The sequence below is a fragment of the Mesorhizobium sp. CA16 genome, from assembly GCF_020165175.1.
Classification (GTDB): Bacteria; Pseudomonadota; Alphaproteobacteria; order Rhizobiales; family Rhizobiaceae; genus Mesorhizobium.
Map to the genome: position 1 here is coordinate 1 of NZ_JAIUHP010000029.1, position 42,267 is coordinate 42,267.

39 protein-coding genes and 1 pseudogene are annotated in these 42,267 nt (G+C 64.2%); 25 read left to right on the forward strand and 15 right to left on the reverse strand.

Annotation, left to right across the window (positions count from 1 at the left end):
• Window positions 1-115: 115 nt before the first annotated feature.
• Window positions 116-337 carry a 50S ribosomal protein L31 gene (gene rpmE, locus LB525_RS26810; RefSeq protein ID WP_027166741.1) on the reverse strand — a complete coding sequence of 74 codons (222 nt, stop codon included), beginning with the start codon at window positions 335-337 and terminating at the stop codon, window positions 116-118.
• 207 nt (window positions 338-544) lie between these two features.
• Here rpmE and LB525_RS26815 point away from each other — a divergent pair, with 207 nt between their 5' ends.
• Window positions 545-2,347, forward strand: coding sequence for an ABC transporter transmembrane domain-containing protein (locus tag LB525_RS26815; protein WP_224549256.1), 1,803 nt, complete (start codon window positions 545-547; stop codon window positions 2,345-2,347).
• Window positions 2,348-2,380: 33 nt separating this feature from the next.
• Here the strand turns inward: LB525_RS26815 and LB525_RS26820 are convergent, their stop codons facing one another.
• On the reverse strand, window positions 2,381-3,865 hold the full coding sequence (locus LB525_RS26820) for a carboxypeptidase M32 (RefSeq protein WP_224549259.1): 1,485 nt from the start codon (window positions 3,863-3,865) through the stop codon (window positions 2,381-2,383).
• Window positions 3,866-4,009: 144 nt separating this feature from the next.
• On the opposite strand from LB525_RS26820, the gene LB525_RS26825 reads away from it, so the two are divergent.
• The gene (locus tag LB525_RS26825) at window positions 4,010-4,363 is read left to right on the forward strand and encodes a DUF1304 domain-containing protein (protein WP_224549261.1); all 354 of its coding nucleotides are present in this window, start codon (window positions 4,010-4,012) and stop codon (window positions 4,361-4,363) included.
• A gap of 91 nt (window positions 4,364-4,454) precedes the next feature.
• On the opposite strand, the gene LB525_RS26830 is transcribed toward LB525_RS26825, so the two are convergent.
• From LB525_RS26830 to LB525_RS26865, 8 genes are all read right to left on the reverse strand, one after another.
• Complete coding sequence (locus LB525_RS26830) at window positions 4,455-4,883, reverse strand: hypothetical protein (protein ID WP_224549263.1); 429 nt, start codon at window positions 4,881-4,883, stop codon at window positions 4,455-4,457.
• Between the two features lie 250 nt (window positions 4,884-5,133).
• Window positions 5,134-6,162, reverse strand: a complete 1,029-nt coding sequence (locus tag LB525_RS26835) for a peptidoglycan -binding protein (protein ID WP_140841706.1) — start codon at window positions 6,160-6,162, stop codon at window positions 5,134-5,136.
• A gap of 1 nt (window position 6,163) precedes the next feature.
• Window positions 6,164-7,186 carry a MotA/TolQ/ExbB proton channel family protein gene (locus tag LB525_RS26840; protein WP_095767261.1) on the reverse strand — a complete coding sequence of 341 codons (1,023 nt, stop codon included), beginning with the start codon at window positions 7,184-7,186 and terminating at the stop codon, window positions 6,164-6,166.
• 111 nt (window positions 7,187-7,297) lie between these two features.
• Window positions 7,298-7,990 (reverse strand): PAQR family membrane homeostasis protein TrhA, encoded by a 693-nt coding sequence (gene trhA, locus LB525_RS26845; RefSeq protein ID WP_224549265.1) that lies wholly within the window; start codon window positions 7,988-7,990, stop codon window positions 7,298-7,300.
• 209 nt (window positions 7,991-8,199) lie between these two features.
• On the reverse strand, window positions 8,200-9,000 hold the full coding sequence (locus LB525_RS26850) for an inositol monophosphatase family protein (protein ID WP_095767263.1): 801 nt from the start codon (window positions 8,998-9,000) through the stop codon (window positions 8,200-8,202).
• 23 nt (window positions 9,001-9,023) lie between these two features.
• Entirely contained in the window at window positions 9,024-9,590 is a 567-nt protein-coding gene (gene efp, locus LB525_RS26855) for an elongation factor P (RefSeq protein ID WP_224549267.1), read from the reverse strand.
• A gap of 130 nt (window positions 9,591-9,720) precedes the next feature.
• On the reverse strand, window positions 9,721-10,884 hold the full coding sequence (locus LB525_RS26860; protein ID WP_224549269.1) for a tetratricopeptide repeat protein: 1,164 nt from the start codon (window positions 10,882-10,884) through the stop codon (window positions 9,721-9,723).
• A gap of 1 nt (window position 10,885) precedes the next feature.
• The gene (locus tag LB525_RS26865) at window positions 10,886-11,533 is read right to left on the reverse strand and encodes a thiamine phosphate synthase (RefSeq protein ID WP_095767264.1); all 648 of its coding nucleotides are present in this window, start codon (window positions 11,531-11,533) and stop codon (window positions 10,886-10,888) included.
• 229 nt (window positions 11,534-11,762) lie between these two features.
• On the opposite strand from LB525_RS26865, the gene LB525_RS26870 reads away from it, so the two are divergent.
• The gene (locus tag LB525_RS26870; RefSeq protein WP_095767265.1) at window positions 11,763-12,533 is read left to right on the forward strand and encodes a sulfite exporter TauE/SafE family protein; all 771 of its coding nucleotides are present in this window, start codon (window positions 11,763-11,765) and stop codon (window positions 12,531-12,533) included.
• A gap of 68 nt (window positions 12,534-12,601) precedes the next feature.
• On the opposite strand, the gene LB525_RS26875 is transcribed toward LB525_RS26870, so the two are convergent.
• Window positions 12,602-13,246: a DUF2269 family protein gene (locus LB525_RS26875; RefSeq protein ID WP_224549271.1), complete on the reverse strand. Its 645-nt coding sequence runs from the start codon at window positions 13,244-13,246 to the stop codon at window positions 12,602-12,604.
• 555 nt (window positions 13,247-13,801) lie between these two features.
• On the opposite strand from LB525_RS26875, the gene LB525_RS26880 reads away from it, so the two are divergent.
• From LB525_RS26880 to LB525_RS26905, 6 genes are all read left to right on the forward strand, one after another.
• A complete protein-coding gene (locus tag LB525_RS26880) occupies window positions 13,802-14,332 on the forward strand; it encodes a DUF1465 family protein (protein WP_095767267.1) in 531 nt (176 codons plus the stop codon).
• 287 nt (window positions 14,333-14,619) lie between these two features.
• Complete coding sequence (locus LB525_RS26885; protein ID WP_224549274.1) at window positions 14,620-15,684, forward strand: glycosyltransferase family 2 protein; 1,065 nt, start codon at window positions 14,620-14,622, stop codon at window positions 15,682-15,684.
• A gap of 104 nt (window positions 15,685-15,788) precedes the next feature.
• A complete protein-coding gene (gene ruvC / locus LB525_RS26890; RefSeq protein ID WP_224549276.1) occupies window positions 15,789-16,298 on the forward strand; it encodes a crossover junction endodeoxyribonuclease RuvC in 510 nt (169 codons plus the stop codon).
• A 10-nt stretch (window positions 16,299-16,308) separates the two neighbouring features.
• A complete protein-coding gene (ruvA, locus tag LB525_RS26895) occupies window positions 16,309-16,929 on the forward strand; it encodes a Holliday junction branch migration protein RuvA (RefSeq protein WP_224549278.1) in 621 nt (206 codons plus the stop codon).
• Between the two features lie 43 nt (window positions 16,930-16,972).
• Window positions 16,973-18,010 (forward strand): Holliday junction branch migration DNA helicase RuvB, encoded by a 1,038-nt coding sequence (gene ruvB, locus LB525_RS26900; protein ID WP_224528031.1) that lies wholly within the window; start codon window positions 16,973-16,975, stop codon window positions 18,008-18,010.
• 133 nt (window positions 18,011-18,143) lie between these two features.
• The gene (locus LB525_RS26905; RefSeq protein ID WP_140841675.1) at window positions 18,144-19,046 is read left to right on the forward strand and encodes a metallophosphoesterase; all 903 of its coding nucleotides are present in this window, start codon (window positions 18,144-18,146) and stop codon (window positions 19,044-19,046) included.
• 24 nt (window positions 19,047-19,070) lie between these two features.
• Here LB525_RS26905 and LB525_RS26910 read toward each other — a convergent pair whose 3' ends face one another.
• Window positions 19,071-20,321 carry a glycoside hydrolase family 5 protein gene (locus LB525_RS26910; protein ID WP_224549280.1) on the reverse strand — a complete coding sequence of 417 codons (1,251 nt, stop codon included), beginning with the start codon at window positions 20,319-20,321 and terminating at the stop codon, window positions 19,071-19,073.
• A gap of 131 nt (window positions 20,322-20,452) precedes the next feature.
• On the opposite strand from LB525_RS26910, the gene ybgC reads away from it, so the two are divergent.
• The 9 genes from ybgC (at window position 20,453) to ftsH (ending at window position 30,503) form a co-directional block, all read left to right on the forward strand.
• Complete coding sequence (ybgC, locus tag LB525_RS26915) at window positions 20,453-20,926, forward strand: tol-pal system-associated acyl-CoA thioesterase (protein ID WP_224549282.1); 474 nt, start codon at window positions 20,453-20,455, stop codon at window positions 20,924-20,926.
• Window positions 20,927-21,233: 307 nt separating this feature from the next.
• Entirely contained in the window at window positions 21,234-21,944 is a 711-nt protein-coding gene (gene tolQ / locus LB525_RS26920) for a protein TolQ (RefSeq protein ID WP_095767277.1), read from the forward strand.
• 9 nt (window positions 21,945-21,953) lie between these two features.
• Window positions 21,954-22,415, forward strand: coding sequence for a protein TolR (gene tolR, locus LB525_RS26925; RefSeq protein WP_411909045.1), 462 nt, complete (start codon window positions 21,954-21,956; stop codon window positions 22,413-22,415).
• Window positions 22,416-22,422: 7 nt separating this feature from the next.
• The gene (locus LB525_RS26930) at window positions 22,423-23,577 is read left to right on the forward strand and encodes an energy transducer TonB (protein WP_140841668.1); all 1,155 of its coding nucleotides are present in this window, start codon (window positions 22,423-22,425) and stop codon (window positions 23,575-23,577) included.
• Between the two features lie 68 nt (window positions 23,578-23,645).
• On the forward strand, window positions 23,646-24,938 hold the full coding sequence (gene tolB / locus LB525_RS26935; protein WP_224528395.1) for a Tol-Pal system beta propeller repeat protein TolB: 1,293 nt from the start codon (window positions 23,646-23,648) through the stop codon (window positions 24,936-24,938).
• Window positions 24,939-25,200: 262 nt separating this feature from the next.
• The gene (gene pal / locus LB525_RS26940) at window positions 25,201-25,707 is read left to right on the forward strand and encodes a peptidoglycan-associated lipoprotein Pal (protein WP_095767281.1); all 507 of its coding nucleotides are present in this window, start codon (window positions 25,201-25,203) and stop codon (window positions 25,705-25,707) included.
• Between the two features lie 232 nt (window positions 25,708-25,939).
• Entirely contained in the window at window positions 25,940-27,094 is a 1,155-nt protein-coding gene (gene ybgF / locus LB525_RS26945; protein ID WP_224549284.1) for a tol-pal system protein YbgF, read from the forward strand.
• Complete coding sequence (tilS, locus tag LB525_RS26950) at window positions 27,088-28,446, forward strand: tRNA lysidine(34) synthetase TilS (protein ID WP_224549286.1); 1,359 nt, start codon at window positions 27,088-27,090, stop codon at window positions 28,444-28,446. Before ybgF ends, tilS begins: the two co-directional genes overlap by 7 nt.
• 122 nt (window positions 28,447-28,568) lie before the next feature.
• Window positions 28,569-30,503, forward strand: a complete 1,935-nt coding sequence (gene ftsH, locus LB525_RS26955; protein ID WP_095767284.1) for an ATP-dependent zinc metalloprotease FtsH — start codon at window positions 28,569-28,571, stop codon at window positions 30,501-30,503.
• A 196-nt stretch (window positions 30,504-30,699) separates the two neighbouring features.
• Here ftsH and LB525_RS26960 read toward each other — a convergent pair whose 3' ends face one another.
• The gene (locus LB525_RS26960) at window positions 30,700-31,158 is read right to left on the reverse strand and encodes a hypothetical protein (protein ID WP_224528015.1); all 459 of its coding nucleotides are present in this window, start codon (window positions 31,156-31,158) and stop codon (window positions 30,700-30,702) included.
• 241 nt (window positions 31,159-31,399) lie between these two features.
• Window positions 31,400-32,248, reverse strand: a complete 849-nt coding sequence (locus LB525_RS26965) for a hypothetical protein (protein WP_224549289.1) — start codon at window positions 32,246-32,248, stop codon at window positions 31,400-31,402.
• Between the two features lie 367 nt (window positions 32,249-32,615).
• Between LB525_RS26965 and glmM the strand changes: the two genes are divergently transcribed.
• The 5 genes from glmM to serA all read left to right on the forward strand — a co-directional run bounded on the left by glmM (window position 32,616) and on the right by serA (window position 39,057).
• Window positions 32,616-33,968, forward strand: a complete 1,353-nt coding sequence (gene glmM, locus LB525_RS26970) for a phosphoglucosamine mutase (RefSeq protein ID WP_140841636.1) — start codon at window positions 32,616-32,618, stop codon at window positions 33,966-33,968.
• Window positions 33,969-34,187: 219 nt separating this feature from the next.
• Window positions 34,188-35,033, forward strand: coding sequence for an outer membrane protein (locus tag LB525_RS26975; protein WP_224549290.1), 846 nt, complete (start codon window positions 34,188-34,190; stop codon window positions 35,031-35,033).
• Window positions 35,034-35,235: 202 nt separating this feature from the next.
• The gene (locus tag LB525_RS26980) at window positions 35,236-36,021 is read left to right on the forward strand and encodes an outer membrane protein (RefSeq protein WP_095767289.1); all 786 of its coding nucleotides are present in this window, start codon (window positions 35,236-35,238) and stop codon (window positions 36,019-36,021) included.
• A 194-nt stretch (window positions 36,022-36,215) separates the two neighbouring features.
• Window positions 36,216-37,391, forward strand: coding sequence for a phosphoserine transaminase (locus LB525_RS26985; RefSeq protein WP_224549292.1), 1,176 nt, complete (start codon window positions 36,216-36,218; stop codon window positions 37,389-37,391).
• A 64-nt stretch (window positions 37,392-37,455) separates the two neighbouring features.
• On the forward strand, window positions 37,456-39,057 hold the full coding sequence (serA, locus tag LB525_RS26990; RefSeq protein WP_224549294.1) for a phosphoglycerate dehydrogenase: 1,602 nt from the start codon (window positions 37,456-37,458) through the stop codon (window positions 39,055-39,057).
• Between the two features lie 94 nt (window positions 39,058-39,151).
• Here serA and LB525_RS26995 read toward each other — a convergent pair whose 3' ends face one another.
• Window positions 39,152-40,051, reverse strand: coding sequence for a DMT family transporter (locus LB525_RS26995; RefSeq protein ID WP_224549297.1), 900 nt, complete (start codon window positions 40,049-40,051; stop codon window positions 39,152-39,154).
• A gap of 321 nt (window positions 40,052-40,372) precedes the next feature.
• Here LB525_RS26995 and LB525_RS27000 point away from each other — a divergent pair, with 321 nt between their 5' ends.
• Complete coding sequence (locus LB525_RS27000) at window positions 40,373-41,671, forward strand: adenylosuccinate synthase (RefSeq protein ID WP_224527997.1); 1,299 nt, start codon at window positions 40,373-40,375, stop codon at window positions 41,669-41,671.
• A gap of 69 nt (window positions 41,672-41,740) precedes the next feature.
• Window positions 41,741-42,267: pseudogene (locus LB525_RS27005) on the forward strand (hypothetical protein); the annotation flags it as partial.

Genomic DNA, 42,267 nt, shown 5'->3' on the forward strand with positions numbered 1-42,267 from the left:
GCCCCTCATCCGCCCTTCGGGCACCTTCTCCCCGTAGAACGGGGAGAAGGACCAAACTGGCAACAAAAAACCCGCCTCGAAGGCGGGTTTCTCGAAATCTGCCGATGTATCCGGCTTAGAGGCCGAAACCCTCGAAACGCTTCTTGAACTTCGACAGGCGGCCGCCGCGGTCGAGCAGGGTCTGCTGGCCGCCGGTCCAGGCCGGGTGCGTGGTCGGGTCGATGTCGAGGTTCATCGTATCGCCTTCCTTGCCCCAGGTCGAACGGGTCTGGTATTCGGTGCCATCGGTCATGACGACCTTGATGGTGTGGTAGTCGGGATGGATATCGGCCTTCATTGTCGTGTTTTCCTGGCTGCCGGCGCTGGCAACGGGCCTGAAGGCCTGCGTCGATGCGCCCCTTTTTAAAACTCGAAGCCGCAGCTAATGAAAAGCCACGGCTTCTAAAACGGTCGGCGAGCCTATACATCAGCCGGAATTGAATCACAAGGCCGCGGCGGGCGCATATTGAAGCGCGGTCCCGCCAAGCGGCCAGAGGAAACGCTCATGGCGGAAATCGGTGGCAGCGCAAGCGAGCGCAGACGCTCGGTCCGGCCGCTCCGCAGCCTCTTTCCGTACGTTACCCGCTACCGGAAGCTGGTAATAGGCGCCGTCATCTCGCTGATCGTGGCGGCGGTGACGACGCTTGCCTTGCCGATAGCCGTGCGGCGCATGATCGACCATGGTTTCCAGGCCGCTAGCTCCACCTTCATCGCGGAATATTTCGCGGCGCTGGTTCTGATGGCGGCCTTGCTGGCAGCCGCTTCGGCCAGCCGCTACTATTTCGTCATCACGCTCGGCGAGCGGGTCGTGGCCGACATTCGCCGCGACGTCTTTTCGCATGTCACCACGCTGTCGCCGGCGTTTTTCGATCGCGCGCATTCGGGCGAGATCGTGTCGCGGCTGGCCGCCGACACCACGCAGGTGAAGTCGGCGGTCGGCGCAACCGCCTCGGTCGCGTTGCGCAATCTCATTCTCGGCCTCGGCGCGGTGGCGATGATGGTGGTCACGAGCCCGAAACTTTCCGGCCTGGTGATTGCAGCCATTCCGGTGATCGTGCTGCCGCTGGTCGCCTTCGGCCGCTCGGTGCGGCGCAAGTCCCGGCAAGCGCAGGACACGCTCGCCGAGGCCACCGCCTATGCCAGCGAGCAGATCGGCGCGGTGCGCACGCTGCAGGCCTTCACCAACGAGAAGCTGGTCACCGGCCGTTTTGCGGACGCTGTCGACGCCGCCTTCGAGGCGGCGCGCGCATCGGTGTTCGCGCGCTCGTTCCTCACCTTCTTCGCCATCTTCATGATTTTCTCCTCGGTGGTCGCGGTGTTGTGGTTCGGCTCGCGCGACGTGCTTGCCGGCACGCTGTCGCCGGGCACGCTCGGCCAGTTCCTGCTCTATTCGGTGTTTGCCGCCGGCGCGCTCGGCGCGCTGTCGGAGGTCTGGAGCGAGCTGTCGCAGGCGGCGGGCGCCGCCGAGCGGCTGACGGAGATCCTGGCAGAGACGCCGGCGATCCGGCCGCCGGTCGATCCGCTTCCCTTGCCGGCAACGGCCAAGGGCGCGATCAGCTTCGACAACGTGTCCTTCTCCTATCCGGCGCGGCCGGACCGCGCCGCGGTGCATGGCCTGAGCTTCCAGGTGAAGCCAGGCGAGACGGTGGCGATCGTCGGGCCCTCGGGCGCGGGAAAAAGCACCGTCTTCTCGCTGATCCTGCGCTTCTACGATCCAGAGAGCGGCCGCGTCGTCATCGACGGCGTCAATGTGCGCGAGGCTGATCCGGCCGCGGTCCGTCAACGGATCGCGATCGTGCCGCAGGACGTGACCATCTTCGCGGCGAGCGTCCGCGACAATATCGGCTTCGGCAGGCAGGGCGCCAGCGGTGCCGAGATCGAGACCGCGGCCAAGGCGGCCCTTGCCGATGAATTCATCGCCAGGCTCGACAAGGGCTATGACAGCCAGGTCGGCGAGCGCGGCGTGACGCTGTCCGGCGGCCAGCGCCAGCGCATCGCGATCGCCCGGGCCATTCTGCGCGACGCGCCGATCCTTCTGCTCGACGAAGCGACCTCGGCGCTCGACGCCGAGAGCGAGACGCTGGTGCAAAGAGCGCTGGAGCGGCTGATGCGCGGCCGCACTACCATCGTCATCGCGCACCGGCTGGCGACGGTGCTCAAGGCCGACCGCATCCTGGTCATGGACGGCGGGCGCATCGTCGAGGAAGGCACGCATCAGAGCCTGGTCGCCAAGGGCGGCATCTACACGCGGCTCGCCAAGCTGCAGTTCGAGACCGGAGCCAGCGCCTTCAAGGGCGCGGCGGAGTAGGCACGCCGCACCCAGCTGGTTTCGACCCGCGGGTCAGTTGCCGTAGCGCCTGCTCAAGTGCTCGGTGAAGTAGGCAGCGTTGAGCTTCTCGCCGGTGGCGCGTTCGAGCAGGTCCGGCGTCGACCAGCGCGAGCCCTGCGACCAGATCTTTGCGCGACGCCACTCGTTGATGGCGGTGAAATCGCCCTTGGCGAGATCCTGGTCGGCGGACGGATGCTCCCTTGTCAGAGCCGCCCATTGCTGCGCGGCCATCATGGCGCCCAGCGTATAGGAGGGGAAATAGCCGAAGGCGGCACCCGGCCAATGCACGTCCTGCATCGGGCCGTCAGCCGGATTATCGATGGTCGAGAGCCCGAGATAATCGCGCATCTTGGCATCCCAGGCCTGGGGCAGGTCGGCGACCTCCAGGTGGCCGGACACGAGCTCCTGTTCGAGTTCGTAGCGCAGGATGACATGCAGCGGATAGGTGACTTCGTCGGCGTCCACGCGGATCAGGCCGCGCTCGACATGGTGGACATGCGGCAGGATGTCGTCGATCGACCAGGCTTCGCCGAGATGTTTCTCGACCACCGGCAGCGCCCAGCGCCAGAAGGCCGGGTTGCGGCCGATCTGCTTTTCGACAAACAGACTTTGGCTCTCATGCACGGCCATGCCGCGTGCTTTGCCGAGCGGCCAATGTGACCAGGTTTTCGGCAGGTTCTGCTCGTAGAGGGCGTGGCCGGTCTCGTGCAGCACGCCCATCAGCGCCGACAGGAAGTCGGAGGTCTTGTATCGGGTGGTGATGCGCACGTCGGTCGGCACGCCGCCGCAGAAGGGATGATGCGATACCGACAGCGAGCCGTGGGTCAGGTCGAAGCCGACGGCAGCCATCATGGCAAGGCCGAGCTCGCGCTGGCGCTCGACGGCATAGCTACCGGAGAGCGGCTTTCGCGGATGCTTCGCCAGCCGGGCATCCTGCACGGCCAGCGCATGCGGCAGGAAGTCGCGCAGGAAGGCCTTCAGCTCGGCAAACACCGGCGTGATGTCGGCGGCGCGGTTGCCGGGATCGTACTGTTCCATCAGCGCGTCATAAGGGGCGAGGCCGAGCGCGTCGGCGCGCAGCGCCGCTTCCTCGCGCACCAGGGTCACGACGCCTTCCAGCGCCGGCAGGAAGCCCGCCCAGTCGTTCTTGGCGCGCAGGTCGCGCCAAAGCTGCTCGGAGCGCATGCGCGCCACCGTCTGGCGCTCGACGAATTCGGCCGGCAGACAGGTGAGATTGGTGTATTGGCGGCGCAGTTCTCGCACCGCCGCCTGCTGCTCTTCGCCGAGCGGCTCGGCTTCGGCCGCTGAAATCCAGTCGCCGATTTCGGGCGCTGTGGCCTGGCGGTGCAGCATGCCGGCAAGCGAGGACATCGCCTCGGCGCGCTTCTCGCCGCCGCCGACCGCCATATGCGTTGCTTCGTCGGCGCCGAGGATCGCCAAGGCATGCTCCAGCGCTTCGAGCTTGTGGCCGAGTTGGTCGAGTTTCTGGAAGGACATGGCGGGTTCCGGCTGCAAAGGGGCTGGCGCGAAAAGATACCAAGGCGCGAAGCTTGGCAACCCTGGTTGGCGATCCAGGGTCAGCCTATCTTGCGCGGCGGCGTCGACGTGTAGTCAATGCTTGTCCGAAGGACGGAGGGGACAATGGTCGGCGATATCCTGGTCGGGCTGGTGGCGCTGATCCACTGCTATATCGTCTATCTGGAGATGGTGCTGTGGGATACGCCGCGCGGCCGCAAGGCGTTCAGGCTGACGCCGGAATTCGCCAGCGCCTCGAAGGTGCTTGCCGCCAACCAAGGCCTCTATAACGGCTTTCTCGCCGCGGGCCTGATCTGGGGCCTCTATCTCGGCGCCGGCGGGTTCCAGATCAAGATGTTCTTCCTGCTCTGCGTCGCCATTGCCGGCCTCTACGGCGCCGCGACCGTCAGCCGCAAGATCCTGTTCATCCAGACGGCGCCGGCGGTGCTCGCCATCATCGCGCTTTGGCTCGGCCTGTAATCGAAGCAGGGCGCGATCGAAAAAGGGCGCCCTCGGGGCCAGGTCCCGCGGGCGCCAGGTCGTCCCTTCCTCTGCGATCGGAGCAAATGCTCTAGCCGTTCGGGTAATTCCCGCCGTCGGAACCGTCGCCCATCATGATGCCGCTGCCGGTGTCGTTCATCAGTCTCTGGTCGACATTGTCGAGCCTGCGCAGCAGCTCATGATATTGCGCGGACGGTATTCTGCCGTGATCCGAAGCCGCGACATGTTCCGCGGCCTGGCTGATATGCGCGGCGCGCATATGCAGGTGCCGCGCTTCCGAGGCCGAGATGCTGTTCATTTCGCGGGCGTCGGTGATGCCCTGGTTCACGCCCTGGATCTGCTCGATCAGGCTCGTCACGCGTGGTCCGGTCATAACGGTCGGATCGGGTGTGTCCAGGGCGCCGCCCCTATGATGTCCGGCCGCATAGGCGCCGGCGAGCGGAGCCGCGATCAGAACCGCAGCGAGGGTTGCAGTCTTGAGAGATGTTGAAACGCGCATGGCGGCGCATCCTCCTACCAGGAAGAGAGCGGCCGCGCCGCTTCGTCTTCCGACCTTCCGGGCCGTCCGGTTCCGTCGGGTCGCGATGCGAGGCATCGCCGGCGGACCCCGGCCCTGCGCGGCAAGTTAGGTGCGTCGATTTGCGATGTGTAATTAAAAAAAGATAATGTTTTCGGCGCTTGTCACGGCGACTTGGCGCTCTAAGTATTCAGCCGACGAACAACTTCCCGTGACTTGGCATGATAATAGCTCACCGTTCGGTGAGCTTCAGTTCAATGCGGCGGTTCTTGCTGCGCGCCTCATCAGTGTCGGCGGGATCAAGCGGCTGGAACTCGCCGAAGCCGGCGGCCACCAGCCGGTTGGCCGGCACGCCGTTCTCGATCAGGAACTTCACCACCGAGGTGGCGCGGGCGGTCGACAATTCCCAATTGTCGCGATAACGGCCGGTGCCGGACAGCGGCTTGTTGTCCGTATGGCCGTCGACGCGCAGCACCCAGCTGATCTCGGGCGGGATTTCCTTCTGCAATTCGATGATGGCGTCGGCGAGCTTCTTCATCTCGACCTTGCCGGCGTCGTTGATCACGTCGGAGCCGGTCGGGAACAGCACCTCCGACTGGAAGACGAAGCGGTCGCCGACGATACGGATGTTCTCGCGGTCGGCGAGGATCTCGCGCAGCCGGCCGAAGAAGTCGGAACGGTAGCGGTTGAGCTCCTGCACGCGCTGCGCCAGCGCGACGTTCAGGCGGCGGCCGAGATCGGCGATCTTGGTGTTGGAGTCGCGGTCGCGCTGCTCGGAGACGTTGAGCGCGTCTTCCAGCGCGCCGATCTGCTTGCGCAGCGCCGCGATCTGCTGGTTGAGGATCTCGACCTGACTCAACGCCTGCTGGCTGATCTGGCGCTGGTTGCTGAGCTCGCCCGAAAGCTGGTCCGCTCGTTTGTTGGCCGCGTCGCCGGCGCCGGCGCCCTGCGCCAGCAGTTGTTCGAGGCGGCTTTTTTCGGCTTGCGCCGCCGACAGCGACGCCTGCAGGTTGGCGAGCGAATCCTCCTTGTCCTGGCTGTTCGTGCGTTCCAGGGCGAGCAGCTGGGTCAACTCGTTGATCTGCGAGTTGAGGCGGTTCAGCACCGCGTCCTTGCCGGAGATCTCGCGGCTGAGCAGGAACTGCGCCAGCACGAAGACGGTAAGCAGGAACATGATCGCCAGCAGCAGCGTCGACAAAGCGTCGACGAAGCCCGGCCAATAGTCGATGCGGCGGTCGGCGCGCCGTCTTGCCAGCGCCACGTCAGTGGACCCCTTGCTTCTTCAGCGCGTCGGCGATCTTTTCCAGCGTGTTGCGCATGGCCTTCTGCTCGTCGGACTGGGCTTCGACCCAGTCGCGCATGATCTGCTGCTCGGAGCGCATGTTCTTCACCAGCCCCGAGATGCCGTCGGCAAGATTGGCCATGGCGGTGGCGACGCGCGGATTGGAGCCGCCGCCATTCTCCTGCAGGCTGCGCAGCCGCTCCGACAAGAGCCGGATGTCCTCGGAGGATTCGGCTGCTTTCGACGTCTCGGACACAACTATGTCCGACGACAGATCGGTGACCGAAGACAGCCAGTTCTCAAGCTCGGTGTAGAAGCGGGTCTGGGCGCGGCCGGCCTGCAGGTCGAGGAAGCCGAGCACCAGCGAGCCGGAAAGGCCGAACAGCGAGGACGAGAACGCGGTGCCCATGCCGGCGAGCGGCGCCGACAGGCCTTGCTTGAGCGCGTCGAGCACGGCGGCAGCATCGCCGGTGCCCGGGTCCAGCGCCTCGATCGTCTCGCGGATCGAGGCTATGGTGTTGAGCAGGCCCCAGAAGGTACCGAGCAGGCCGAGGAACACAAGCAGGCCAACCAGATAGCGCGAGGTGTCGCGGCTCTCGTCGAGCCGGGTGGCGATGGAGTCCAGCATGGTGCGCATCGACGAGGTCGAAAACGCGATCGTCGACGAGCGGCCGATCATCGCCTTCATCGGCGCCAAAAGCACCGGCTCGGTGGTTTCGGAGCCGGCGCGGAAGGAATTGACCCAGCGCACCTCGCGAAACAGCCGCCCGACCTGGGCGAAGGCAAGCAGGATGCCGACCGCGAGCACGCCGACGATCAATCCGTTGAGGCCCGGATTGCTGGAGAAGGCGGTCGAGATCTGGCGGGTGAGGATGGCGGCGATGAATGCGACGATGATCAGGAAGATCACCATGGTGAGCAGGAAGACCTGCGGGCTCGACAGCTTATGCGGATCATAGACCAGGACGTCCGATCGCCTGCCGAAGGATCTGAGAAAAGCCATCCGTGCCCCGTTTCCGATGCCACCGCCGCAGAATTGCCGCGACTCTAAACGGAATTGTGACCAAATTGAATGGTGCTTGGCAATATGGCCCGATAGGCCCGGGCCACAGGCCTAGAACCGGTTGACGACCAGGCAGTCTACCATGGCGGCCAGATGGAGGCCGGCGCCGGTGACGACGAAGCCGTGCCAGACGGCATTGTGAAAGCGCAGGCCCTTCCAGGCGAAGAAGACGACGCCGCAGGAATAGACGATGCCGCCGGCGACAAGCAGCGCGACCGAGGTCGTCGGCAGCGTCTCGACCAGCGGTCCGGCCAGCACGACGCCGCTCCAGCCGATGGCGAGATAGAAGACGATCGCCAGCCGGTCGTAGCGGCCGGGCAGGAACATCTTGATGGCGATGCCGGCCGCTGCGGCGCTCCACACGATGACGATCATGGGCAGCGCCAGCGGCGAGTTGTCGAGCTGGGCGAGGAAGGGCGTGTAGGTCGCGGCGATCAGGAGATAGATCGCGGCATGGTCGAAGCGGCGCAGGATCCATTTCGCCGGCCACGAGACCGGCCACAGATTATAGGCCAGCGAAACCGAGAGCACGGTGAGCAGCGACACCACGTAGAACACCGCGGCGACATATTCGCCGGGGCCGGAGTGAAAGGCGGCCAGGGCCAGGAGAGTCGAGCCGGCGGCGATCGCCAGCACGATGCCCACCGCGTGAACGATGCCGTCGGCGATCATTTCGGCGCGCGAGTAGTGCCAGCGCCCGACAAAGGGGATCTCAAGCTGTGTATCTGGATGCGCGTCGTTCATGAATGATCCTGCAACGCCTAATCTGGGCAGTCGCGGACCAGTATTTCAAGCTTCGGTTGCGGTTTTGCGACCCAAGCCGCGCGTCCTTTCGACGCAAAGAACGCCTTAAAGCGCGTCGCGTTGGACCGGATTGAGGCGACGCGCTTTAAGTCTTCGTTTTGATGTCGTTGTCCCAGAACCGCTGCACAGTTCTGGGCGACATGCATTGGTCAGCGAGCAGCCAATGGCTTCTTCACGGTTTTCAGCAACGCGCGCTGGATGAGCTCGTTGCCGGCGACGACCTCGCCGCTGTCCAGCATGTCCTGTCCGCCATCCATGTCGGAGACGAAGCCGCCGGCTTCGCGCACCAGAAGGATGCCGGCGGCGACGTCCCAGGACGACAGGCCGGTTTCCCAGAAACCATCCATGCGTCCAGCTGCGACATAGGCAAGGTCGAGCGCGGCGGAGCCAAGGCGGCGGACGCCGGAGACTTCGGCCATGACGTTGCGCAGCTCGATCAGGAAATTGCCGTGCTGGCCGCGGCCGAGATGCGGCACGCCGCAGCCGATCACCGCGTCGGTCAGCTTGGAGCGGCCGGCAACACGCAACCGCCGGTCGTTCATGAAGGCGCCGCCGCCGCGCTCGGCCGTGTAGAGTTCGTCCATCGCCGGATTGTAGACGACACCGGCGACGATCTGGCCCTGGCGCTCGAGCGCGATCGACACCGAGAAGAGCGGAATGCCGTGCAGGAAGTTGGTGGTGCCGTCGAGCGGATCGACGAGCCAGCGGTGCTGAGCGTCCTCGCCTTCGACGGCGCCGCGCTCCTCCATCAGGAAGGCATAGCCCGGCCGCGCCTTGGAAAGCTCGGCGAAGACGATCTCTTCGGCCTTGCGGTCGGCCTGGCTGACATAGTCGCCCGGGCCCTTCATCGAGACCTGCAGGTTCTGCACCTCGCCGAAGTCGCGCGACAACGAGCGGCCGGCCTTCATCGCGGCCTGGACCATGACGTTGAGGAGAGCGGAACGCGCCATTTTTTCTTCCTGCTTTCTTGCCGTTAATCCGCGCGGCGCACGTAGGTGATTTCGTTGGTGTCGACGATGATGCGCTCGCCGGCCGAGATGAAGGGCGGCACCAGCACGCGGATGCCGTTCTCCAGCACCGCCGGCTTGTAGGAGGAGGCGGCCGTCTGGCCCCGCACCACCGGGTCGGCCTCGGTGATGGCCAGCGTCACCTGGTCGGGCAGCGAAATGCCGATCGGCCGCTCCTCGTAAAGCTGCACCGTCACCATCATGCCGTCCTGCAGGAAGGCGGCGCGCTCGCCGACGAAGTCTTTCCCCAGTTCGAGCTGCTCGTAGCTTTCGGTATCCATGAAGACCAGCGCGTCGCCCTGCTCGTAGAGGAACGAAAAATCCTTCAGGTCGAGCCGGATCTGCTCGACGGTCTCGGCCGAGCGGAAGCGCTCGTTGAGCTTGGTGCCGTTGATCAGGTTCTTCAGCTCGACCTGATTGTATGCGCCGCCCTTGCCCGGCTTGACGGTGTTGGTCTTGACCGCCACCCAAAGCCCGCCATCATGCTCGATGACATAGCCGGGACGGATTTCGTTGCCACTGATCTTGGCCATGATGAACTGATCCGGAATGAGATTTTTCTGGCGCGGCTCGCGCTTTGGCGCCTCCAAGACCACAAATTGCCCGGGGAGGCAAGGGAGGGAGCCCAAGGCGGCTCGGACATGCTGTCCGTGACGCCATGCGTCAAGGCAGGCGATTTGCCTTCTGCAGCGCCTGCTTGGTCTGATCGTCGTCGAGGCCCTGCAGGAAATCGTCCATCTGCGGGTCGATCAGCCCGGCGCGGCGGGCGACGATGTACCAGGCGCCGGCAAGGATCAGGTCCGGATCGGTGCCGATGCCGCTCATATAGAGCTTGGCGAGACGGTTCTGGGCGGCGACGTTGCCGCCTTCCGCCGCCCGTTTCATCCAGGCAAAGCCCGATTTCAGGTCGCGCCCGCCGCCGCGTCCCTCGATCATCCAGGCGGCGAGGTCGATCTGCGCGGTGTCGTAGTTCTGTCTTGCGGCCTGCGCCAGGAGAAGACGCGCCTGCGAGTCGTCATGCGGCTTGCCGCCGACGCCATTGGCGTAGAGCTGCGCCAGCGCATATTGCGCATCGGCAAGGCCGGTGGCGGCGGCGCGCTCGTAATAGGCGGCGGCCTTCACAAGGCCGTCGTCGCCGGGATCCTGCTGGACGAGCAACTGGGCGAAGTTGAACTGGGCAAGCCGGTTGCCGGCCTCGGCCGCGGCCTGCATCAGCGCGAAAGCGGCCTTTTCGTCCTTTTTCACATAGCGGCCGTCCAGCAGCGCCAGCGCATATTGGAACTGAGCCTCCGGCACGCCCTGTTCGGCGGCCAGCGCATACCATTTCGCGGCCTCGGCTGGATTGAGCGGCACACCCAGCCCGCGCGACAGGATTTCGGCCACGAGCGTCTCGGCCGCCGGATCGCCGTTCTTGGCGCGCTCTATGGCGAGGTTGTAGGCGGTCTTGTAAAGCCCGCGCTGGAAGGCGCCGTAGGCGGCATCCGGCTGCTTGGCACCGAAGCGGTCGGGATTGACGGCATCGGCCGATGGCGGCGTCATGGTCGCCGGTTGCGGCAAGGCGTTTTGGATCGGCTTATCGATATGCGCGCCGGTGCCGAACCTGTTCGGATCCGGCGCGCCGGCGTCCGGCGCGGCTGTGTCCGGTTTGCCCTTATCCGGCGTGCCAGTATCTGGCGTGCTTATATCCGGCTTGGTTGCGTCGGGTGCGCTCTTGTCAGGTGCGCTCGTCTCCGGCCGCGGCTGCGGCAGGGGGACGGTCTCAGCCGCCATCGCGGCCTGCGCAAACAAGCCGGCCAGAACCGTCAGGCAAAGGCCACGCAGGCGCATGTCAGTCCTCGAAACGCGGCGCGGTTTCATCGAGCAACGCGTTGGCGGCGGCGATCGCGGCGCGCGGGTCGCGTCCGTCGGCAAAGACGGCGCTGGACAGCGCCACGAACTCGGCGCCGGTCGCGGCCACCGTCTCGACGGAGGCAAGCTCGGAGCCGGCCATGACGATGCAGGGGATCGAAATCATCTCCGCCCACCATTCGCCCAGCGCGAGGTTGCGGTGGTGCGGCTCCGGCTTGTTGTCATAGCCGAAACGGCCGAAGAACATATAGTCGGGCCGCTCCTCGCCGAGGCCCAGCGCCTCGTCGCGCGTCTTGGCGCCGCCGGCGCCGACCATCATCTTGCCGGCCACGCGCTCGATCGTCTCGGCGAGTTCCGCGGGCTTCACTTCGACATGGATGCCATCGGCCTGGACGCGCCCGGCGATGCGGCTGTCGCCGGCGATGATGACGGCGACGCCGGCACTTTGAGCGATCGGCACGATCCTTTCGGCGAAGGCCTGGAAGGAGGCATCGTCCATGCCGTTGTCGGGCAGAATCAACGAGGCGACGTCGCCACCGTCGAACGCCGCGCAGATTTGCTCCGCCGGCACCAGTGGCGGCGCGATCAGCACGATGCGGCAGCGGTTGGGAGGAGTTGCTTCGTTCATTGGCCTTCGATCCCGGTTTCGCCTATGCCGGGCGAAGATGGTTGCATTGCGGCATAGAGCAAAGGGAGCGGCTTGAACAGTCGGCTATGCGGCGCATGAGGACCGGTCGAGCATCGTCGCGCACGTCGATATCGGGCCGGCAATAGCGGCGCCGGCATTAAATGACTATCCCGGCGGCGCCGTTCTGCGCTATGGCTGAATTCCCGCCCCCTCCAACCTTCCTTTGCCGATGTCAGGCCTGCTCAGCGACCCGTGGTTCTATGCTGCTGCCATTCCGGCGGTGATCCTTGTCGGCCTGTCGAAAGGCGGCTTCGGCGGCGCTGTCGGTTTCGTCGGCGTGCCGTTGATGGCTCTGACCATCCCGCCGGTTCAGGCGGCCGCCATCCTGCTGCCGATCCTGTGCCTGATGGACGTGGTTTCAGTGTGGACCTGGTGGGGCGTCTACGACCGCAGGATGCTGGTTGACATGATGCCCGGCGCCGTCATCGGCATCGGGCTCGGCTGGTTGACCGCGGCGTTGGTCACAGAGGAGATGGTGCGGCTGATCGTCGGCGCCGTCGCGCTGGTGTTCGTGCTGCGCTGGATCTACCTGCAGTTCCGTCACGGCGCCGATCATGTGGCGGAACCGAACCGCATTGCCGCCGCCTTCTGGGGCGCTGTCGCCGGCTTCACCAGCTTCGTCGCCCATGTCGGCGGCCCGCCCTTCCAGGTCTATGCGCTGCCGATACGGCTCGATCCGAAAGTGCTGTCGGGAACGGCGGCGATCTTCTTTGCCGCCACCAATGCGCTGAAGCTCATCCCCTATTTCGCGCTCGGCCAGTTCGACACCGCCAATCTCACCGCTTCGGCGGTGCTGATGCCGCTGGCGCCGCTGTCGACCATCGCCGGTGCGTGGCTGGTGCGCCGCATGCGGCCGGAGATCTTCTATCCGTTCACCTACGCCACCGTCGCGGTGGTCGCCGTCAAGCTGCTTTGGGACGGCATTGCCGGCCTGATGTGAGGCGCGTCGATATTCAGGTGAGGCCGGCCTGCAAATGGCGATTTCCTGCGCTTCCGGTGCTCACGTACTTAAAGTACGCTCCGCTCCCGTTCTCGGAAATCACCACTTTCGACTCGGCCTGACCTGAATCTCAACGCGCCTTCGGGCGAGCGCCTTAATGTCACGCGGCGCTCGGCACCATCTGGGCGGCTGCCACCGAAGGCGAGCGCGGCGCCCAGCGCGACCACCATCGCCATGCCGGCAAGAATGCCGACGTCGTGCAGAGTGGGCTTCAGCACCATGTCGGCGATGATCACCAGCATCACCGCATAATCGAGGCGCGCCCAGTTCATCATGCGCTGGCCGATGGAGAGGGCGGCCGGCGTCACGCCCTGCTCGGCGATCATGGCGCCCATGCGCTCGCCGGTCGGCTTGAAGATCAGCATGCCGATCGAGAAGGTCGTGGCATAGCCGACGAGGCCGATGACGATCCACAGGTCGGCAAAGCCGACCCAGAAGCCGCACATGATGAGGCCAAAGACCAGCGTCAGCATCGACATCGGCGCGAAGAACCGGCCGCCGAGCTGTCCGCTGGCGCGTATAGCCAGCAGCTTGTCCTCGATGTTGCCGGCGCGCTCGGCCAGCACGCCGAGCAGGAACAGCACGAAGCCGCCGCCGACCCACAAAATAGCCGAGACGACGTGAAGAAATTTGACGATCGAATACCAATCCATGGTTTGCTCCGGATATCCTGCCTGATTTCAAGCGGCGCAGATTTGCGCGCCGCCTTTGTGGAGCGGCCTTTTGCGTGGCGCGTGTTTCGGAACGATGCCGCGGCAGCAGCAAACATGTTACCGCCGCCACGATCGGCGCCCGAAATCCGGTGCTCGGACGATCCCGGGCAGCGAATCCGCTGTCCTGTTCCGGCACAGGAGCGCGCGTTCGCTTAAAAAATCGCCGCCGCGTTAAGGGTTCATTAAGCTTTACAGGCGTTTACTACACCCATCCAGTTTTGCTGGATTCTTACCGAGTGGTTGGAGCCACTTTGTTTGACGCCTCCCTGTTAAACTCCTGAGAGCCGCCTTATCCGCGGCTCTTTTTTTATCCGCTGCCGGCTGGCTGATGCCATCCGCTTGCGGATGGCCGGAACCGGCCCGGCGTTAACCGTTTGTTAAACATGCGCTTGCCTTCATTGGCATCGAAGCGCATTTTCAAGCCTCAGTCATTTAGGGTGCGGGCCGCGTCGGCAAGGATGCCGAATCGGCTTGCGGCAGTGCAGGGGCGTATCGATGAACGAGCCTTCGAAGGGCAGCGCGAAAACCATCAAATTGGCGGAGCGCCGGGTTTTCTCCCAATCCTTCAAGCCGCTTTACCAGGAAGGCATGGGGCTGGTCGAACAGGCCGCCGAATATCTCGATGGCAAGGGCAGGCTCGAAGCCAAGAAATTGTCGCGCACGGCGGCGACGCTCTATGCGGCCGAATCGATGCGGCTGACCACAAGGCTTATGCAGGTCGCCTCCTGGCTGCTTTTGCAGCGGGCAGCGAATTCCGGCGAGATGACGCGCGACCAGGTGGCTTCGGAGAAATCCAAGGTGCGTCTCGACACCGCGTCCGCGCATGACGAGGCGCTTGGCTGGAACGAGCTGCCCAAGGATTTTCTGGACCTCGTGACGCGCTCGCTGCGCCTGCAGTCGCTGGTGCGGCGCATGGACGAGGAAATCTATGGCGGCGTCATCAGCGAGACGCACGCGCCCAGCCGGCGGGCCAACCCGGTGTCCGACCAGATCAGCCTTTTGAATACCGCGTTCGCGCGCGGCTGAAACCGCGTTTGCAAAAAACGATAGCGGTAGCGGCATATCCTTGATCAGGCGGTAATTTGGCCGTGGCTTTGGCTGCAAGTTCAACGCTTGCGACTCCGGCCGCTCGTCGAAACTGCGGCAGCCATCGCCGTATTGAAGGCTGTGCCGGCCTTCGCGGGAAAGATCACACTTGCCTTGAAGCGATAGGCCCCTAGTTGGAGCCGTTCGCCGCAGCCGGGTCGACCCGAGCCGGTTCTGCAAGAAAACCACCGTCACTGTGACCAAAGCAGATTGCGAGGCTTGATCCCGTGCATTCGCCATTGGACCGCATCCCGGTATCGATCATCATCCCCAACTACAATTACGAACAGTTTCTAGGACGCGCCATCGACAGCGCGTTGGAGCAGGACCACCGAAATGTCGAGGTCGTGGTCGTCGACGACGCATCGACGGATGCATCGGTGGCCGTAATCGAATCCTACGGCGACAAAATCCGTCCGTGCCTGAGGCGCAGGAATGGCGGACATGCGGCTGCGTTCAATACCGGGTTCGAGGCGAGCACCGGAGAGATCGTCCTTTTCCTCGACGCCGACGACTATCTCTATCCGAACGCCGTCTCCGAGGTTCTGGACGAGTGGGATGCGGATGTCGCCCAAGCGCAATTCAGATTGCATCTCGTTGATGAGGACCAGTATATCAAGGATGTCTTTCCACCGCCGGAACAGCCGTTCGATTCAGGCGACGTCGTGCCGGAATTGCTGCGCAAAGGGCGGTACCGTACGACGGTAACAAGCGGGCTGGCGTTCGACCGCGAGGCGCTGGAAACGATAATGCCGATGCCTGAAAGCGATTTCCGGCAAGGCGCCGACGGTTATCTCGCGACGCTGGCGCCGCTGCACGGAGAGGTGAAATCCATCGATACCTGCCTTGGCGCCTACCGCATCCACGGTGCCAATCATTCGGTCTTTGCCGAAAAGCTTGCCGAGCGGGCGCGTTGGCGGGTGCAGCATGATTTCCGGCGTCTCGAAGCCTTGTCCGGCCGGGCGGCCGAGATCGGCTTGACCGTGCCGCCCGATGCCGGCCTTCGCGATCCGGTGCATCTGGAAGAACGGCTGGCTTCGCTCTGCGTCGACGAGCCCCAGCATCCGGTCGCCACCGACTCCCGGCTGGGACTGGCAAGAGCGGGCGCCGCCGCCAGCCTGGAAATGAACGCATCCTGGCGGCGGCGGGCAGCTCTGGCGGCCTGGTTCCTTTGCATCGGAATCCTGCCGCGGCGCATGGGCAATGCAGTCCTGGCATGGAAGCTGGTCGCGTCGTCCAGGCCGGCATTTCTCACGCGGCTGTCGAAAACCATCCGCCGCGTGACGAATTAGGCATCTCGCTGTTTTACGGAAACGGCGCATAGCCGAGATTGCAATTGTTTCCGGTTTGTTCACATTTTGCTGGCATCGCTTGTCGCCACGGCTAGACTTGGCGCATGGGGGAAGCGATTCGCATCATCGGCATCGATCCGGGCCTGAGGCGCACCGGTTGGGGTATTATCGACAGCGTGGGCAATTCGCTGCGCTTCATCGCATCCGGCACGGTGCGGTCCGACGAGAAGGAGTCGCTGGCGACAAGACTCTGCCAGCTGCATGACGGCTTGACCGAGGTGCTGCACCAGGCCATGCCGCACGAGGCTGCGGTCGAGCAGACTTTCGTCAACAAGGATGCCACGGCGACGCTGAAGCTCGGCCAGGCGCGCGGCATCGCCATGCTGGTGCCGGCGCGCGCCGGGCTGGTGGTGGCCGAATATGCCCCCAATGCGGTCAAGAAGGCGGTTATTGGCGTCGGCCACGGCGAGAAGAAGCAGATCCACATGATGGTGAAGGTGCTGATGCCGAAGGCTGTCTTCGACACCGACGACGCCGCCGACGCTCTGGCCATCGCCATCTGCCATGCGCATCACCGCCCGAGCACAGCCTACCGCATGGCCGCGCTGGCGTGAGGGGACAATCATGATCGGCAAGCTGAAAGGCACGTTGGACGAGATCGACGAAGATAGCTGCGTCATCGACGTGCATGGCGTCGGCTACGTCGTCCATTGCTCGGTGCGGACGCTGGCCGCGCTGCCCTCGCCCGGCGAGGCGGTGGTGCTGTTCATCGAGACCTATGTGCGCGAGGACATGATCCGGCTCTATGGCTTCCAGACCGGGCTGGAGCGCGAGTGGTTCCGCCTTCTGATGAACAATGTGCAGGGCGTCGGCGCCAAGGTGGCGCTGGCCATCCTATCGACGCTGGCGCCGGCCGACCTCGCGAACGCGATCGCGCTGCGCGACATTGCCATGGTTTCCAGAGCGCCAGGCGTCGGCAAGAAGGTGGCGGAACGCATCGTCACCGAACTGCGCACTAAAGCGCCAGCCTATGCGGGCGCGGCCAGTGGTACGATCGGGCTCAAGCAGGAGCTTGGCGAAGGTGTCGCGGCCGCACCGATCACCGATGCGGTCTCGGCGCTCGTTAATCTCGGCTATTCGCGCGACATTGCCGCGAACGCGGTCTCGGTTGCGCTGAAATCGGCCGGCGAGGGCGCGGATGCGTCCAAGCTCATCCGCTTCGGCCTGAAGGAACTGGCGCGGTGAAGCGACGCTTGTCCCGCCATCGGTCCTATGCAAGGAAGGCGGCATGACCCTTTCGCCCCGCCTCATTGCTCCCGACAAGCGCGGCGAGGATGCCGACCAGACCTTGCGGCCGCAGTCGCTCGACGAATTCGTCGGCCAGGCGGCGGTGCGTGCCAATCTCAAGGTCTTCGTCGATGCCGCCAAGAGCCGTGGCGAGGCGCTCGACCATGTGCTGTTCGTCGGGCCGCCGGGACTCGGCAAGACGACGCTGGCGCAGATCATGGCGCGCGAGCTTGGAGTCAATTTCCGCTCGACCTCGGGTCCGGTTATCGCCAAGGCCGGCGATCTCGCCGCGCTGCTCACCAATCTCGAGGAGCGCGACGTCCTTTTCATCGACGAGATCCATCGCCTCAATCCGGCAGTCGAGGAAATCCTCTATCCGGCAATGGAGGATTTCCAGCTTGATCTCATCATCGGCGAGGGGCCGGCGGCGCGCTCGGTCAAGATCGACCTTGCCCGTTTCACGCTGGTCGCGGCAACGACGAGGCTCGGCCTGCTGACCAATCCGTTGCGCGACCGTTTCGGCATTCCGGTCCGGCTCAATTTCTACACGGTCGAGGAACTGGAGCAGATCGTGCGCCGCGGCGCCCGTATCCTGTCGATGCCGCTCGGCGACGACGGCGCGGTGGAGATCGCGCGCCGCGCGCGCGGCACGCCGCGCATTGCCGGCAGACTGCTGCGCCGGGTGCGCGATTTTGCTTCAGTCGCCGGGGACGGTCATGTCGACAGGAGGATCGCCGACGAGGCGCTGACCAGGCTGGAGGTCGATGCGCTCGGCCTCGACGCGCTCGATCGCCGCTATCTGTCGATGATCGCGCGCAATTTCGGCGGCGGGCCGGTCGGCATCGAGACAATCGCGGCCGGACTCTCCGAGCCGCGCGACGCGATCGAGGATATCATCGAGCCTTACCTGATCCAGCAGGGCTTCATCCAGCGCACGCCGCGCGGTCGCGTGCTGACCGCCAACGCCTGGCGCCATCTGGGCCTCGACCCGCCGAAGGACATCGCCCAGCAGCAGATCAGCCTGTTTCAGGAAGAGTAACGCAGATTTGTTCGCCGTTTCGGCGGCGCAATGGCCCATCTGCGCAGAATCTGCGCGCCTCGGCCCGACTGAGGGCGCAATTGCATCCTTTAAGATAGGCTATCTGACGCAGTCCTAGGGCTTGGGGCGACCTATGATCACCAGACGCGCTTTCCTGCGCCTTGTCGGCGGCTCGGCCTTCGCCATGGTGTCGCTCAGCGCCTATGCGGTCGGCATCGAGCCGATGCTGCTCACCCATGTGAAGCGCTACACATTGACGCCGCCGCACTGGCCGGCCGGGCTCAAGCTGCGCGTCGTCGCGCTTGCCGATATCCACTCCTGCCGGCCCTGGATGACGCCGGAACGGATCGCAGCGCTTGCCGAGGAGGCCAACGCGTTGCAGCCGGATCTGATCGTGCTGCTCGGTGACTATACCGCCGGGACAAAGCTGGTGACGGGCCGGGTGCGGGTGGAGGAGTGGGCCGAGGCATTGTCGGGGCTGAAGGCGCCGCTCGGCGTGCTGTCGATCCTCGGCAATCACGATTGGTGGACCGATTTCTTCGCCCAGCGAGCGGAAGCCGGCCCGACCCAGTCGCGCAAGGCGCTCGAGCATGTCGGCATCCCGGTGCTGGAAAACGACGTCGTGCGGCTGGAAAAGGACGGGCATGGTTTCTGGATCGCCGGGCTAGCCGATCAACTCGCGCTGCTGCCGAACAAGGCCAAGGGACGCGACAGTTTCCAGGGCTTCGACGATCTCCCGGGCACCTTGGCCAAGATCCAGGGGAGCGAGCCGATCATCCTGCTTGCACATGAACCGGACATCTTTCCAAAGGTGCCCTCGCGGATATCGCTCACCTTGTCCGGCCACACGCATGGCGGACAGGTGCGGCTGTTTGGTTATTCGCCGGTCGTGCCTTCGGACTATGGCAATCGCTTCGCCTACGGCCATGTCGTGGAGAATGACCGCAACCTGATTGTGTCGGGCGGGCTGGGCTTCAGCATTCTGCCGGTTCGTCTCGGGGTGCGGCCGGAGATCCTGCAGATCGATCTGGGCTGAGGCGTGTCGCCCCGGCCCGCCGCCTCAGCGCAGCGACCTGATCACGTCCATCACGTCCGGTTCCGCCTTCTCGCCGTCGAACGCATCGACGATGCCGAAGGCGCCGCCATAGCTCCACAGCGACCAGGAAAAGCCATGCGCCTCGGCGCGGGCGATCATGTCGCGCACATAGGCCGCGCGGTATGCGGCCGGCATGACGAAGCTGTTGCCGTATTCCTTGCGGATCATGCCGAATTCACCGAGCGTGATGTCCTGCGGATTGACGCCGTTGGCCTTCGCCCAGGCGTCGACCGTCGCGAACGGCGCATCCATCACGCCAAGCAGCTTTTCAGGACTGTCCGTCGTCGCCACCTGCTCGTCGAGATAGCTAAGCAGGCCGCTTCGCCGCGCCCGGGGCGCCTCGGCCCTGATCCGGTCGCGGATCGCGTTCAGCGCCGTGTCGAGTTGCGCCTTCGGCACAGCCGTCAACGGATAGGGCAGGCCGGTTACGTAGGGGATGAAGTCGCCGGCCCAGCTTGCGCCCTGATGCGTCAAAAGGAACGGGTCGTAGGAATGGAAGGTCCAGATGATGTTGTCATCGGCGATCGCCTTGGGGTCGATCCTGGCCAGCGACTCCGCGTTCGAATAGCAGCCGCCGCTCAGCACCAGCGTGAGCCTGGTGGCGGAGGCGCGCGCGGCGGCGAACAGCTGCTTCTGGCGGTCGGGCCAAAGGTTGGTGCCGTTCGCCTCACAATCGGCCAGCGGCTCGTTCATCAGTTCCAGCGCGACAAGCCTCGGATCCTCCCTGGCCAGCGTCCGCGCCATCTTGCGCACCAGCTCGGCATAGGCATCGAAGACGGCCGGGTCATGCATCACCTCGCTCATGCCGATCTTGCGGTTGCCGCCGGCGGGGATCAGATGCAGGTCGACGATCACCTTCAGGCCGGCACGGTTGATCATGCGCGCGGAGGCCAGCACGCTGGCATAGAGGTCGTCGCGAAGGGCTGTGGTGCGGTCCGAAAGAAAGGGCGAGGGATCGACCGGCATGCGCAGGAAGTCGAGGCCGGCGCCCTTGAGCGCCTTGAGGTCGTCCTCCTTAAGGAACTTACGCCATTCCGGGTAAGGCAGGATCGCCTGGCGCTCGCCCCATGTGTCCTCGACCGGCCAGGTGACCCACTGGTCGAGATTGAGGCCGCGCTTCATCGAGAAGGTCGCCGCTGCGGCGGGCAACGCCAATGGGCCAAGCGCAAGCAGCGCCGCCATCAAGGTCTTGATCATCGTGCCCAACAATGCCATCCCGTTCCCGCGCGAAAACAGTGCGTATCGCCCAAAAGTGCGCAGCGGTTTTTGGGACAACGACACGCACAGAAAAATGCCTAAAGTCCGAGGGCTTTAGGTGCCTGTTCGGGCCTGAAAAGGAAAGCGCGATGGACGATCATGGTGAATCGGCGGCGCTCGGCGCCGGGCTTTCCGGCGCGCTGACGGACTTCGGCCACCGGCTGATGGCGAGGGTCTATTATGCCGACACGGATTTCTCCGGCGTCGTCTACCATGCGCGCTATCTCGAATTCCTCGAACGCGGGCGCTCCGACTATCTGAGACTGACCGGCGTCCACCACACCGAACTCCTGGACGGCAAGCATGGCGAGCGCATCGTCTGGGTGGTGCGGCGCATGGAGATCGACTTCCGTTCGCCGGCGCGTATGGACGATATCCTCACCATCGACACGCGCACCGACGATATTTCCGGCGCCCGCATCTTCATGGGCCAGCAATTGAAGCGTGGCGGCGATGTGCTGGTCGAGGCCAAGGTCGAAGCGGCGATCGTCGGCGAAAGCGGCCGGCCAAAGCGTTTCCCAAAGCAATGGATCGCGGCTTTCATGCCGAAGGCAAAAGCCTGAAGCTTCCACGCGAGGCCCATCTTGAAGGCTTCAACCGGACGGCTCCGGTTGCCGGCGACCCCAGCCATGCGCGGCAATGCGCCGCGCCTGATCCCCTAACCCATCCTTAACCATAACGGTTCATGAAGGAATTGGCGAAGATTGGCGCAATCCGTGCGCCTTCCTTTCACCAATATTTGCCTCGAAAAGGCCGCGAAACGGTGCATTCGGGGCTATCCCGCAAGCTTCTAGCTTCGCGCGATCGGACCAAAGGAATGCCCATGGGCCAGCCGCCAGCGATGCCCGGAAAATCTTAAGGACGTAAGTCATGGAAAATATCGCACTCGCCGAACCGGGCGCGCATCTGTCGCTCTGGGCCCTATTCATGCAGGCCGGCTGGGTGGTCAAGCTGGTCATGATCGGCCTGCTCTGCGCCTCGATCTGGACCTGGGCGATCATCATCGACAAGCTCGTCGCCTATAGCCGCATGCGGCTGGCGCTCAACCGCTTCGAGCAGGTGTTCTGGTCGGGCCAGTCGCTGGAGGATCTCTACCGCACGCTGGCCGATCGCAAGACCACGGGGATGGGCGCGATCTTCGTCGCCGCCATGCGCGAATGGAAGAAGAGTTTCGAAAAGGGCGCGAAATCGGCGCTGGCGCTGCAGACCCGCATCGACAAGGCGATGGACCTGGCGCTGACGCGCGAGATGGAGAAGCTGGAAGGTCGGCTCGGCTTCCTCGCCACCACCGGCTCGGCCGCACCCTTCATCGGGCTGTTCGGCACCGTCATCGGCATCATGACGTCGTTCCAGGCGATCGCCGCCTCGAAGAACACCAGCCTTTCGGTTGTGGCGCCCGGTATCGCCGAGGCGCTGCTCGCCACCGCGATCGGCCTGCTCGCGGCCATTCCCGCGGTCATCGCCTACAACAAGCTGTCATCGGACGCGAACAAGATCGGCATGCGCATGGAAGGCTTCGCGGACGAGTTCTCCGCCATACTCTCGCGCCAAATCGATGAAAAAGTAGCGCAGAAGGGCTGAGGATCGATCATGGGGATGTCTGCTGCAGGCGCAAGTGGCTCGGGGCGAGGCGGACGCGGCCATAGGCGGCGCGGCCGTCACCATGCCCTGATGTCCGAAATCAACGTCACGCCGATGGTCGACGTGATGCTGGTGCTGTTGATCATCTTCATGGTCGCGGCGCCGCTGCTCACCGTCGGGGTTCCGATCGACCTGCCGGACACGCAGGCCAAGGCGATGAATGTCGACACGCAGCCGATCACCGTCTCGATCGACTCGACGGGCAAGATTTTCCTGCAGGAGACCGAGATCCCGATCGAGGAGCTGGTAGCCAAGCTGCAGGCGATCTCGAAGACCGGTTACGACGAACGCATCTTCATCCGCGGCGACAAGTCGACCGATTACGGCACGGCAATGAAGGTGATGGCCCGCATTTCGGCGGCCGGCTACAAGAATATCGGCCTGGTCTCGCTGCAGGAACAGGATCAGTAGACGCCAAATGCGGACCGGCCTCACCTCATCGGTGATCTTGCATACGGTGGCGCTGGCCTTCGGGCTGTTCACGCTGTCGTCGCCACCTGCCATGCCCGCGGCCGACGTGGAGTCGGTGGCGGTCGACATTGTGCCTATGGAAGCCGTGCCGCAGACGCTGCAGGGTGACAAGAAGTCGGTGATGCATGAAAAACCGGCGCCGCTGCCGACCAAGCGGCCGGACGTCGTGCCCAATGCACAGAAGGTCGGCGAGAACACCGTCGATACCGACAAGCCGGTGACGGACGAAGCCAAGCCGAAGCCGGTCGAGAAGACGGCGGCGCCGCCGCCCGCGCCGACGCCGACCGAGAAGCCGGCGGTCGAGGACGTGCCGAAGCCGCAGGAAAAGCCGAAGCCGACCCCGGCGACGGAAGTTGCGCCGACGCCGACGCCGAAGGAAGAGGTCAAGCCCGAGCCGGTCAAGCAGACGGAGCCCAAGCCGGCGCCGGCCAAGCAGCCGACACCGACGCCGCCGAAGGACACGACCGCCGCTATTTCGAAGGACGAGGTGAAGCCCGACGCCGTCGCCGAGGCGATCGCCCAGCAGCAACCCACCGACGAGGCCAAGCTTCCGGACTCCGCGCCTGCGCCGGAAGCGCGGCCGAAGCCGCAGCCGGCCCAGGCCGAAAGCGCCAAGGCGCCGGACCGCAAGGACGCCGACAAGCCGGTGAAGGAAGCGTCTTCCAAGCCGAAGTCGGACGACAAGCAGTTCAATGCCGATGAGATTTCCGCCCTGCTGGACAAGCAGAAGCCGTCCGGCGGCGGCGCGAAGCGCTCGACGCAGCAGGCTTCGCTGGGCGGCGAAAAGGACCAGGGCCAGAAGCTGTCGAAGTCGGAGGAAGGGGCCCTGCGCGATCAGCTTGCGGGTTGCTGGACCTTCCCGGCGGGCATGGAAGCCTCGGACGATCTCATCGCCGTGATCTCGTTCAATCTCGACGCCTCAGGCAAGCTGGACGGCCGGCCTGTCGTCGAGAAATCGAGCGGAAACCGCCAGGTCGACGAAAGCGCGGTGCGCGCTATCCAGAAATGCAACATGGCCGGCCTGCAGGTTCCTCCCGGAAAACAGGACATCTGGGCGCAGATCAAGGTCACTTTCGATCCGAGGGAAATGCTTGGCCTCTGAGGCCTGCCCTCCGCACAATCAGCGAAGAGAAGCGAGAAGATATGAAATTCACCCTCAAGCCGCTCCTGATGGTCGCGACAATTGCACTGGGTTCTATCGTTGGCGCGGCCGCGCCGGCATGGGCTCTCGTCGAGATCAACGTCAACAAGGGCAATGTCGAACCGCTACCGATCGCCATCACGGATTTTCAGTCGAATGATGCGCTGGGCGCGCAGATCACCGAGATCGTCACCGCCGACCTGAAGCGCTCCGGCCTGTTCGCGCCGATCGACAAGAGCGCGTTCATCGAAAAGATTTCCGGTCCGGACGCCACGCCGCGCTTCGACGACTGGAAGGTGATCAACGCGCAGGCGCTGGTCACCGGCAGCGTCGGCAAGGAAGCCGACGGCCGCATCCGCGCCCAGTACCGGTTGTGGGATACGTTTGCGGGCCAGCAGATGGCGGGCGAGCAGTTCTTCGCCAACGACGCCAACACCAGGCGCGTCGCCCATATCATCGCCGACGCCATCTATGAGCGGATCACCGGCGAAAAGGGCTATTTCGACACGCGCGTGGTCTTCGTCGACGAGTCCGGCGCCAAGAACGCCCGCAAGAAGCGGCTCGCCATCATGGACCAGGACGGCGCCAATATACGCTACCTGTCGGACGGCCGCGCGATCGTTCTGACGCCGCGTTTTTCGCCGAACCGGCAGGAAATCACCTACATGTCCTATGAAAGCGGGCAGCCGAAAGTGTATCTGCTGCAGATCGAGACCGGACAGCGCGAGCTGGTGGGCAACTTCCCCGGCATGACCTTCGCACCGCGCTTCTCGCCCGACGGCCAGAAGGTGATCATGAGCCTGCTGCGCGACGACGGCAACTCCAACATCTTCGCCATGGATCTGAGGAGCCGCTCGACGACGCGGCTCACCGATTCGACCGCGATCGACACTTCTCCCTCCTATTCGCCGGACGGCTCGCAGATCGTCTTCACCTCCGACCGCGGCGGCGGCAGCGGCCGTTCGCAGATCTACGTCATGGGCGCGGACGGCTCCAATCCGCACCGCATATCCTTCGGCGACGGCGTCTATTCGACCCCCGTCTGGTCGCCGCGCGGCGACCTCATCGCCTTCACCAAGCAGAGCGGCGGCGAGTTCCAGATCGGCGTCATGAAGACCGACGGCTCGGGCGAGCGCATCCTGTCCTCCGGCTTCCAGCAGGAGGGTCCGACCTGGGCGCCGAACGGCCGCGTGCTGATGTTCTTCCGCGACTCCGCCGGCGGCCCCAAGCTGGTCTCGGTCGATCTCACCGGCCGCAACGAGCAGCAGATTCCGACGGCGAACTATGCTTCGGACCCGGCTTGGTCGCCGTTGCTTGAGTGAGGGGCGGGGAACGGGGGAATTGAAGAATTGAAGAAATGAAGAAAGCGGGCGGCTCAAAATCCTGCTTTCCCCCTTGGTCGCGTTTTGGCCGCATTTCTGCCTAGGGTCCGCGCGCAGTCTTGCCCTTGGTAAATGCGTGGGACGAGAAGAGCCGCGGGGGCGGCTCGAAACCAAAAATTAACCGTGTTTCTTGAATGCCGGTTAACCCAAACGTGGTTACTGGGTGATCAACGAAATCACTCATATGCGAAGGAGAGGCGGCATGGGCCGTATCGCAGCACTTACCAGAAACCCAGCGATGATCGCTCTCGTGATGGCGCTCGCCATTACCGGTTGCGCCTCGAAGAAGACCCCGAACAGCGCGGCTGACCTCGGCCTCAACGGTGCCGGCGCCGCGACGCCCGGTTCGGCGCAGGACTTCACCGTCAACATCGGCGACCGCATCTTCTTCGACACCGATTCCTCGTCGATCCGCGCCGACGCGCAGACCACGCTGGCCCGCCAGGCGCAATGGCTGAACCAATATCGCCAGTATGCGATCGTCATCGAAGGCCATGCCGACGAGCGCGGCACGCGTGAGTACAATCTGGCACTGGGCGCCCGCCGCGCCGCCGCCACCCGCGATTTCCTGGTCTCCAAGGGCGTCTCCGCCGGCCGCCTGAAGACGATCTCTTACGGCAAGGAGCGTCCGGTCGCGGTCTGCGACGACATCTCCTGCTGGTCGCAGAACCGCCGCGCCGTCACCACGCTTTCCGGCGCCGGCTCCTGACGCATGGTACCGAAGATCGGGGTCGATTTTCGGTAACGGCGCTCGGCGTCCCAGGCGACAAAAATACAACATTCAAAAAATGAAAGGCGGCCTCAGGGCCGCCTTTTTCCTTTGCAAGAAACCGAAACAAAATTTGGCCGAAGTCTCGCGTCCTGCTATGAGCGCGAGGGCGCTTCCTCCCTTGTTTGATTTGGAAAGGCGCATCAGGCCAACACCCACCGCGAGAGACAGAATGCACTTCAGAACGGTCCTGAGCGGCACGCTTGCGCTGCTGCTCGTATCATGCCTCCCAAGCCTTGCCGCGCCGGCCGACAGCGCCGGGCCGGCGCCCGACAGCGGGTTCACCTTCCATCTGCCTACGCTCGGCATCTTCGGCGAAAAGAAGAAGCCGGAACAGGCGCAGGTCGCGCAACAGGAGGGCGGCGCCGGCGTGACTGGTCTGGAAGACCAACTGCGCCAGCTGAACGGCAAGATCGAGGAGATGAATTTCCAGATCCTGCAGATGCAGGAACAGATCCGCAAGCAGCAGGAAGACAATGAGTTCCGTTTCCAGCAGCTCGAGGGCCAAGGAGGCGCCAAGCCGGCCGGGCAGAAGAAATCGGAAGCCGCGCCCCAGGACAACAATAACGGCAACACCAATCTCGGCGATGCCGGCACCGGTCAATCCGGCACCGGCGACGCCGGAGCCGACAATAGCGTCGCCCAGGCCCCGGCGACGCAGGCGCCGGCCGGCACCGGCGCGCAAAACGGCGGCAAAAGCGTTGGCGACGTCATCGTGGAATCGCAGACCGGCGATCCCGGCAAGCTGATCACCGGCGCGCCGCCGAAGAATTTCGGCACCATCACCGTCGACAAGAACGGCAACGTGGTCAATGCCGAGACCGGCCCGCAGGCCAGCGCGCCGGCGGAGGCTCCCGCGGCCACGGCAAACGCTCCTTCCGCCGAAACGCCGGCCAAGAAGAGCAAGTCCGGCGGCACCGAAGTGGCGGCACTGCCGTCGACCAACAATCCCGACGAGCTCTATCGCAATTCCTACCAATTCATCCTGTCGGGCGATTATCCGACCGCCGAGCAGGGTTTTCGCGACCATATTTCCCGCTTCCCCAAGGACGCCAAGGCGGCTGATGCGCATTACTGGCTAGGCGAGTCGCTGCTCGGGCAGCAGAAATACCGTGACGCGGCCGAAGTCTTCCTCGCCGCCAGCAAGGACTATCCGAAGGCGAAGAAGGCGCCCGACATGCTGCTCAAGCTCGGCGTTTCGCTGGTCGGCCTGAAGCAGAACGATGTGGCCTGCGCCACCTTCAGCGAAATCGGCAAACGCTATCCCGATGTTTCCGGCGCGCTCAAGGAACGCATCAAGCAGGAAAGGGCCCTGGCGTCGTGCTGACGCCCGACAGCAAACCTGACCTTTTGGACTGCCTTTTCTCCGACCTGGATCTTTCGACCGGCGCCATTGCTGCCGTGTCCGGCGGCAGCGACTCGACCGCCCTTCTCCTTCTCCTCAAAGATCACCTCGACCGGACGGCATCGGCCACCAGGCTGCTCGCGGTGACCGTCGATCATGGCCTGAGGCCGGACTCGGCCGCTGAGGCGCGGCTCGTTCAACGCTTCTGCGCCGAGCGCGGCATCGCGCATCGCATTCTTGCCTGGCGCGGCGACAAGCCCGCGACCGGTCTGGCGGCCGCCGCGCGCGAGGCGCGCTACCGGCTGCTTGCCGAAGCTGCCGGCGCCGAAGGCATCAAGCTGATCCTGACCGGCCACACTGCCGACGACCAGGCCGAGACGGTGCTGATGCGGCAGGCGCGCGACGATGAGGGCCGGGGCCTCGCCGGCATGGCGCCCGCCACGCTGTTCGACTGGCGGACATGGATCGTCCGGCCGCTACTTGGCACAAGGCGCGCGGCACTGCGCGAGATGCTGCGGGCTCGCGACATCGGCTGGATCGAGGATCCGACCAATGCCGATGCCCGCTTCGAGCGGCCGCGCGTGCGGGCGAAGCTCGCTCAGGGCGACGGCGAACAGCGTGTCGCGCAGGCGCTGGCACGGGCGGGCCAGGCGGCTCTCGAGCGCCGGGAAATCGGCCGCCGCGCCGCCATGCTCATCGACGCCTTTGCCGCCAGGCCGGTTCCGGGCCTCATCCGCCTCGATCGCAAGTTTGCCGGACATGAGGATGGCCAAGCCGCCATCCATGCGCTGCGCATCCTGTTGGCCACCATCGGCGGCGTCTCGTTTCTTGCCGACGAGACGCGCTGCGCTGCGCTGCATTCGCGCCTGCGGTCCGCTCCGTTTCGCGCCACATTGTCGCGGACGGTTATCGACGCGCGACGAACCGGCATTTTCCTTCGGCGCGAGAACCGCGACCTGCCTGCAGCCGCGCCACCGCAGCACAACCGGCTCTGGGACAATCGGCGGCGCATCACTTTGAAAGACGGGCCTGGCGACTTGGTGATCGCGCCGTTGGGGGCGGCCGCCGCCGGGAAAGCGCCCTTGACCGAGGATATCCCGCCGAGCCTTTCGCGCGCCGCGCTTGCCGCCGAGCCCGCGCTGTGGTCCGCCGGCGAATGCCTTGGTTTTGCGGGCGGCAATGCCGGCTCGCGATCGGTCTCGATCGCTCCGGCGGTGGCTCCTTTCGCGCGCTTCCTGCCGTCCTTCGACATCGAGCCCGCCGCCGCCGCGGCGGCCCTGGTCGGCGCGCCGCCGTTGCCGGCACCGCCATTCCGCCGCCATGATGATGGTTGAGGGTGGGCGAAAGCTTAACCGATACGTGCTGTTCTGCTTGGCAAGGGGGGGCGCTCTCCCTATGTTAGGCCCAAGCTAATCCATCATCGCGGGTCCGCGCGCGGACGCCAACGGGACAATAGATGAATCCGAATTATCGCAACCTCGCGCTCTGGGCGATCATAGCGGTCCTGCTCATAGCCCTGTTCAATCTTTTCCAAACGCCGCAGACGCGCGGCGCCACCACGGATATCGCCTATTCGCAGTTCCTGCAGGACGTCGCGTCGGGCCGGGTCAAAAGCGTGACCATCGCCGGCGCCCGCATCTTCGGCAACTACACGGACAACGCCAACGGCTTCCAGACCTATTCGCCCGGCGACCCGTCGCTGGTCTCCAGGCTGCAGGACAAGAACGTCACCATCACCGCCAAGCCCGAGACCGACGGCTCCAATTCGCTGTTCGGCTATCTGATCTCGTGGTTGCCGATGATCCTGATCCTCGGCGTGTGGATATTCTTCATGCGCCAGATGCAATCGGGCTCCGGGCGCGCCATGGGCTTCGGCAAGTCGAAGGCCAAGCTTTTGACCGAGGCGCATGGCCGCGTCACCTTCCAGGACGTCGCCGGCGTCGACGAGGCCAAGGAAGATCTCGAAGAAATCGTCGAGTTCCTGCGCGATCCGCAGAAGTTCCAGCGCCTCGGCGGCAAGATCCCGCGCGGCGTGCTCCTGGTCGGCCCGCCCGGCACCGGCAAGACGCTGCTCGCCCGCTCGGTCGCCGGTGAAGCCAACGTGCCGTTCTTCACCATTTCCGGCTCGGATTTCGTCGAGATGTTCGTCGGCGTAGGCGCAAGCCGCGTGCGCGACATGTTCGACCAGGCCAAGAAGAACGCGCCCTGCATCATCTTCATCGACGAAATCGATGCGGTCGGCCGCCATCGCGGCGCCGGGCTCGGCGGCGGCAATGACGAACGCGAGCAGACGCTGAACCAGCTGCTGGTCGAGATGGACGGTTTCGAGTCCAACGAGAGCATCATCCTCATCGCCGCCACCAACCGGCCCGACGTGCTCGACCCGGCGCTGCTGAGGCCCGGCCGTTTCGACCGCCAGGTCGTGGTGCCGAACCCCGATATCGTCGGCCGCGAGAAGATCCTCAAGGTGCATGTGCGCAACGTGCCGCTGGCGCCCAATGTCGACCTCAAGGTGGTTGCGCGCGGCACCCCGGGCTTTTCCGGCGCCGATCTGATGAACCTCGTCAACGAATCCGCGCTGATGGCGGCGCGCCGCAACAAGCGGCTCGTCACCATGGCCGAGTTCGAGGACGCCAAGGACAAGATCATGATGGGCGCCGAGCGCCGCTCGTCGGCGATGACGCAGGCCGAGAAGGAGCTGACCGCCTATCACGAGGCCGGGCACGCGATCCTGGCGCTCAACGTGCCGTCGGCCGATCCGCTGCACAAGGCAACCATCATCCCGCGCGGCCGCGCGCTCGGCATGGTCATGCAGTTGCCGGAAGGCGACCGCTATTCGATGAGCTACAAGTACATGATCTCGCGGCTTGCGATCATGATGGGCGGCCGCGTCGCCGAAGAGTTCAAGTTCGGCAAGGAGAACATCACGTCGGGCGCCTCCTCCGATATCGAGCAGGCGACCAAGCTGGCGCGCGCCATGGTCACGCGCTGGGGCTTCTCCGACAAGCTCGGCCACGTCGCCTATGGCGACAACCAGGAAGAGGTCTTCCTCGGCCATTCGGTGGCGCGCACCCAGAACATCTCGGAAGAGACGGCGCAGATCATCGACGCCGAGGTGCGGCGCCTGATCGACGACGCCTATTCGACCGCCAAGACCATCCTGACCAAGAAGAAGAAGGAGTGGATCGCGCTCGCCGAAGGACTGCTCGAATACGAGACGCTGTCCGGCGACGAGATCAAGCAGCTGATCGCGGGCAACAAGCCCGCCCGCGACCTCGGCGACGACACCCCGCCCAGCCGCGGCTCGGCCGTGCCGAAGGCCGGCACCGGCGGCCGCCGCAAGAAGGGCCCCGAGCCCGAAGGCGGCATGGAGCCGCAGCCGTCAAGCTGAGGTGGTGCGCGAAAGACTGATCGAGAAACGCCGCGGCTTGCTCCGCGGCGTTTTTGTTTGCATTGGAGACGAGGCAAGGCTTCCCTCGTCCTGGCGCGTAGATATCGCCCAACAGCAGATCCCAGATACTGCCGAGGATGATGGCTCAACGTCTGCGGGAAAAACGGTGAACCGCTTTATCCGCCATATTTGATTTTTATGATTCAGCTTTCAGCCGCGCATTGCAGAGGCTGTAGTAACCGCCGCCTTTCTGGATCCAGCGAAGGCCGTTCAACGTACCCGCTTCCTTGTTGTTGTGGTAACCCTGCAGGCAGGTCTTCATCCGGGCCTTGGCGGGCTTTTCGGTCTTGAACTCGGCGGCGAGGGTGGTTGGGAATGTCACGCCCGCCGGCGCTACCGTGGGGACGACCGCCGCGCTGGTTTCCGTTTTCTGCTGCTCCGCGGATGTGACCGGATCCGCGCTGACGCTCTCCGCGGCGGACGTCGCGCATTTCTCCTTGCGGAAAGCGGCCCAGTCCATGCCGTTCAGAGTGCCGCCTTCCTTGGCCGCCCGATAGGTCTCGCTGCATTCCTTCATCGTCAGCGCGCTCGCGGGTGAGGCGTTCCAAGCGACCAATGCCGTCACAGCCAACGCCGCCAATTTCAAACTGAACATTGAGACCCTCCTGATTGATGATAAGTTGGACACCTTTTGTATACTGTTTGTTCCATATATGTTCAACTGGAATCTTTGCGAGCTCCCGACAAAACCTGGCGATGGGCAGTGTGGGCAAATCGACGATGCCGACAGTCCCGCCATATGCAGATGCGAGCAAGGCCGCGGGCGTTTTCGCCTGCAACAAAAGGCCCGCGCATCTTGCGACGCGCGGGCCTTTTCCCTTCGAATAATTAGGCGATCAGCTCTTCAGCTTGGCGTTGCACAGGCTGTAGAAGCCGCCGCCTTTCTGGATCCACTTCAGGCCGTTCAGCGTGTTGGCATCCTTGTTGGCATAGTACTGCTCGAGGCAGGTATGCATGCGGCCCTTGGCCGGGGTCTCGTTGGCGAATTTCGGCGAGATGGCGGCCGGGAAAGTGACGCCCTTCGGAGCCGTCACAGTCGGCTTGGCCGGTTCCTTCGTGAAAGTCGCCTCAGTCGGCGCAGGCACGGTGTCGTCATCGTCGGCACCTGCGCCGCATTCGGCCTTGCGGAAGTCGTTCCATTTCATGCCGTTCAGCTTGTTGGCGGTCTTCGCAGCCTGGTACTTGGTGCTGCACTCGGCCATGGTCAGGCCCTTGCCGCCATCGGCAGCGGCGGTCGAGGTCTTGGTCGTCGTGGCGGTTTTGGTGGCGGGGGCGGTGGCAGCCGCAGCGGTTGCGCCAGGGCCGCACTCGGCCTTGCGGAAGTCGTTCCACTTCATGCCGTTGAGCGTGCCGGCGGATTTTGCGGCCTGGTATTTGGTGCTGCACTCCTTGGAGCTCAGGCCCTTGGCCGCGTCGTCGGCAGCGGCGGCCGCCTTCGTCTTCTTGGCGGGCTTGGTGTCGGCGGCCTTCGTATCGGTCGCGGCCTTGGTGTCGGTCGCGGTGGCGTCGCTGCCGCACTGGGCCTTGCGGAACTGGTTCCAGGTCTGGCCGGCGAGCGTTCCCGCATCCTTGGCCGCGTTATACTTGGTGCTGCACTCGGCCATGGTCAGCGCGTTGGCCGGCGCCGCCAGGAACAGGGTTGCGACGGCGATACCCGTCAAAGCTGCAAGTCTATGAATAAGCATGGCGTTTTCTCCCTTGCTGCCGCCAATAAGTGTCCCTATGCCAAATCAATAGCTCTCAATGTCCGGTTGCGCCAGATGCTTCCGGCACAGGCGCTCTCACAAAGTGTGTTATTCGCGATAAGGTGATGAATTGCCTGCCGGTTCGCCGCCAGCCAGGCTTTGCCGGGAACAGGGCGCCGACAAGCCTCGCACCGGCAGGTATAGCGGTGCCACGTCAAAGGTGGTGACAGGCTGTCGAATCGCTTGCATCGCCCGCTACAATGTTTTTCTAAGAATTGGTAATATACAATCACGAAATTTGATGATCGGATGCGGCCCAATCTGTGGCAAAACGGGCGGCTGAAAAACCGACGGGGACTTGAGACACATGGCAGGTCAGTATTTCGGCACCGACGGTATCCGCGGACGCGCCAATAAATTTCCGATGACGGCCGAGGTCGCCATGCGCGTCGGCATGGCCGCCGGGCTCTCCTTCCAGCGCGGCAATCATCGACACCGTGTCGTGCTCGGCAAGGACACGCGGCTTTCCGGCTACATGATCGAGAACGCCATGGTGGCGGGCCTGTGCGCCGCCGGGATGGACGTGTTCCTGCTCGGCCCAATACCGACGCCCGCCGTCGCCATGCTGGTGCGCTCGCTGCGCGCCGACATCGGCGTGATGATCTCGGCCTCGCACAATCCTTACTACGACAACGGCATCAAGCTGTTCGGTCCCGACGGCTACAAGCTTTCCGACGAGATCGAGGAACGCATCGAAGGCATGCTCGACAAGGACATCGAGCTGGCGCTCGCCGATTCCGACGGGCTCGGCCGCGCCAAGCGCGTCGACGGCGTGCATGACCGCTATATCGAATTCGCCAAGCGCACGCTGCCGCGCTCAATGTCGCTTTCTGGGCTGAGGATCGTCGTCGACTGCGCCAACGGCGCGTCCTACAAGGTGGCGCCCGAGGCGCTGTGGGAGCTCGGCGCCGAGGTGGTGGCGATCAATGTCGAGCCGAACGGCTTCAACATCAACAAGGAGTGCGGCTCGACCCATCCGGCCGGCCTGCAGAAGAAGGTGCACGAGGTGCGCGCCGATATCGGCATCGCGCTCGACGGCGATGCCGACCGGGTGGTGATCGTCGACGAGAACGGCACCATCGTCGACGGCGACCAGATCATGGCCTTGATCGCCGAGTCCTGGCACCAGAGCGGGCGGTTGGCCGGCGGCGGCGTCGTCTCCACCGTAATGTCCAATCTCGGGCTGGAACGCTTTCTTGGCGACATGAAGCTGCAGCTGCACCGCACCAAGGTCGGCGACCGCTATGTGGTCGAGCACATGCGCGCGCATGGCTTGAATGTCGGCGGCGAGCAGTCCGGCCATATCGTGCTGTCCGATTTCTCGACCACCGGCGACGGCCTGGTCTCGGCGCTGCAGGTGCTGGCCTGCATCAAGCGGCAGAACCGGCCGGTCAGCGAATTGTCGAAGAAGTTTGAGCCGGTGCCGCAGCTTCTGAAGAATGTCCGCATCTCCGGCGGCAAGCCGCTGGAGGAAGCTCCGGTCAAGGCGGCCATCGAGGATGCGCGCAACCGGCTTGGCAAAGCCGGCCGCCTGGTGATCCGTCCCTCCGGCACCGAGCCGCTCATCCGGGTCATGGCCGAGGGCGATGATCCGCAGCTGGTCGAAGCGGTCGTCAACGATATCGTCGGCATCCTGCAGGACACCCGCAGCGCCGCCTGAACGCCGTCCCGCAGTTCCTCTAAATCCGCAAGCCCGCCGCCAGGCGGGCTTTTGGTCGCCGGGCGGGCCGATCGGACAACGACCTACCCTCTAAAATTGTATAGATTCGTGGTTAATCGGTACGGTTAAACGGCTTTTAACCTTTGCAATTCATTATCCAAACCCGAGGTCAATCATCTTCGGGCGGGAGTCGTCCCGAGGCTTCTTAGGGGTGACAGAATGTTCAAGACAGCAAGAATGGCATTGCTTGCCGCGCTGTTCGCGGGGATAGCCGGGCCGGCTCTCGCCGCCGATCTCGCGGAACCGCTTCCCGTCGAGCCGGCACCGCCGCCCATCGCCGAAGTGCAACCCGTCGATGTAGGCGGTTGGTACATCCGCGGCGACATCGACTATCACTGGTCGCGCTTCGGCGGCGGCGATTACATCACTTATGGTGCCGCACCTCAGACCCAAGGCAGCTTCGCCAGCGGTTCTCTCAAGGGTGCGTTATCTGCCGGCGCCGGCGTCGGCTACCAGGTGAACCAGTATTTCCGCACCGATCTCACGGCCGACTGGATGGGCAAATCGAACTTCCGCGGCTCAACCGACGGCTTCTGCGCCGGCGGGGTGCCTTGTACTTCTGTCGACACTTCCTCCTACTCGGCCCTGCTGCTGTTGGCCAATGCCTATATCGACATCGGCACATGGCATGGGGTTACACCTTACGTCGGCGCCGGCATCGGCGGCGCCTGGGTCAAGTGGGACACGCTTCACAACAGCGATCTCGACGGAGACTTCTTTCATCGCGGCGGCAAGGGCTGGCGCTTCGCCTATGCCCTTATGGCCGGCGCCTCCTACTGTCTGACCGATCGCGTCAAGCTGGACGTCGGCTACCGCTACAGCCACATCAATGGCGGCAAGATGTTCGAATACGCTTCGGACAGCAATGTCGGCCCTGGCTACGACCGTGGCATCAACGTGCATGAGGTACGCGGCGGTCTCCGCTACCAGTTCGGCGGCCAGTCCGATTGCGCCCCGCCGCCGGAGCCCTACGTGCCGGAACCGGAACCGATCTACACCAAGTAATCGCCTTCATTATCCCGAAATTCGTCAGCCGCCCGGCGCCCGCCGGGCGGCTTTCGCTTTCGCGTCATCCGTAAAATCCCATCGAAATCAATTCGATAACCGGCCGTTATCCTTAACCGCCACTTAACCACTATGGTTAACAATGGCTCCTTGAAACGGCGCTCGCGTTCGCGGCTGGCGCCAATTTCAGGAGCCGGGGACCATGATATCAAGATCGCGTATCGCGTCAGCGCTTGCCGCAATCATCCTGTTGCCGATGACGCCGGCGCTTGCGGCCGATTACGATCCGCCGATCTATGTCGATCAGGCGCCGGACTATCAGCCGGTCGAGATCGGCTCGGGCTGGTACCTGCGCGGCGATGTCTCGTATCTGGCGAACAAGAGCTTCAAGAACGGGGATTTCACCTTCCCGTCGACGATCGCCAGCGAAAGTTTTAGCGAGAGCGAGGACGCGTATTTCGCGAGCATCGGCTTCGGATATCATTTCAACGATTACCTTCGCGCCGACATCAACCTCGGCTACCTGCCCGGCAACAAAGCCAGCTTCAGCTATGACGACACAGCAACCGTGGTGGCACCGGCAACGGCGACCGTGGGAGATGGAAACCTCAAGAACTATGCCTTCTCAGGCATATTGAACGGCTATGTCGATCTTGGCACATATGTCGGCATCACGCCCTATATCGGCGCGGGTATTGGTATCGTTCAAAGCAAATACAGTCTTTCGGCGGATTATTTCACCGACAACGGGGATGCAAGCGACGACTTCTCTCGGCGCAGCAGCAAAACAAAATATTCCTTGGCCTACACATTGAACGCCGGCCTTGCCTACCAGGTCTCGAAGAATGTTCTGATCGACCTTGGCTATCAGTATTTCTCCGCGCCCGAGGCCGAATATGTCACGGCCGCAAGCCTGAATTCCTTCCCTGTCCACAAGGGCATCAGCAATCATCAGATCAAGCTTGGGCTGCGTTACGATCTCTGGTGAGCCACGCAGGCTGAGAGGTTTCGACGGCGGGTCCTAAGGGCCCGCCGTTCTCCTTTCGGATCGAGCGCGAGTTGGAGCGAATATCCCGTCCGCGACAAAAACTTTGCTCTTGACGCCGAAGCTCTGAGCGCATATCGCCGTCCGTGGGCCACCCCTCCCCAACGAGGGGCCACTATCTGGAAGGATAGACCACGATGACGACGCTTACCAAGCCCGGACTCCGTCCGGCAAACCCCAATTTCTCTTCAGGTCCCTGCGCAAAACGCCCCGGCTGGTCGGTCGAGGCGCTGAAAGCCGCCGCGCTCGGGCGCTCGCACCGCGCCAAGATCGGCAAGGCGAAGCTCGAGCAGGCTATCGAGCTAACGCGCGAAATCCTCAAGGTTCCCACAGATTATCGCATCGGCATCGTGCCGGCGTCGGACACGGGCGCGGTCGAGATGGCGCTCTGGTCGCTGCTAGGCGAGCGCGGCGTCGACATGGTCGCCTGGGAGAGCTTCGGCTCCGGCTGGGTGACGGATGTCGTCAAGCAGCTCAAGCTCGCCGACACGCGCAAGTTCGAGGCCGGCTACGGCGAACTGCCCGACCTGACGCAGGTCGATTTCGACCGCGACGTCGTCTTCACCTGGAACGGCACGACCTCGGGCGTGCGCGTGCCGAATGGCGATTTCATTCCCGCGAGCCGCAAGGGCCTGACCATTTGCGACGCGACATCGGCCGCCTTCGCGCAAAGGCTCGATTTCGAGAAGCTCGATGTCGTCACCTTCTCCTGGCAGAAGGTGCTGGGCGGCGAGGGCGCGCATGGCATGCTGATCCTGTCGCCCCGCGCCGTCGAGCGGCTGGAGACCTACAAGCCGGCCTGGCCGCTGCCGAAGATCTTCCGCCTGACCTCGGGCGGCAAGCTGATCGAGGGCATCTTCAAGGGCGAGACCATCAACACGCCGTCGATGCTGTGCGTGGAGGATTATCTCGATGCGCTCCGCTGGGCGAAGTCGATCGGCGGCCTGGAAGCGTTGATCGCCCGCGCGGACGCGAATGCCGCGGTGCTCGACCGGTTCGCTGAGAAGTCGACGTGGCTCGGCCATCTCGCCGTCGACCCGGCAACGCGCTCGAACACGTCCGTCTGCCTCTCCTTCACCGATCCTGACGTGGCGGCGCTCGACGCCGACGGCCAGGCGGCTTTCGCTAAGGGGATCGTGTCCGCGCTCGACAAGGAAGGCGTCGCCTACGACATCGGCTCCTACCGCGATGCCCCGCCCGGCCTGCGCATCTGGTGCGGCGCGACCGTCGAGACCGCCGATCTCGAAGCGCTGCTGCCCTGGCTCGACTGGGCCTTCGCCACGCAGAAAGCGTCGCTCAAGGCAGCGGCCTGAGTTTCATGGCGGCCCGCGGGCCGCCATTTCCCGACACTTCCATTCCCACGTCAAGGAGGCCGCAATGGCGCCCCGCGTTCTCGTTTCGGATAAACTTTCCACCACCGCCGTGCAGATCTTCAAGGATCGCGGCATCGACGTCGACTATCTGCCCGATCTCGGCAAGGACAAGGAAAAGCTCGCCGAGGTGATCGGCCAGTATGACGGCCTCGCCATCCGCTCGGCGACCAAGGTCACCGAGAAGCTGATCAATGCGGCAACCAGGCTCAAGGTCGTCGGCCGCGCCGGTATCGGCGTCGACAATGTCGACATCCCGGCCGCCAGCCGCAGGGGCATCATCGTGATGAACACTCCCTTCGGCAATTCGATCACCACGGCCGAGCATGCGGTGGCGATGATCTTCGCGCTGGCGCGGCAGATACCGGAAGCTAATGCCTCGACCCATTCCGGCAAGTGGGAAAAGAACCGCTTCATGGGTGTCGAGATCACCAGCAAGACGCTGGGCGTGATCGGCTGCGGCAATATCGGCTCGATCGTCGCCACGCGCGGCGTCGGGCTGAAGATGCATGTGATCGCTTTCGATCCGTTCCTGTCCGACAGCCGCGCCGAGGAGCTCGGCGTCCAGAAAGTCGAGCTCGACGAGCTCTTCGCCCGCGCCGACTTTATCACGCTGCACACGCCGCTGACCGACAAGACGCGCAACATCATCGACGCGGCGGCGATCGCCAAGATGAAGGACGGCGTGCGCATCATCAATTGCGCCCGCGGCGGATTGGTCGTCGAGGCGGACCTGGTCGCGGCGCTGAAGAGCGGCAAGGTGGCCGGGGCCGGCATCGACGTGTTCGAGGTCGAGCCGGCCGAGAACAACCCGCTGTTCGGCATGGAGAATGTCGTGGCAACGCCGCATCTCGGCGCCTCTACCACCGAGGCGCAGGAGAATGTCGCGCTGCAGGTTGCAGAGCAGATGAGCGACTACCTGATCAAGGGCGCGGTCTCCAACGCCATCAACATGCCTTCGATCACAGCCGAGGAGGCGCCGCGGCTGAAACCCTTCGTCAAGCTTGCCGAAGTGCTCGGCGCCTTTGTCGGCCAGGTCACCGAGGATCCGATCAAGGAGGTCGAGATCCTGTTCGACGGCTCGACCGCGACGATGAACACGCGCGCGCTGGTGAGCGCTGCCCTTGCCGGACTCATCCGGCCGCAGGTCTCCGACGTCAACATGGTGTCGGCGCCGATCATGGTGAAGGAGCGCGGCATCATCGTCGCCGAGGTCAAGCGCGACAAGTCGGGCGTGTTCGACGGCTATATCAAGCTCACCGTCAAGACCGAGCATATGACGCGCTCGATCGCCGGCACCTGCTTCTCCGACCACAAGCCGCGCTTCATCCAGATCAAGGGCATCAATCTCGATGCCGAGGTCGGCCAGCACATGCTCTACACCACCAATGCCGACGCGCCCGGCATCATCGGCCTGCTTGGCACCGTGTGCGGCGAGAACGGCGTCAACATCGCCAACTTCCAGCTCGGCCGCAACCGACCGGGCGGCGATGCGATCGCGCTGCTTTATCTCGATGCGCCCTTCCCGGAAAGTGTGCTGGAGCAGGTACGCGCGCACAAGTCGATCGACTCGGCGAAGCGGCTGCGCTTCGACGTCGGCGGCGAGTAACGTCCGGACGTGAAAACGCCCCGCTTGCACCAGCAGGCGGGGCATTCATGAGGTGGCTGTCACCCGATGGCCGCTTGCCGGGAAGTTGAGATATTCACCCCGTCTGCAGCGCTGCTCGGCTGCCGCTGTACTCGGCAAGCGCAATGCCGCCGAGGACAAGCGCCAGCGCGAAGGCCTGATACGCCTGAAACTGCTCGCCGACGATCAGCACCGAAAGCAACGTGCCGAAGATAGGCACCAGATTGATGAACAGGCCGGCGCGGTTGGCGCCGATCAATTCGTTGCCCTTGATGTAGAGGACCTGCGAAACGACCGAAGCGCCAAGCGCCGTGTAGAGCGTGAGCGCCCAGCCACGGGCGTCCGGCACGATGACGCGGCCAGACGCGACCTCCCAGACGAAGAAGGGCAGGGAAACCAGCAGCGCGGCAATCGACAGCGCCAGCATGAAACTTTGCCAGCGGATTGCCGGCCTGAGGCGCAGTCCCACCGAATAGAGGCTGTAGCAAAGCACCGCCACAAGCATGATGGCGTCGCCAAAATTGAGCTCGAGCTTCAGCAACTGGCCGAGGTCGCCATGACTTGCCGTCAGCGCGACGCCGGCGATGGTGAGCACGACGCCGACGATCTGCAGAGGCTGCACGCGCAGCCTGAACAGCACGAAATTGGCAAGAATGATGACGATCGGGATGGCTGCCTGCTCGATCGAGACATTGATGGCGGTCGTGTAGTTGAGCGCCGTATAGAAGATGACGTTGAAGATGGTGAAGCCGCAAGCGCCGAGCCCGGCAAGCAGCCTCCAGTGCCTGCGCACTTCGGGCCAATCCTCACGCAGCGTCCGCCAGCCGATGGGCAGCAGGATCAGCACCGCCATCACCCAGCGCAGGAACACCAGCGTCATCGGCGAGACATGGCCGACGGCAAGCTTGCCCGCCACCGAATTGCCGCCCCACAAGAGCATGGTCGACAGAAGGAACAGATAGGCGGCTCGGTGCATGAAGATTCCGGCCCTGCGGGTGCTCGAGGGTTCGGCCCGGCCTAGAGTGGCGGCGGCTCCAAGTAAATGATGCGAAAGCCGGAATTTGTTGTGCCTGGACCAGGTTGACGTCTCGGCGTTGGCGTCATTTTGATCCAAGTCCTTGAGGGGCGTGGTCACTTGCGGAAGCCGGTTCCCGCTTTTTGGGTTCGCCGGCCTTCGGTTCGGGTCATGCTCCAACGATGGTTTCGGCGGCAAAGAAAGGGTCGCGCCAGCCTCCGCTTGACGCTATAGAGGCCTGTCGTTTCAGGCCGCCCGCGCGGCATTTCAAGGGAAAAGAACATGGCCAATGTGGTGGTCGTCGGCTCGCAATGGGGTGACGAAGGCAAGGGCAAGATCGTCGACTGGCTGTCGGAACGGGCCGATGTGGTCGTGCGCTTCCAGGGCGGCCACAATGCCGGCCACACGCTGGTCGTCGACGGCAAGGTCTACAAGCTGTCGCTGCTGCCCTCCGGCGTGGTCAGACAGGGCAAGCTTTCGATCATCGGCAACGGCGTGGTGTTCGATCCGCATGCCTTCGTCGCCGAAGCCAAGAAGCTCAAGGAGCAGGGCGTGGAGGTCACGCCGGAACGCCTGAAAATAGCCGAAAACACCGCGCTTATCCTGTCCCTGCACCGGGAGCTGGACGGATTGCGCGAAGACGCAGCCTCGAATTCAGGAACCAAGATTGGCACGACACGACGCGGCATCGGCCCCGCCTATGAGGACAAGGTGGGCCGGCGCGCGGTGCGGGTGATGGATTTGGCGGATCTGGAAACGCTGCCCTTGAAGGTCGACAGGCTGCTGACGCATCACAATGCGCTGCGCCGCGGGCTCGGTCATGCGGAAGCGACGCATGAGGCGATCATGCAGGAACTGACCTCGGTGGCCGCCGAGATCCTGCCTTACATGGACCGCGTCTGGAAGGTGCTCGACGACAGGCGCCGCGCCGGCGAACGCATCCTGTTCGAGGGCGCGCAGGGCACGCTGCTCGACATCGACCACGGCACCTATCCCTTCGTCACCTCGTCCAACACCGTGGCCGGGCAGGCCGCAGCCGGTTCGGGCGTGGGCCCCGGCGTCATCGGCTATGTGCTCGGCATCACCAAGGCCTATACGACGCGCGTCGGCGAAGGGCCGTTCCCGACCGAGCAGAAGAACGAGATCGGCGAGTTCCTCGGCACGCGCGGCCACGAGTTCGGTGTCGTCACCGGCCGCAAGCGCCGCTGCGGCTGGTTCGACGCCGTGCTGGTGCGCCAGGCGGTCGCTGTCAACGGCATCAAGGGCATCGCTCTTACCAAGCTCGACGTGCTCGACGGGCTCGACGAGATCAAGGTCTGCACGGGCTATCGCCTCGACGGCGAGACGATCGATTACCTGCCGGCCAGCCAGGGCGCGCAAGCGCGGGTCGAGCCCGTCTACGAGACGCTCGAAGGCTGGAAGGGAACCACGGCCGGCGCCAGAAGCTGGAACGATTTGCCGGCGCAAGCCGTCAAATATGTCCGCCATATCGAGGAGCTGATCGGTGCCCCCGTGGCGTTGCTCTCCACCAGCCCCGAGCGGGACGACACAATACTTGTGACCGACCCATTTCAAGACTAGTTTCACAGCCCTTCCCGGCGCTATGGCTGATTTGCGGCCGGCGGGAAAAGAATGCAGGTCACCTGACGCATGGCAGATTTCGTTAGTGTTCTGAAAAAGCAGCTCGACAAGAAGGCCGACCCTTCGTTCGAGATGCGCAAGCAGATATACGACGGCGCCCGCGCCGTGCTGGCAAAGAAACTGGCCGAGTATTCCCCGCCGCTTGCGCCCGATGTCGTCAGCAAGCAGAAGCGCTCGCTGGAAGACGCCATTTCCAGTGTCGAGCGCGAGTATGTCAAACGCGTTCCGGCTGAGGATCCGCTGGCGGAGCTGGAGCATATTTTCTCCTCCATCGACCGCAACAAGAACCAGCCGAGCCATTCCCGCCAGCCGGCGGCGCCGGAACCCGCCAAGCCGGATCCGTTCAAGTCCGAGCCGTTCAGGCCGTCGCCCGCGCCCGCCAGGACCGAACCCAGCTGGCAAAGCGGGCCGAAGGCGGAACCCCCGCGCCAAGCCCCTGCGAAGGACGAGCCAGCCTGGCAGAACACGGCAAGGACCGAGCCGAACTGGCAGACCGCGCCAAAGGCGGAGCCAGCCTGGCAGAAGGCGCCGCCGCC

Excerpts from the sequence above, each read along its gene's own strand:
- rpmE (WP_027166741.1), bottom strand. The coding sequence starts at position 337 with ATGAAGGCCGATATCCATCCCGACTACCACACCATCAAGGTCGTCATG.
- LB525_RS26815 (WP_224549256.1), top strand. The coding sequence starts at position 545 with ATGGCGGAAATCGGTGGCAGCGCAAGCGAGCGCAGACGCTCGGTCCGG.
- LB525_RS26820 (WP_224549259.1), bottom strand. The coding sequence starts at position 3,865 with ATGTCCTTCCAGAAACTCGACCAACTCGGCCACAAGCTCGAAGCGCTG.
- LB525_RS26825 (WP_224549261.1), top strand. The coding sequence starts at position 4,010 with ATGGTCGGCGATATCCTGGTCGGGCTGGTGGCGCTGATCCACTGCTAT.
- LB525_RS26830 (WP_224549263.1), bottom strand. The coding sequence starts at position 4,883 with ATGCGCGTTTCAACATCTCTCAAGACTGCAACCCTCGCTGCGGTTCTG.
- LB525_RS26840 (WP_095767261.1), bottom strand. The coding sequence starts at position 7,186 with ATGGCTTTTCTCAGATCCTTCGGCAGGCGATCGGACGTCCTGGTCTAT.
- trhA (WP_224549265.1), bottom strand. The coding sequence starts at position 7,990 with ATGAACGACGCGCATCCAGATACACAGCTTGAGATCCCCTTTGTCGGG.
- LB525_RS26850 (WP_095767263.1), bottom strand. The coding sequence starts at position 9,000 with ATGGCGCGTTCCGCTCTCCTCAACGTCATGGTCCAGGCCGCGATGAAG.
- efp (WP_224549267.1), bottom strand. The coding sequence starts at position 9,590 with ATGGCCAAGATCAGTGGCAACGAAATCCGTCCCGGCTATGTCATCGAG.
- LB525_RS26860 (WP_224549269.1), bottom strand. The coding sequence starts at position 10,884 with ATGCGCCTGCGTGGCCTTTGCCTGACGGTTCTGGCCGGCTTGTTTGCG.
- LB525_RS26865 (WP_095767264.1), bottom strand. The coding sequence starts at position 11,533 with ATGAACGAAGCAACTCCTCCCAACCGCTGCCGCATCGTGCTGATCGCG.
- LB525_RS26870 (WP_095767265.1), top strand. The coding sequence starts at position 11,763 with ATGTCAGGCCTGCTCAGCGACCCGTGGTTCTATGCTGCTGCCATTCCG.
- LB525_RS26875 (WP_224549271.1), bottom strand. The coding sequence starts at position 13,246 with ATGGATTGGTATTCGATCGTCAAATTTCTTCACGTCGTCTCGGCTATT.
- LB525_RS26880 (WP_095767267.1), top strand. The coding sequence starts at position 13,802 with ATGAACGAGCCTTCGAAGGGCAGCGCGAAAACCATCAAATTGGCGGAG.
- ruvC (WP_224549276.1), top strand. The coding sequence starts at position 15,789 with ATGGGGGAAGCGATTCGCATCATCGGCATCGATCCGGGCCTGAGGCGC.
- ruvA (WP_224549278.1), top strand. The coding sequence starts at position 16,309 with ATGATCGGCAAGCTGAAAGGCACGTTGGACGAGATCGACGAAGATAGC.
- ruvB (WP_224528031.1), top strand. The coding sequence starts at position 16,973 with ATGACCCTTTCGCCCCGCCTCATTGCTCCCGACAAGCGCGGCGAGGAT.
- LB525_RS26905 (WP_140841675.1), top strand. The coding sequence starts at position 18,144 with ATGATCACCAGACGCGCTTTCCTGCGCCTTGTCGGCGGCTCGGCCTTC.
- LB525_RS26910 (WP_224549280.1), bottom strand. The coding sequence starts at position 20,321 with ATGGCATTGTTGGGCACGATGATCAAGACCTTGATGGCGGCGCTGCTT.
- ybgC (WP_224549282.1), top strand. The coding sequence starts at position 20,453 with ATGGACGATCATGGTGAATCGGCGGCGCTCGGCGCCGGGCTTTCCGGC.
- tolQ (WP_095767277.1), top strand. The coding sequence starts at position 21,234 with ATGGAAAATATCGCACTCGCCGAACCGGGCGCGCATCTGTCGCTCTGG.
- tolR (WP_411909045.1), top strand. The coding sequence starts at position 21,954 with ATGGGGATGTCTGCTGCAGGCGCAAGTGGCTCGGGGCGAGGCGGACGC.
- LB525_RS26930 (WP_140841668.1), top strand. The coding sequence starts at position 22,423 with ATGCGGACCGGCCTCACCTCATCGGTGATCTTGCATACGGTGGCGCTG.
- tolB (WP_224528395.1), top strand. The coding sequence starts at position 23,646 with ATGGTCGCGACAATTGCACTGGGTTCTATCGTTGGCGCGGCCGCGCCG.
- pal (WP_095767281.1), top strand. The coding sequence starts at position 25,201 with ATGGGCCGTATCGCAGCACTTACCAGAAACCCAGCGATGATCGCTCTC.
- ybgF (WP_224549284.1), top strand. The coding sequence starts at position 25,940 with ATGCACTTCAGAACGGTCCTGAGCGGCACGCTTGCGCTGCTGCTCGTA.
- ftsH (WP_095767284.1), top strand. The coding sequence starts at position 28,569 with ATGAATCCGAATTATCGCAACCTCGCGCTCTGGGCGATCATAGCGGTC.
- LB525_RS26960 (WP_224528015.1), bottom strand. The coding sequence starts at position 31,158 with ATGTTCAGTTTGAAATTGGCGGCGTTGGCTGTGACGGCATTGGTCGCT.
- LB525_RS26965 (WP_224549289.1), bottom strand. The coding sequence starts at position 32,248 with ATGCTTATTCATAGACTTGCAGCTTTGACGGGTATCGCCGTCGCAACC.
- glmM (WP_140841636.1), top strand. The coding sequence starts at position 32,616 with ATGGCAGGTCAGTATTTCGGCACCGACGGTATCCGCGGACGCGCCAAT.
- LB525_RS26975 (WP_224549290.1), top strand. The coding sequence starts at position 34,188 with ATGTTCAAGACAGCAAGAATGGCATTGCTTGCCGCGCTGTTCGCGGGG.
- LB525_RS26980 (WP_095767289.1), top strand. The coding sequence starts at position 35,236 with ATGATATCAAGATCGCGTATCGCGTCAGCGCTTGCCGCAATCATCCTG.
- LB525_RS26985 (WP_224549292.1), top strand. The coding sequence starts at position 36,216 with ATGACGACGCTTACCAAGCCCGGACTCCGTCCGGCAAACCCCAATTTC.
- serA (WP_224549294.1), top strand. The coding sequence starts at position 37,456 with ATGGCGCCCCGCGTTCTCGTTTCGGATAAACTTTCCACCACCGCCGTG.
- LB525_RS26995 (WP_224549297.1), bottom strand. The coding sequence starts at position 40,051 with ATGCACCGAGCCGCCTATCTGTTCCTTCTGTCGACCATGCTCTTGTGG.
- LB525_RS27000 (WP_224527997.1), top strand. The coding sequence starts at position 40,373 with ATGGCCAATGTGGTGGTCGTCGGCTCGCAATGGGGTGACGAAGGCAAG.